The organism is Clostridium aminobutyricum, assembly GCF_017255415.1.
GTDB classification, from domain to species: Bacteria; Bacillota; Clostridia; order Peptostreptococcales; family Anaerovoracaceae; genus Aminipila; species Aminipila aminobutyrica.
The window spans coordinates 230,687-278,945 of sequence record NZ_JAFJZZ010000003.1; the positions used below are offsets into that span (position 1 = coordinate 230,687).

Annotated in this window: 46 protein-coding genes (1 of these 46 only partly in view); 39 read left to right on the forward strand and 7 right to left on the reverse strand. The window is 41.6% G+C overall.

Annotated elements, in window-relative coordinates:
• The 5 genes from JYB65_RS09515 to lon all read left to right on the forward strand — a co-directional run.
• Positions 1-234, forward strand: the 3' portion of a protein-coding gene (locus JYB65_RS09515) for a 2-oxoacid:acceptor oxidoreductase subunit alpha (protein WP_206582429.1). Its footprint begins 1,449 nt before the window's first position; the window shows 234 of its 1,683 coding nt (coding positions 1,450-1,683); its start codon lies off the left edge, out of view; its stop codon occupies positions 232-234.
• Positions 231-1,076 (forward strand): 2-oxoacid:ferredoxin oxidoreductase subunit beta, encoded by an 846-nt coding sequence (locus tag JYB65_RS09520; protein WP_206582430.1) that lies wholly within the window; start codon positions 231-233, stop codon positions 1,074-1,076. The genes JYB65_RS09515 and JYB65_RS09520 overlap by 4 nt, the downstream gene beginning before the upstream one ends.
• Positions 1,077-1,100: 24 nt before the next feature.
• A complete protein-coding gene (locus JYB65_RS09525; RefSeq protein ID WP_206582431.1) occupies positions 1,101-1,697 on the forward strand; it encodes a dienelactone hydrolase family protein in 597 nt (198 codons plus the stop codon).
• Between the two features lie 117 nt (positions 1,698-1,814).
• The gene (locus JYB65_RS09530) at positions 1,815-2,381 is read left to right on the forward strand and encodes a TetR/AcrR family transcriptional regulator (protein ID WP_206582432.1); all 567 of its coding nucleotides are present in this window, start codon (positions 1,815-1,817) and stop codon (positions 2,379-2,381) included.
• Between the two features lie 101 nt (positions 2,382-2,482).
• Positions 2,483-4,909, forward strand: coding sequence for an endopeptidase La (gene lon / locus JYB65_RS09535; protein WP_206582433.1), 2,427 nt, complete (start codon positions 2,483-2,485; stop codon positions 4,907-4,909).
• 66 nt (positions 4,910-4,975) lie between these two features.
• Here lon and JYB65_RS09540 read toward each other — a convergent pair whose 3' ends face one another.
• The 4 genes from JYB65_RS09540 to JYB65_RS09555 all read right to left on the reverse strand — a co-directional run bounded on the left by JYB65_RS09540 (position 4,976) and on the right by JYB65_RS09555 (position 8,284).
• Positions 4,976-5,266 carry a Dabb family protein gene (locus JYB65_RS09540; protein WP_206582434.1) on the reverse strand — a complete coding sequence of 97 codons (291 nt, stop codon included), beginning with the start codon at positions 5,264-5,266 and terminating at the stop codon, positions 4,976-4,978.
• Positions 5,263-6,375, reverse strand: a complete 1,113-nt coding sequence (locus JYB65_RS09545) for a DNA alkylation repair protein (protein ID WP_206582435.1) — start codon at positions 6,373-6,375, stop codon at positions 5,263-5,265. The genes JYB65_RS09540 and JYB65_RS09545 overlap by 4 nt, the downstream gene beginning before the upstream one ends.
• 130 nt (positions 6,376-6,505) lie before the next feature.
• Positions 6,506-7,303: an SDR family oxidoreductase gene (locus JYB65_RS09550; protein WP_206582436.1), complete on the reverse strand. Its 798-nt coding sequence runs from the start codon at positions 7,301-7,303 to the stop codon at positions 6,506-6,508.
• Between the two features lie 66 nt (positions 7,304-7,369).
• Positions 7,370-8,284: a helix-turn-helix transcriptional regulator gene (locus JYB65_RS09555; protein ID WP_206582437.1), complete on the reverse strand. Its 915-nt coding sequence runs from the start codon at positions 8,282-8,284 to the stop codon at positions 7,370-7,372.
• Between the two features lie 239 nt (positions 8,285-8,523).
• Between JYB65_RS09555 and JYB65_RS09560 the strand changes: the two genes are divergently transcribed.
• From JYB65_RS09560 to JYB65_RS09590, 7 genes are all read left to right on the forward strand, one after another.
• Positions 8,524-8,949, forward strand: a complete 426-nt coding sequence (locus tag JYB65_RS09560) for a MarR family winged helix-turn-helix transcriptional regulator (protein WP_206582438.1) — start codon at positions 8,524-8,526, stop codon at positions 8,947-8,949.
• A 122-nt stretch (positions 8,950-9,071) separates the two neighbouring features.
• Positions 9,072-10,124 carry an epoxyqueuosine reductase gene (locus tag JYB65_RS09565; protein ID WP_206582439.1) on the forward strand — a complete coding sequence of 351 codons (1,053 nt, stop codon included), beginning with the start codon at positions 9,072-9,074 and terminating at the stop codon, positions 10,122-10,124.
• Between the two features lie 30 nt (positions 10,125-10,154).
• Complete coding sequence (gene hcp / locus JYB65_RS09570) at positions 10,155-11,804, forward strand: hydroxylamine reductase (protein ID WP_206582440.1); 1,650 nt, start codon at positions 10,155-10,157, stop codon at positions 11,802-11,804.
• Between the two features lie 277 nt (positions 11,805-12,081).
• Positions 12,082-12,441, forward strand: a complete 360-nt coding sequence (locus tag JYB65_RS09575) for a CidA/LrgA family protein (protein WP_206582441.1) — start codon at positions 12,082-12,084, stop codon at positions 12,439-12,441.
• On the forward strand, positions 12,438-13,130 hold the full coding sequence (locus JYB65_RS09580) for an LrgB family protein (protein ID WP_206582442.1): 693 nt from the start codon (positions 12,438-12,440) through the stop codon (positions 13,128-13,130). Before JYB65_RS09575 ends, JYB65_RS09580 begins: the two co-directional genes overlap by 4 nt.
• Before the next feature lie 19 nt (positions 13,131-13,149).
• Positions 13,150-13,731, forward strand: coding sequence for a cytidylate kinase-like family protein (locus tag JYB65_RS09585; RefSeq protein WP_206582443.1), 582 nt, complete (start codon positions 13,150-13,152; stop codon positions 13,729-13,731).
• Positions 13,732-13,734: 3 nt separating this feature from the next.
• Positions 13,735-14,403 carry a FadR/GntR family transcriptional regulator gene (locus tag JYB65_RS09590; RefSeq protein WP_206582444.1) on the forward strand — a complete coding sequence of 223 codons (669 nt, stop codon included), beginning with the start codon at positions 13,735-13,737 and terminating at the stop codon, positions 14,401-14,403.
• Positions 14,404-14,441: 38 nt separating this feature from the next.
• Here JYB65_RS09590 and JYB65_RS09595 read toward each other — a convergent pair whose 3' ends face one another.
• On the reverse strand, positions 14,442-14,945 hold the full coding sequence (locus JYB65_RS09595; protein WP_206582445.1) for an LURP-one-related/scramblase family protein: 504 nt from the start codon (positions 14,943-14,945) through the stop codon (positions 14,442-14,444).
• A gap of 230 nt (positions 14,946-15,175) precedes the next feature.
• Between JYB65_RS09595 and JYB65_RS09600 the strand changes: the two genes are divergently transcribed.
• The 15 genes from JYB65_RS09600 to JYB65_RS09670 all read left to right on the forward strand — a co-directional run bounded on the left by JYB65_RS09600 (position 15,176) and on the right by JYB65_RS09670 (position 33,093).
• The gene (locus JYB65_RS09600; protein ID WP_206582484.1) at positions 15,176-17,824 is read left to right on the forward strand and encodes a translation factor GTPase family protein; all 2,649 of its coding nucleotides are present in this window, start codon (positions 15,176-15,178) and stop codon (positions 17,822-17,824) included.
• Positions 17,825-18,054: 230 nt separating this feature from the next.
• On the forward strand, positions 18,055-18,888 hold the full coding sequence (locus JYB65_RS09605) for an AraC family transcriptional regulator (protein WP_206582446.1): 834 nt from the start codon (positions 18,055-18,057) through the stop codon (positions 18,886-18,888).
• Positions 18,889-18,981: 93 nt separating this feature from the next.
• Positions 18,982-20,199 carry a multidrug efflux MFS transporter gene (locus JYB65_RS09610; protein ID WP_206582447.1) on the forward strand — a complete coding sequence of 406 codons (1,218 nt, stop codon included), beginning with the start codon at positions 18,982-18,984 and terminating at the stop codon, positions 20,197-20,199.
• A 103-nt stretch (positions 20,200-20,302) separates the two neighbouring features.
• Entirely contained in the window at positions 20,303-20,845 is a 543-nt protein-coding gene (locus JYB65_RS09615) for a PsbP-related protein (protein WP_206582448.1), read from the forward strand.
• A 293-nt stretch (positions 20,846-21,138) separates the two neighbouring features.
• Complete coding sequence (locus JYB65_RS09620; protein ID WP_206582449.1) at positions 21,139-21,516, forward strand: helix-turn-helix transcriptional regulator; 378 nt, start codon at positions 21,139-21,141, stop codon at positions 21,514-21,516.
• Between the two features lie 42 nt (positions 21,517-21,558).
• Complete coding sequence (locus JYB65_RS09625; protein WP_206582450.1) at positions 21,559-22,434, forward strand: methionyl aminopeptidase; 876 nt, start codon at positions 21,559-21,561, stop codon at positions 22,432-22,434.
• Between the two features lie 450 nt (positions 22,435-22,884).
• The gene (locus JYB65_RS09630) at positions 22,885-24,498 is read left to right on the forward strand and encodes an ABC transporter substrate-binding protein (protein ID WP_206582451.1); all 1,614 of its coding nucleotides are present in this window, start codon (positions 22,885-22,887) and stop codon (positions 24,496-24,498) included.
• 11 nt (positions 24,499-24,509) lie between these two features.
• On the forward strand, positions 24,510-25,526 hold the full coding sequence (locus JYB65_RS09635) for an ABC transporter permease (protein WP_206582452.1): 1,017 nt from the start codon (positions 24,510-24,512) through the stop codon (positions 25,524-25,526).
• Positions 25,499-26,386, forward strand: a complete 888-nt coding sequence (locus JYB65_RS09640) for an ABC transporter permease (protein ID WP_245156647.1) — start codon at positions 25,499-25,501, stop codon at positions 26,384-26,386. The genes JYB65_RS09635 and JYB65_RS09640 overlap by 28 nt, the downstream gene beginning before the upstream one ends.
• Complete coding sequence (locus JYB65_RS09645) at positions 26,383-27,318, forward strand: ABC transporter ATP-binding protein (protein ID WP_206582453.1); 936 nt, start codon at positions 26,383-26,385, stop codon at positions 27,316-27,318. Before JYB65_RS09640 ends, JYB65_RS09645 begins: the two co-directional genes overlap by 4 nt.
• Positions 27,308-27,922, forward strand: a complete 615-nt coding sequence (locus tag JYB65_RS09650) for an ABC transporter ATP-binding protein (RefSeq protein WP_206582454.1) — start codon at positions 27,308-27,310, stop codon at positions 27,920-27,922. Before JYB65_RS09645 ends, JYB65_RS09650 begins: the two co-directional genes overlap by 11 nt.
• A gap of 100 nt (positions 27,923-28,022) precedes the next feature.
• Positions 28,023-28,457 (forward strand): MarR family winged helix-turn-helix transcriptional regulator, encoded by a 435-nt coding sequence (locus JYB65_RS09655; protein ID WP_206582455.1) that lies wholly within the window; start codon positions 28,023-28,025, stop codon positions 28,455-28,457.
• 107 nt (positions 28,458-28,564) lie between these two features.
• Complete coding sequence (locus JYB65_RS09660) at positions 28,565-30,325, forward strand: ABC transporter ATP-binding protein (RefSeq protein ID WP_206582456.1); 1,761 nt, start codon at positions 28,565-28,567, stop codon at positions 30,323-30,325.
• Positions 30,322-32,175 (forward strand): ABC transporter ATP-binding protein, encoded by a 1,854-nt coding sequence (locus JYB65_RS09665; RefSeq protein WP_206582457.1) that lies wholly within the window; start codon positions 30,322-30,324, stop codon positions 32,173-32,175. The genes JYB65_RS09660 and JYB65_RS09665 overlap by 4 nt, the downstream gene beginning before the upstream one ends.
• Positions 32,176-32,277: 102 nt before the next feature.
• Positions 32,278-33,093, forward strand: coding sequence for a pyrroline-5-carboxylate reductase family protein (locus JYB65_RS09670; RefSeq protein WP_206582458.1), 816 nt, complete (start codon positions 32,278-32,280; stop codon positions 33,091-33,093).
• An 84-nt stretch (positions 33,094-33,177) separates the two neighbouring features.
• Here the strand turns inward: JYB65_RS09670 and JYB65_RS09675 are convergent, their stop codons facing one another.
• Positions 33,178-33,816: a superoxide dismutase gene (locus JYB65_RS09675; RefSeq protein WP_206582459.1), complete on the reverse strand. Its 639-nt coding sequence runs from the start codon at positions 33,814-33,816 to the stop codon at positions 33,178-33,180.
• Positions 33,817-34,037: 221 nt separating this feature from the next.
• Here JYB65_RS09675 and JYB65_RS09680 point away from each other — a divergent pair, with 221 nt between their 5' ends.
• The 7 genes from JYB65_RS09680 to yfcE all read left to right on the forward strand — a co-directional run bounded on the left by JYB65_RS09680 (position 34,038) and on the right by yfcE (position 39,642).
• The gene (locus JYB65_RS09680) at positions 34,038-34,511 is read left to right on the forward strand and encodes a helix-turn-helix domain-containing protein (RefSeq protein WP_206582460.1); all 474 of its coding nucleotides are present in this window, start codon (positions 34,038-34,040) and stop codon (positions 34,509-34,511) included.
• A gap of 21 nt (positions 34,512-34,532) precedes the next feature.
• Entirely contained in the window at positions 34,533-34,907 is a 375-nt protein-coding gene (locus tag JYB65_RS09685; protein ID WP_206582461.1) for a DUF4180 domain-containing protein, read from the forward strand.
• A gap of 241 nt (positions 34,908-35,148) precedes the next feature.
• Positions 35,149-36,312: an iron-containing alcohol dehydrogenase gene (locus JYB65_RS09690; RefSeq protein WP_206582462.1), complete on the forward strand. Its 1,164-nt coding sequence runs from the start codon at positions 35,149-35,151 to the stop codon at positions 36,310-36,312.
• 71 nt (positions 36,313-36,383) lie between these two features.
• Positions 36,384-37,304: an ABC transporter ATP-binding protein gene (locus tag JYB65_RS09695; RefSeq protein WP_206582463.1), complete on the forward strand. Its 921-nt coding sequence runs from the start codon at positions 36,384-36,386 to the stop codon at positions 37,302-37,304.
• A 1-nt stretch (position 37,305) separates the two neighbouring features.
• Positions 37,306-38,142, forward strand: a complete 837-nt coding sequence (locus tag JYB65_RS09700; protein WP_206582464.1) for an ABC transporter permease — start codon at positions 37,306-37,308, stop codon at positions 38,140-38,142.
• A 52-nt stretch (positions 38,143-38,194) separates the two neighbouring features.
• Positions 38,195-39,067, forward strand: a complete 873-nt coding sequence (locus JYB65_RS09705) for a hypothetical protein (RefSeq protein WP_206582465.1) — start codon at positions 38,195-38,197, stop codon at positions 39,065-39,067.
• Positions 39,068-39,096: 29 nt separating this feature from the next.
• The gene (yfcE, locus tag JYB65_RS09710; RefSeq protein WP_206582466.1) at positions 39,097-39,642 is read left to right on the forward strand and encodes a phosphodiesterase; all 546 of its coding nucleotides are present in this window, start codon (positions 39,097-39,099) and stop codon (positions 39,640-39,642) included.
• A 183-nt stretch (positions 39,643-39,825) separates the two neighbouring features.
• Here the strand turns inward: yfcE and JYB65_RS15120 are convergent, their stop codons facing one another.
• Positions 39,826-40,746, reverse strand: coding sequence for a hypothetical protein (locus JYB65_RS15120; RefSeq protein WP_280634493.1), 921 nt, complete (start codon positions 40,744-40,746; stop codon positions 39,826-39,828).
• 640 nt (positions 40,747-41,386) lie between these two features.
• Between JYB65_RS15120 and JYB65_RS09720 the strand changes: the two genes are divergently transcribed.
• From JYB65_RS09720 to JYB65_RS09740, 5 genes are all read left to right on the forward strand, one after another.
• The gene (locus JYB65_RS09720) at positions 41,387-43,324 is read left to right on the forward strand and encodes an endonuclease MutS2 (protein ID WP_206582467.1); all 1,938 of its coding nucleotides are present in this window, start codon (positions 41,387-41,389) and stop codon (positions 43,322-43,324) included.
• A 138-nt stretch (positions 43,325-43,462) separates the two neighbouring features.
• Positions 43,463-43,933, forward strand: coding sequence for a peroxiredoxin (locus JYB65_RS09725; RefSeq protein ID WP_206582468.1), 471 nt, complete (start codon positions 43,463-43,465; stop codon positions 43,931-43,933).
• A 29-nt stretch (positions 43,934-43,962) separates the two neighbouring features.
• Entirely contained in the window at positions 43,963-44,529 is a 567-nt protein-coding gene (locus JYB65_RS09730) for a DUF1697 domain-containing protein (protein ID WP_206582469.1), read from the forward strand.
• Between the two features lie 394 nt (positions 44,530-44,923).
• Entirely contained in the window at positions 44,924-46,084 is a 1,161-nt protein-coding gene (locus JYB65_RS09735) for a tyrosine-type recombinase/integrase (protein ID WP_206582470.1), read from the forward strand.
• A 207-nt stretch (positions 46,085-46,291) separates the two neighbouring features.
• Positions 46,292-47,992 carry a HAMP domain-containing methyl-accepting chemotaxis protein gene (locus JYB65_RS09740; protein WP_206582471.1) on the forward strand — a complete coding sequence of 567 codons (1,701 nt, stop codon included), beginning with the start codon at positions 46,292-46,294 and terminating at the stop codon, positions 47,990-47,992.
• Positions 47,993-48,259: the final 267 nt, after the last annotated feature.

The window sequence follows — 48,259 nt, forward strand, 5'->3', positions numbered from 1 at the left end:
TACGCGGCCTTGATCTTCGGAGATGTCTATCCGTTGCCCGAGAGACTTCTCAAGGAAAAAGCGCAGCAAGCAGATCATATCATTAATATCGAGCAGAATGCTACCGGACAGCTTGCGGAATTGATCAGGGAAAAGACCGGCATCGAATGTTCCGGCAGTATTTTGAAGTATGATGGACGGCAATTATCTGGTGACGAGATTGTAGACCGTATTCGGAAGGGGGAAAGAGAATGAACCATTTTTCAACCTATGAAACGGCTTGGTGCCCAGGCTGCGGGAATTTTAGCATATTGGATTGTTTAAAAACTGCACTGGAGGAACTGGGGAAGGATCCTTATGAAGTTCTTATGGTTGCGGGTATCGGACAAGCTGCAAAGCTGCCTCAATACATCCGTGCCAATTCTTTCTGCGGTCTCCATGGAAGGGCGCTGCCTGCGGCAGTTGGTGCGAAAATAGCGAATGAAAAGCTGACCGTTATCGTCAACACCGGTGATGGAGATTCGTACGGAGAGGGTGGCAATCATTTTATCCATAACATCAGACGAAATGTGGATATCACCCATTTTGTTCATGACAATCAGGTTTATGGACTGACAAAAGGTCAGGCATCTCCGACTTCTTTGGAAGGAATGGTTACAGATGTTCAGGCACAGGGCAATGCAAATGAACCGCTCAATCCGGTATTACTGGCTATTGCTTGTGGTGCGGGATTTGTTGCCAGAGCTTTCAGCGGACACAAAGAGCATCTTGTTTCCGTTATGAAACAGGCGATTGAGTATGAGGGGTATGCGTTAGTGGACATCCTTCAACCCTGTATCAGCTTTAATAAATTAAATACGTTTGGTTTCTATAGTCAGCGTGTATATGAACTGGGCTCGGATTATGATTATACCAGTAAAGCGGATGCCTTGATGAAGGCGATGGAGTTTGGTGATAAGATACCGATCGGCATTATCTACAGAGAAGAAAAAAACACGTTCCATCAAAAAAATCAAGTGTTAAAGGACGGAGTGCCCCTCATTGATAGGGAAAAAAATCCGGATGTGATACAAGCGATCATAAAAGATCTAGTTTAAAATAATGGTAATAAGGGTTCAGTCATGATTCAAAAGATAAATCATAATAAAACGGCAGTGGTTATACTGCACGAAATCTATGGAGTGAATCCGTTTATGGAGGAGGTTTGTTCAGCGTATCATAGGCAGGGATTGGATGTGTTTTGCCCCGATCTGTTATCGCGAAAATACTTCCTCTATTCGGAAGCTGAAGAAGCCTATCGATTCTTTATAGATAAAGTAGGCTTCGATATTTATAGGGAAGTTGAACGAATGGCCGCACAGTTAAAACGGAACTACGAGAAAGTCTTTATCATCGGGTTCAGCGCGGGCGCAACTATTGCTTGGCGCTGCTGTGAAAAGGCGAAGGTTGAAGGAATTATCTGTCACTATGGCTCTCGCATACGTGATTATTTAGGGGTACAACCCGCTTGTCCGGTTCTTTTATTGTTTGCCGAAAAAGATTCGTTTGATGTCGACAGCACCATAGAACAGCTTCGTGAAAAACCAGATGTGCAACTGCATAAATTAAACGCAAGACATGGGTTTATGGATTCTTATTCTCAACATTTTGATAGGGAGCAAGCGGAGCAGTCGAAAGCATATATCCGTGAGTTCTTTCAAAGCATCAGTGAACGCTAGGACGCTTCAAGAACTTTTATTTTTGATGACTCATTCAAGCTGCGAAGCAGGGACAAAAGAACATAGTTGACAATAAATGAATAATCGTTTATTATAAAAGTACATTGAGGTGATTGCATGAGAAAGAAAGATGATGAGAAAAAAAGGCATATTAAAGAAGCGGTAGTAAGATTGATCTTAGAAGAAGGCTTTCATGGTACTTCCATTTCAAAAATAGCTAAGATGGCCATGGTATCACCGGCAACCGTCTACATCTATTATGAAAACAAAGAAATTATGCTGCAGGATATTTATCATGAATATTCAGAAGAAATCTTTGATTACATCTTAGACAGGGTTGGTTGGGAGATGGCGGGAGAGCAGCTGATTGAAATCATTATCAGAAGCTACTATGACTACATTTGGGAGAATAAAGAAATCTTCAGCTTTGTTGAACAATTCTCCAATTGTCCTTCATTAGTAGGCAGGTGCGCAGGCATAAAAGGCATATGCAATGTCAATGAACTGTTGTCAGAATTGAAGCAAAAGCGAGTGCTCAAAAACTATAGCAATGATAACTTACTGGCAATCATGTTTTACCCAATTAAGGCAATCGCACTGGATAGCCGCAAAAGCGAAGCAGAACGTGCTGCGCTGCTGGAGGAAATGATTAAGATCATACAAGATGCGTTGCTCATACAATAAATTTTAGGCGGAATCATTTTGTGCAAATAATTTGCATAGAGGAATTCCGTAAAAAATTACCCTTTATTAAACGAACATTCATTTATGGCAGAAAGGAGCACATGATGGAAAATTATATAAACAATAGGAAGGGAATCGTTATCCCTATCTCCAATACGGTTTTACTGCCGGGCGTGGTTTCTAAACTGAGGATATCCAGTCTGAGTGAGGAACAGCTTACGGCATTGGAAGACGAACATACCGTGAACATTGCATTGCCGATGAAACAGAATTTCGGACAGCAGGCATTAAAAGAAGAGGATTTTTATCGAATCGGTGTTTCATTTCAAGTCAATGAGATTGAAGAGATAGAGAGAGGATTCCAACTTACTATCAAAACCATAGAACGAATTGAAAGTAAAACTCTTTATATAGAAGATGAACTGATATTTACCGACTATGATGTTTGCCCGGATGCTGACGATATCAACGAAAAAAGCTTGGAGGAAATGCTGAGCTATATCAAAAGAGTGACCCATGAAATCAGTGCAAAATTTGTAGGAGGAGAACGATACAGCAAAATCATTGATGACTTTAAAGACTTAAACTCCATGATTGTTTATTTGTCTCAGTTCTTGCTGATCTCAAACGAAGAAAAATATGAACTGCTGAAGATTCAGTCCATGAAGGAGAGAAGTTTGCGCTTTATGGACTATCTGATGAAGCAGAAGGAAATCATTGAATTACAAATTCAATTGGATGAAAAATTCTCCGAAAAGGCAAATAAGTATTACAGAGAGTCTGTACTCAGAGAACATTTGAGAGCCATTCAGGAAGAATTGAACGAAGGCAAAGACGAAGATTCGAAAAAGTCGAAAGATTATTTAAGCAAGATTGAAGAAGCCGGCATGCCATCTGATATCAAGGAAGCTGCTCTCGAAGAGCTGGATAAAATGCAGGCGCAAGGCCCGAATGGCTCGGAGTATAATGTGATACGCAATTATCTGGATCTCTTGGTACAGCTGCCGTGGAAAAAAGAAGAAGCAACGCCGATTAATCTTGGAGAAGCCAGACGGATTCTGGATGAGCAGCATTATGGTCTGGAAAAGGTGAAGGATCGAATCATACAGCATTTGGCGGTCATGCAGCTGAAAAATGACAAAAAAGGGTCCATTCTTTTGCTTGTAGGGCCTCCGGGAACCGGAAAGACCAGCCTTGGCAGGAGCATCGCCGATGCACTGGACAGAAAATATATTCGTTTGAGCTTAGGAGGAATCCGGGATGAAGCGGAGATTCGAGGTCACCGCAGAACGTATGTAGGAGCAATGCCGGGCAGGATCCTTCAAAGCATCCGAAAGGCAGGAAAGAGCAATCCGGTGATGATTCTGGATGAAGTGGATAAACTGATGACCGGCGGATACAGCGGAGATCCTGCCAGTGCGTTACTGGAAGTTCTCGATCCGGAACAGAACAATACGTTTACCGATCACTATTTAGATCTCCCTTATGATTTGTCGGATGTGTTCTTTATTGCAACGGCAAATTCGACAGAAAGTATTCCGGGACCATTACTGGATCGTATGGAAGTGATTCAGATTTCCAGTTACACTATCGATGAAAAATTCCATATTGCGAAGAATTACTTAATACCAAGTGTTTTAGAAGAACACGGGTTAACAAAAGCACAATTGACTGTAGAAGATGAGGTATTGCATCAAATTATCACCGACTACACGTTGGAAGCCGGAGTCAGAGGACTGAAAAAGCAATTAGCGGCTTTAGCAAGGGTAACCTCCGAAAAAATTGTGTCCAGCAAAGTAGAAGTGCCATATAAGGTGAAAATCGAACAGTTGGACGACTTGCTTGGCAGAAAGGTTTCACGTCATGACAGGGCTCAGGATGACAATCCGCCGGGCGTTGTGACAGGACTCGCTTGGACTCCTGTGGGAGGAGAAATCCTCTTTATTGAGGCAACCGACATGCCGGGAAGCGGAGAGGTGATGTTGACTGGTAAACTGGGCGACGTGATGAAAGAATCGGCGCGAATCTCTTTGAGCTTATTGAAGTCGAGATTGCCGTTGAATGCGGTTAATTTTAAAGAGAGGGATTTGCATATCCATGTGCCGTCGGGAGCCGTTCCGAAAGATGGGCCTTCTGCGGGTATTGGGTTATTCACGGCGCTTGCTTCTTTAGTCACAGGATTTAAAGTGGATTCTAAATTGGCGATGACCGGAGAGATTACGTTAAGAGGAGCGGTTTTGCCGATAGGAGGTTTAAAGGAAAAATTGATCGGTGCCCAACGGGCAGGCATAACAAAAGTGTTGATTCCGAAGGACAATGTGATCGACCTGAAGGATGTACCTGAAGAAGTTAAAAATCAATTGACGGTGATACCCGTAGAAACGATAGAAGACGTGCTGAAAGAAACACTGGGGATTTCTCTTCCGAGAATCGAGCATGTTCTTCCGCAAAGTGCCAGAGCAGTGATTGAAGGAACCATTATGACGGCACAACAAGCGGAGAATAATTCATTCAATACAAGGACGTAGCGGATCTGCTGCGAGGTATGCAAGAATAAAGGCGTGAGTAAAAGAAAACTCACGCCTTTATTTGCGTTATTGCATCTCATAACAAAGAGATGCTTGGGTATCCAGAACACCGCCTATATAGGTGGCTACTTCTAAATGGACTGGATGGACGAGGTAACCGTCCAGATCTTCCAAAGAAGCAAATTTTGTAATGAGAAGCAGATCATATGCAGAGCTGCTAGGGCGAAGGTTGGTTTCAACTTGTATATCCAGTAATCCTTCAATTTTTCCTTTCATACCAAGAAGAACAGCTTGTGCTTTCTTTACGTTGTCTTCTTCCCGGTCTTTTAGTTTTAATAGTACATTGTTTACAATCATGATTTGACCTCCTGTAATAATAATGTTGTTTGTGCGGCTTCGTGTCCATTGACAAGCAATACAATCCTATGAATGCCAGGATAATGCCGCCTTGTGGTAAGATTCATAAAGTTATGATGACGTGTTCCCGATAAATGTACATGACCGGTTACGGCCTTATCCGAGAGCAAGAACAATTTGCGGGAAGGCTTACCGTTGGATTTAATAAAATCGATGCCATATTCCAATCGGATATTCGATTTTGTTTCCAACTCAACGTCCAAAGAATAATGCAGATCACAACGGTCTCCAATACAAAGCTGATCTGGATGAACGGTCAGACCGGCATGATGAAATAAAGGATTTTCCGTTGAAGCTTTCGCATAACCAAACAAAGCCAAAGCCTCCGGATTAGCCTTGCGAATAAGCGTACGGCAGCCATGCCGCAGAATCCAGTCCGTGTCGGGATTAGTGCCAATCCATCGTTCTGCGGTTTTTAATACCAACTCCGGATTATCTTTTGCAATATCGTTCAGATTGTTGGCGACACTTTTACGAACATATAAAGATGGATCGGATTTCAACTTTTCCAACACTTCCAGAACAGGAGAAGGATCTATTTTATAAAGAGGAAGATCCATACTCCAAGGAAGTCGAGGACGGCAGCCCTCACTGGATAAACGTCGTACATGTTCATTAGGATGAACTGACCACTGGCGCATATAGCCCATAGTACGTTCGGGATTCTGAAGTATAAATGGCCGGATCGCAAATTCGGAGGAGGAGCGCTGTGTAAAACGCGCTAAAGCTTCCATAGAAAGCTCCCAATACTCTTCACGGAGTCCGTAAACAGCAACAAAATCAGGAAAGAACAAATACGGAAAGCCGCAGCAATCCTCATCAATGGCGTATAGCACTGCCAAAGCATCTTCATAGTCTCGCGGTAAACATTCCCCTAATATCGTTGCAATCCGGTTCATACGGGCTCGTAACGGTAATGTATCCCATGGATGCATCTGTACAGCCGCGAGAAAATGTTCACAGGGAAAATCTCCATAAGCAGCATGTACTTTATATCCAAAGTCCTGTAGAAATGTTGACGTATAGATTTCCTTTAGCGTATCACCCATAATCGATCTCCAATCTTCCATAGCTTAATCAATAGATAATTTAATAATTTTATTATCCTTCATAATGAAATGGAAATCCAGCAGTAAAGACTCTAGAAATCCGATTTTATCATGATTACCTTGCTATAATTTAAATAGTTCGGATGATTCCGCCGTCAATGATATGTTCACTTCCCGTGATATAAGAAGCCCTGTCTGATACGAGAAAAGCGACAAGCTCTGCCACTTCTTCCGGCTTTGCCGGGCGTCCGAGCGGTATACCGCCGAGTGCATCCATTAATTCCTGTCTGGCTGCAGCATAATCACTTTTTGAGTTTTCAGCCATTCGTTCAATAAGACGTTCTGCTGCTTTGGTTTCAGTGAACCCGGGCGCAACCATATTGATGCGAATGCCTTTGGGGCCTAACTGAGTGGCAAGATTTTTACTGTAATTCGTTAGAGCAGCTTTCGCTGCGGAATAAGGCATTGTCATGATCCCCGGAAGTGTACGCTGAATAGAGGTTATATGAATAATAACTCCCTTGTGCTGTTCTAGCATGCATGGCAAGAATCCCCGATCCAGCCGTACCGATGAAAAAAGATTCTGATTAAAAGCGGTCAGCCAATCTTCATCACTTAGTGTCAATGCACCAGCAGTGGAGGAAGAGGAACCGCCTACATTATTGATCAAAATATCTAATCCGCCGAATTTTTCTAAGGTCTCCTTAATAATTTTTTCAGTCCCTTCAGTCGTTCCGACGTCCGCCTGAATCAGTTCGACTGAATCCGGCAGGTCATCCGAAAAGGTTCGTGCCGCAGTCATTACGGTTGCACCCGCTTTCAGCAAACGATCAACAATCGCCTGACCGATCCCCTTCGTACCGCCTGTCACCAGCACACGTTTCCCGTCAAGTTCCTTGCTCAAATCAACTAATAAATGATTTTCCAAAATGTGTTACCTCCATTCAATTGATGTATAGGTCTAGTATAACCATAGAAACCTGACGACAGTACGTCAGGTTTCTATGTGATATTTATTTGCCATGTCTCGAATGCGATTTGCCATCTCCGACCGTATCCACTGAGGTTCTATGACTTCAAGCAGAGAACCAAAAGAAAAAAGGTAATTAAAAATCCACTCGCCAACCGGCAGAGATGTATTGACCGTGTACGAGCCATCTTGATGTTTCGTAATATCTTTTTCACAGAAATCATCATATACCCGATAAGCACCTTCCGCTGCTATTTTAAGCTGAAGAGGAAGGGTAACAGGAGCTTCTGCTAAGACTGCGGCGGAAAACTGTTCCTGTGAAGGAAGGTGGAAACAGGAATCGCCTGTGATTCGAACTTCAGACATACGTGTTATCTTGAACGTTCGGAAGGACATCCGATGAAGACAATAGCCTTTCAGGTACCATGCCTTATCCTTAAAAAGAAGCTTCATCGGTTCAACAAGGCGATTACTTTTTTCACCGTCGCCATTGAAATAAGAAAAAGCGATGATTTTTTGCTCTAAAATAGCATTTTTAAGCAGGCTAAATGCCTCTTTTTGTTTTTGGTCACTTCCCCAGGGTGAAAATTCTACTTCTATCCAGTTCGCTTTACTTTTAAAAAAGAGACTGCTCAATTTTGAGAGCACCTCATCGAGTTCCGGGTATTGAACAGCGGATAAGCTCTGTAAAGCAAGCAGAATCTCATCCTGTTCTTTTTCAGAAAGAAGAGATTTATTAAGAATAAACTTTTCATTCAGCGAGATTCCGCCGCCCTTGCCTTGACTCGCATAAATCGGAATCCCCGCTTGGCTCAGGGCTTCCATATCCCGATAGATCGTCCGAACCGATACTTCGAAACGCTTGGCTAATTCCGGAGCAGTGACGGTACCTCTTTCAAGGAGGATATATATCATTTGAAACAATCTGCTGATCTGCATTTTATCACCTCCATTTCATTATAGAACAGATAACCTGACAACATCATGTCATATTTTGTGATTTTGATATAATTATTATTCAAACCCATAATAAATATTGAGTGAAATTCGTACTGCTTAAGGCAGTCTGCAGCCTCTTTTTAATGGCTGAGACAGGTTGAATAGAGGGATGTTGACATAAGTAGGGTAACGTATTATACTTTTAGTGTAGTTACACTAAAAACGAGGTGATTGACTCTATGAAAAACCATGAAAAGAAGCCGTCTGTTTGCAATTGCTTAAATTTGCGCAGAGCTTCCTTAGCCATCACAAAAATATATGATGAAATGCTGGCTCCAAGCGGATTGACAGTCAGCCAATATTCAATCTTGAAGCACCTAAAACATTTGGGACCTGTCAGCGTCAGCGAGTTGGCCCTACATATCCGGCTAGACAGGACGACTCTGGTTCGCAGCTTAAAACCTCTTGAGGCAGAGTCCTTCATTATGGACATTTCTCAGAAGGGCACCCGAAATCGTCAGCTTCAATTAACCGATAAGGGGATGGTAAAATACCTAGAAGCAGAAGCCCTGTGGAACCAGGCACAGGAATATATGGAGCAGAAGATTGGGCGAGAAAATATTGAAAAATTAACATCTCTCCTGACCATGATTGAGAGCTTATAATCAAATTAACTATAATATTATTTATGTGAATTTAAAAATTATTCTTATGGAGGTAAAGCCACATAAGGATTCATCTTGCTATAATAGTGTATATACACGATTAATACAAAGGAGACTGGAAAATGAGTATAGAAAAATTGATACAGGATAAGGCATATGAATTCGGCTATGAAAAATGCGGAATTGTTCGTATTCAGGATTTGGAGGGTTATGATAAATGTTTCATGGAACGTATCGATAAAGTTCCCGCGTCAAAGCTGTTTTATCGAAACCAAAGACGTCTGACCAATCTGGCTGAACAGTACCCGTGGGCAAAATCGGTCATCGTCGTTGTTTCTCATTATGGACATTACAAAGTACCGGAGCAATTAAAAGGTCATATTGGCAAACACTATATATTTGACGGACGCGTCAATGAGGAATCACAGGAATTTAAGAGCAGTGTTGCCATGGAAAAATTTCTGGAAGAGCTGGGACTTAGAACTGTTTCAAACCGAAAATTTGGTGTCGTGGGCTTGCGGTGGGCGGCCATGAAAGCCGGTCTCGGAATCGTACGCAGAAACAATTTCTTTTATACAGAATCGGGTTCTTGGGTAGAACTGGAAGCGTGGATAACCGACAAGGAGATGGAACTGATAGAATCAACTGCTTTACCCAATTGCCCTAAGGGCTGTTCCAATTGTATCAAAGCCTGTCCTACTTGTTCGCTCTCCTCTCCTTATACGATGAATCCTGTCAGCTGTGTTTCATTTCTGACCACTTTTGGCGGTCGCGATTTGGAAAAAGACCCACTTAGAAAGAGTTTTGGGACTTGGATCTATGGGTGCGATGCTTGTCAGGATGCGTGCCCGATGAATCATGGCACATGGAAAGAGAAAAATGAGTTCCCCGAGGTGTTAGAGATAGCCCACCTTCTTACCCCGGAAAATATTATGAAAATGGACGAAAATTTTTATAAACGCAGCATACAACCAAAATTCTTTTACCTTACTCCGGATGAATTATGGAAATGGAAAGTAAATACACTGAATTTCATGCGCAATAATTATCAGGAAAGTTATAGACCCTATATCCTGGAGGCCTGCAAGAATGAAAATGACAAGATTCGCGAAATCGCACAGAGGGTTTGCAAAGAGATAGAAGCACATAATTTTGGACTAATTTGGCAATTATAATCCCAATAGCTCATTATACGGGAGGTTAAAATGGATAATTTAATGTTTTGTTATCAATGCGAACAAACGGCAGGGGGCAAAGGCTGTACCAAAAGAGGTGTATGCGGGAAAACGCCGGAAGTAGCCGGAATGCAGGATTTATTAATTTACCAGTTAAAAGGTATTGCGATCTATGCCGAAGGATATTTGCAAAAAGGGGAAAATGTACCCAAGGAATATGTTTCGTTTATTGAGGATTCCCTATTTCAGACGCTGACCAACGTTAATTTTGATGAAAAAGCACATATTGAGATGCTGAAAAAGTCTCAGCTATTGAAAGAAAAGATTCGTAAAGAGCAGCCGCATATAGTTACGACAAGAGATGAAGCTCTTTTTCAGTTGCAGTCCGATCGCAATTTTATATTGCAAAACATGAAAAGAGCCGGAATTATGCACGACCAGACACTGGATGCGGATATTCGTTCCCTGCGGGAAACTGTTAAATTCGGTCTGAAAGGGATTGCGGCTTATGGACATCAGGCGCGGTTCATTGGTTACTGGGACGATGAAGTAGACAACTATTACTGTAAAGCATTAGCCGCTACCACCAATGATTCGTTGTCAATCGATGATTTGGTTGCTTTGACCTTGCAGACAGGGCAGATGGCGGTAAAGGTAATGAGCGTTTTGGATAGGGCAAATAATGAAAGATTTGGGGCACCTTCTCCTCATCGAGTAAATCGGAGATTAAAAAAGGGCCCGCTTATTGTTATTTCCGGTCATGATCTGCATGATCTTGAGCGGTTGCTGGAACAAACAGAAAACAAAGGGATTCATGTCTATACGCATGGAGAAATGCTTCCTTCTCACGGGTACGAAAAACTGAAAGCTTATCCACATTTGGCAGGCAATTTTGGCGGAGCATGGCAAGATCAGCAAAAACAGTTTGCGAATTTGCCGGGGGCCATCCTGATGACCACCAATTGTCTGATGACACCGCAGCCTTCCTATCAGGATCGAATTTTTACGACGAGTGTTGTGGGCTTTGAAGGACTTACACACATTCCAAAGGGAGAAGACGGAACCAAAGACTTCACGCCCGTGATTAACAAAGCATTGGAATTAGGTGGTTTTGAGGAAGACGAAATGCCAAAAGAAATTACGGTAGGGTTCGGACACAGGGCCGTATTGGAGCATGCGGATAAGATTGTAGAAGCGGTAAAGAACGGAGCAATCAAGAGGTTTTTCCTGATCGGAGGTTGTGATGGGGCACATCGTGAGCGAAGTTATTACACCGAATTTGCAAAACTGCTTCCCGACGATTGTATGATTTTGACTTTGGCCTGTGGAAAATACCGTATGAATGATTTGGAGTTCGGAGCGATTGACGGCATACCCCGTCTGCTGGATGTGGGTCAGTGTAATGATTCTTACTCTGCGATCGTGATTGCAAAAGCACTGGCCGATGCTTTTGCGTGCGGCATCAATCAGCTGCCGCTCTCTTTTATTTTATCATGGTATGAACAAAAGGCGGTGGCCGTATTGCTGGCACTGCTCTCGCTAAATGTACAGAATATCTATCTGGGTCCCGTGCTTCCGGCTTTCCTCAGTCCAAATGTGTTACAGCTTCTGGTCGATACGTTCCGGCTTAACCATATTTCTACCCCTGACCAAGACTTGAAGACGATATTGACTGTATAATAAAAAGAGAAAATTCACTTGATTGCCGGTTTATATGAAAATTATTGGGGCTGATTAAGCCCCTTTTTTATGCGCTTAAACCTATTGAGCACATCAGAAAACGTTCTTAATGGTGCTGGAAAATGACTAATTATATATTCTAAGTATTGACTTTACATTTTTTTAGGAATAAAATATTCTGTAAATTGGTGTTACCAATTCTAGATGACGAGATTCACGCTATAATAAAAGGAAAGGATAGAATCAAAGATTTTGATAAAATGTAACAGGTGTTCGTATGAAATTTTTAAAACAGTTTGGAGTTATTTTACTTATTACCTTTCTCGGTGAAGGGTTCAAATACTTTATTCCGCTGCCTATCCCCGCCAGTATCTATGGTTTAATACTGATGCTGATAGCACTTATGACCGGGATCATTAAGTTGGAGCAGGTCAAAGAATCCTCTGGTTTTCTGATAGAAATTATGCCGCTGATGTTTATTCCTGCTGCGGTAGGTATTTTAAATTCGTGGATAGCCCTGAAAGATATCTGGTTTCCTGTCATTATTATTACAATGGTCACAACGGTGATTGTAATGGTGATTACGGGAAGAGTTACCCAGTTGGTGATCCGACTGGATAAAAGGAGGAAGGCATGAATCATTTACTGGCAGAGTCGACCTTCTTTGGTGTACTGATTAGTATCATCGGATATGAAGTCGGACGACTCTTAAAGAAGAAATTTAAATGGGCCGTTTTTAACCCTCTGCTCATTTCCATTGTCTTCGTGATGCTTGTATTGATCTTATTTCAAGTGGATTATGACAGCTATAACAATGGAGCAAAATATTTGAGCTATTTGCTGACTCCGGCTACCGTATGCCTTGCCATTCCGCTCTATGAGCAGATGGATCTATTGAAAAGTAATTTAAAAGCCATCCTGATAGGGATTATTTCAGGGGTTATTTCGAGCCTGGGCAGTATTTTTGTGTTTTCTGTGTTATTTCACTTTTCTCATGAGGAATATACGACCTTGCTTCCAAAATCCATCACCACGGCCATCGGAATGGGTGTTTCGGAAGAGCTGGGCGGTATTGTAACGATTACCGTTACGGTCATCATTGTAACCGGAGTGTTCGGCAACATGATCGCGGAATATGTATGCAAATTATTTCGAATCAAAGAACCCATTGCGAAAGGAGTGGCCATCGGCACGTCAGCCCATGCCATCGGTACGGCAAAAGCCATGGAGATGGGAGAAGTTGAAGGGGCAATGAGCAGCTTGGCTATTGCCGTTGCGGGATTGATCACGGTGGTGGGTGCCTCCGTATTTGCAAATTTTCTATAAATAGATTGGAGGGCATAACATGATTATTACCATCGGAAGAGAATATGGAAGCGGCGGCCATGAAATCGGAAAGAGGCTGGCCGAACACTATCAAATACCGTTTTATGATAAAGAAGCCTTGTTCAAAGTGGCAAGAGAGAAGGGTATTTATGATGAAATCCTGTCTTTCTATGAAGAAAAGCCCGTCAACAGCCTCTTATATGCGATAGCAATGGATTCTTACTCTGAAAATATCGGCAAAATGCAATTTGATGCTATGAAAAGTATTACAGAGAATGGACCTTGCGTTATCATTGGGAGATGCGGAAATTATATTTTTAAGGATACTCCTGATACGGTAAGCGTATTTCTCCATGCAGAACTGGAAAAGCGAATAAAGCGTGTAAAGGATGTCTATGGAATTGATCAAAAAGGTCTACTGAACCTCATTGAGAAAACAGATAAACAGCGGGCTTCTTTCCATAAATTCTACACGGATCAGGAATGGGGAGATGCAAGAAACTATCATCTTGCTGTAAATAGCGGAGAAATCGGAATTGATTCCTGTGTGGAACTGATTGCCGAATTTATAGAGAAAAAGAAAAGGAATTTGTGGAAATAGGTTATGGAGAGCAGAGAATATAACAAAGTAATCAACTATATCAAAGAATTAATCGGAAAAGGCGATTTGCATTCCGGTGATAAACTTCCTACGGAACGGGAACTGGCAGAAACCTTGTCGGTAGGGCGGTATTCTATTCGTGAAGCCCTTCGGATCATGGATGCAATGGGCATGATAGAAAGCAGGCAGGGCTCCGGTAATTATCTGATTACCAATATTGAGAAGAATTTGACGGAGACCATGGCCTTAATGCTTTTGGTGAAGCAAGTGGATTATCTACAAATCAGTCAGCTGCGCCGTGCCATCGAGCTTTATGCGTATGGATGCGCCATGCGGTACTTATCCGATTCACAGCTAAAAGACCTGACGGATCTTGTAGAAAAAATGAAACAAAATACGGGGCGTGATAAAGCCTTGTTGGATAAGCAATTTCATGATAGGATCATTGCCGGCAGTAAGAACACTTTGATTATCAGTATTATGGACTCCCTGTCCAAGGTGTGCAGTGAGTTGATAGAAAAAGTAGTCACCGAATCCGCTCCGGAAAGGGAGCTTACGTTGATGACTACTCATGAAAATATAGTAAAAGGGCTTGTTACAAAAGACCTTTCCCTTGGTATACAAGCCATTCATCTTCACTATGATCTGATCGATTCGGAAATTTCGAGATAAAGAATAGATCAATAGGGATGAAGGTTGAGAAGGCGGCTCTAATTGCCCGCGTTTGCCCCAGCGGAAGCACCGGCAGCATCAGCTGCCATCACGCAGTCGATGGCAAGAACCACGGACAAAGCGATCATTTCATCCTGTTCGTTGGCTATTTCAAGTTCGTAGCAATCCCCCCAGGTCATCCATTCTTTATGAATACGAACGATAGGGCGTCCATGCTGGGTGATTTCATAATCATGCGCCATGAAACTGCCGTTGATTTCCCAACCCAGCCCTTCAATGCTGTATTTAGGACTAAGGAACGTAAATTCCTTGACGATTTCTGCAATCTGCTCCCCTTCTATAAAGACGAAAAATTTCGGCAGGAAGCTGAATACCTTCTGCTGAATAAAGGCCGTTTCACGACCGAAGACATCACTGACATGAAGTTTCTTCCCCCAAGAAAAGAACTCCCCTTCTACAAAATATTTGTCGGCTCCAGTCTCATCCTTTACGGTAAACTGGTCTACCCAAGAAAATACTTTTTGGCGTATATAAAGTTTCATGATTTATTCCTTTCTGCTTCGACTGAAGCGAGGATACCCAATCCTAAACCGCCTCATATGTTTAAAATGTAAAATCATTATACAACAGCCTATCTGTCTTGTAAATTACTCCACTCTTTTAAAATTGTCAAACGCTGGACTTACTGGTATCATAATAATAAAAGAAATACATGCGGCTAGACGAGCTGTAGTGTTTAAAAATAGAAAAAATAAAGGATTTGAAATAGATGATGAAAAAATTAGTGATCGGTATATTAGCGCATGTGGATGCAGGGAAGACGACCTTGTCCGAGAGTTTACTCTATCTGAGCGGTAAAATCGGAAAATTGGGAAGAGTTGACAACAAAGATGCCTATTTAGATACCTATGAGCTGGAAAGAGAAAGAGGGATCACCATTTTCTCCAAACAGGCCATATTTGAAATGGGAGATACGCAGGTTACCTTACTGGATACGCCGGGACATGTGGATTTTTCGGCTGAAATGGAACGAACCCTTCAGGTAATGGACTATGCCATTTTAGTCATAAGCAGTGCGGACGGCGTGCAAGGGCATACAAAAACGTTGTGGCGCCTGCTTGACTTCTATCAAATTCCTACCTTTATATTCGTCAATAAAATGGATCAGAATAGGGCAGATAAGGATAAGCTGATAAAAGAAATAAAAAAACAGCTGGATGACCGATGCATTGAATTTGAACAAGTCCGGGCAGACAGTTTTTACGACCAACTGTCCATGTGTGATGAACGCATGATGGAGGCGTATCTGGAAACCGGGCATATTGAAACGGAACAAATTCAAAGGGCAGTTAAGGAACGCGGCGTATTTCCGTGCTTTTTCGGATCGGCTTTAAAATTGGACGGCATTGAGCAATTATTGCAGGGCATTGCGCGCTATACCATAAACCCTTATTATCCAAAGGACTTCGGCGCTAAAATCTTCAAAATAACCAGAGACGAGCAGGGGAACCGTCTGACCCACATGAAAATTACAAGCGGAAAATTGAAGGTGAAAGAGGTTTTAACAAATGGCATATGGGAAGAAAAAGTGAATCAAATCCGGCTCTATTCCGGACAGAAATATGAGACAGTGAATGAAATAGAGGCGGGTTCTATAGGTGCCGTAATAGGACTCAGTCAGACTAGACCGGGAGAAGGCTTAGGGATTGAAGAAGCTTCTGATACCCCGGTATTGGAACCCGTACTCTTTTATCAGATGAACCTGCCGGAAGACTGCGACCCAAGAGTGATGCTGCCTAAACTGCGTCAGATGGAGGAAGAGGAACCGGCACTGCATATTGTCTGGGATGAACAGCTGCAGGAAATCCAAGCTCAGATCATGGGGGAGGTGCAGATTGAAGTTTTGCAGAGTATGATACAAAGCCGCTTTGGCGTCGAGGTCACCTTTGATGCCGGAAGTATCGTCTATAAGGAGACCATTGCCAATACAGTCGAAGGAGTAGGACATTTCGAACCACTCCGGCATTATGCGGAGGTGCATCTGCTATTGGAGCCTGGAGAATCGGGAAGCGGTCTGCAATTTGGGACAGAATGCAGCGAAGATGTGCTGGGGAAAAACTGGCAGCGGTTGATTTTAACTCATCTGCAAGAAAAAGAGCATAAGGGGGTTTTAACAGGATCGGCGATTACGGATATGAAAATCACTTTAGCCGCAGGCAGAGCACACAATAAACATACAGAAGGCGGAGACTTCCGGGAGGCTACTTACCGTGCAGTGCGTCAGGGTTTAAAGGAAGCGGAATCTGTATTGTTGGAGCCTTATTATGCTTTTCAGTTAGAATTGCCTGAAAAAATGGTGGGAAGAGCAATGACAGACATCGAGAACATGTGCGGCGTGAGCGAACTATCGCAGACGGATGGAGAAATAGCGGTTCTTGTAGGGAGCGCACCTGTTACAACCATGCGAAATTACCAGAAAGAGGTCATTTCCTATACAAAGGGTCTGGGACGTCTTTTTTGCAGTTTAAAAGGATATGAACCCTGTCATAATGCAGACGAGGTTATAGAACGGTTCGGATATGATTCAGAAAGGGACACCGAGAATCCGACCGGTTCTGTATTTTGTGCAAATGGCGCAGGATTTTCAGTGAATTGGAATGAAGTCAAAGGATTGATGCACGTTGAAAGTACTCTTCAGATGAAAGAGGATTTATCGGGAGGAACTGCCCAAAGCCGAGCTTCAATTCCAGCGGAAAGGCCTATCAGTTTAGAAGAGATTGACCAAATTATCAATAAAACCTTCTATTCAAATCAAGGCAAAAAGTCTGCGTGGAAAAGAAGCAAAAAACCCGGTGAAGGCCGGTATGAGCCCATTACCGTTACCTATACCGCAGAGCAGAAGCAAAACAAGGAAGAATATCTCCTTGTAGACGGCTACAACGTGATCTATGCATGGGATGAACTGAAAGAGCTTACCGAGGGGAATATGGACAGCGCCAGAATGAAATTGCTGGATATCCTAAGCAATTATCAGGGGATTCGGCAATGTCAAATTATCGTTGTGTTTGATGCATACCGTGTTCAAGGCCGCCGTGAGGAATTGATTGACTATCATAACCTCCATATTGTCTATACCAAAGAAGCGCAAACAGCGGATCAGTATATTGAAAAATTTGCCCATGACAATCAGAAAAAATATGCCATCACCGTTGCAACCTCAGATGGCTTGCAGCAGCTGATCGTAAGGGGCGCAGGAAGTGCTTTGCTATCCGCCAGAGAATTGAAGATAGAGGTGGAAGCGGCCAGTGAAAGGCTCAAGATGAAATACGAGGAGATGCAGGGAATCACCCGTAATTCTCTAGGCGATTCTTTGTCAGAGGAAGCCAAAAATCAGATGGACGAGTTGCTGCCGGATTCTTGATACGACAGGCATCATATACGGCGACACGGCTTGTATGATATAATGAACGCTAAGATTGAAATACGGCGTTGCCGCAAGGAAGCGTTCATTGAATCATACGGCGACATGGCTTGTATGATATAATAACGATAGGGAAAATTTGGATAAGAAAGGAAAAGATGATTATGCTCTGGAAAAATAAGTATGAGTTGGGTGTCCCTTTGGTTGATGAACAGGGGGATTGAGGAATTATGAACAATATCAACGACCTCTTTTTTCACATTCATTATTGTAACGGCAAAAAATTTAAAGACTCCGGACAGTTTACACCGAAAATTGCAAGGACACTGCAGCATCATGAACTTATTTTTGTCTGCAATGGAATCGGAAGCTTTAAAATTAAGAATAAGAAGTATCCTGTAAAAAAGGGAATGCTGCTGTACCTCAGTCCGGGAATCCCTTATTCGATAGAGTTGGATACCACTGTGCCGGCCGGATTTTTGACCGTTCATTTTAGTTATATACATGTAAGCTTTGATGAAGGGAAATGGGCTATTTGTAATGAAGCAAGGATTCTTTCACATAAATCGGCACAGGAGCTAAAGGATGCCTATCTCGTAGAAGAGCAATTTCAGAAATTAGTTGATTGCTGGAATGAAAAGCTGCCCGGCTATGAATTCATGGCTAGGACAATGCTCCAGCAGTTGATCATAACAATCGTACAAAACTTGAATAAGCATCCGCAAAATTTTGCGATGTCCATAAAGGTTGAAAAGATTATTCAGTACATGCACCAACATATAAATGGCAAAATAACCTTACCGGAGCTGTCTGAAAGGCTTCAGATGACACCGGCGTATATGTCGAGGACTTTCAAAGAAACGACGGGGTATACAATCATTGAGTATTTCAACAAGTTAAAAATAGACAAGGCCAAGGAGCTTCTGATCGAAGGAAATAAAAAGATTAAGGAAGTATCTCAGGAACTTGGATTTACCGATGAATTTTATTTTAGCAGAATGTTTAAAAAAGCGGAGGGAATTACCCCTTCACAATTTTATAGCAGAATTGTTCATGGACATTAGAATCGTACATGGAATATAGACCCTCTTATTGATAGACTATACTCACTAATAGTACATGTCAGAGTATAGAAGCTAGAAATAGGGGGCTTTTTCATGCCAATTTGGAAAAGAAATTTATATGTCTGTTGGTTTGGAATGTTTGTAACGGGAATTGGAATGAGCCAAATCGCGCCCGTCCTGCCGCTCTTCATCAAACAACTTGGCGTTAACAGCGTGGGCTTAATTGCCCAATTATCCGGTCTTACTTTTGGTATTACTTACATCGTTTCTGCAATCTTCTCGCCCATCTGGGGTCACGCTGCGGATAAAGTAGGGCGTAAGCCTATGTTATTGCGGGCAAGTCTCGGCATGGCGATTATCATCTTCTGTATGGGATTTTCCACCAATGTAGTCATGCTGATTGTATTGCGGTTATTGCAGGGTGCCATCACAGGATACAGCACGGCTTGCACGACTTTGATTGCAGTTCAAACCGATAAGGAACACGCCGGATATGCCTTGGGGATGCTTTCAACGGCAAATGTCGCTGGATCTTTGATCGGTCCTACGATCGGTGGATTTATTGAGGATACGATTGGGTTGCGGCCTGTATTTTTCATCACAGGGCTACTGATGTTCATAGCCTTTTTAGCCACTCTTTTATTCGTCCGGGAAAACTTTATCCGTGAGGATCAGAAAGGATTGAGCAGCAGAGAGATATGGAATAGTGTACCGGAAAGAAGATTGACCATTATTTTATCGGTGACCTACTTTATCATCACATTTGGTTTATATTCCATCGAGCCTATTGTAACCGTATATGTTGCTCAGTTAAGCAAAGAGACAAGTCACGTTGCGCTGATAGCAGGACTTGTATTTTCGGCTTCTGGTCTGGCGAATATCATTGCCGCACCACGGCTTGGCAAACTCTCAGATAGAATCGGGGCACATAAAATCATCCTGTTCTCTCTCATTGCCGCAGGATTGATCTATATTCCGCAGGCTTTTGTAACAAATCCATGGCAGTTGATGGGGCTTCGCTTTTTGCTGGGGCTAACAATGGGAGGACTTAATCCTTCTGTAAATACCTTGATTAAAAAAATAACGCCCGGTTCAATCACCGGCAGAATTTTCGGCTTTACGATATCAGCCGGATATTTAGGGGTGTTCGGCGGTTCCGTTTTGGGCGGTCAGGCCGCTGCCGCTTTTGGAATACGATCTGTATTTTATATAACAAGCGCTTTATTACTATTCAATGCGGTGTGGGTATATTTTAACGTATATAAAAGACTGGAAAACAGGGATGTTGTATCAGTCAATCATAAAGAATAAAAGGCCACGCATAAGATTCTTCGCAGATCAAATAATAAAAATGGAACAAAAGGCATTTTTTTTCGTCATATAAGCAGCAGGTAATTGATTAGGAGGTTACGACATGAAAAAAATAGTTTTAATATTTCTGATGAGCGTTTTACTGTTTGGCTGCAGCAATGGAAATAATGTACAGACGGATCCGCAGCAGACAGATCAAACCAATGAAGACCCCACAAAGAGTGAGGAACTCATTTATAAAAATACGGAGTACGGTTTTGATTTTACGCTGCCGGATAGTTGGAAAGGCTATACGATTATAACCGATGAATGGGAAGGCTTTTCTCTGCAGGAATCCGAGGAGCAAAAGGTAACTGAAACCGGTCCATTGATCTCCATACGCCACCCTGAATGGAGTTCAGAAAACCCACGTCAGGATATTCCGATTATGGTCTTTACACTTTCTCAATGGGATAATCTTCAAAAGGATGAATTTCACATCGGGGCAGCACCGATCAATCCTAGTGAAATTGCACGAAACACGAAATATGTCTTTGCCCTTCCAGCTAGGTATAATTTTGCTTTCCCTGCCGGATATGAGGAGGTTGAAGATATTATGAACAGTAAACCACTCAATCCAATCGAAGATTTCAGCAGCGCTCAATAGTTTGCATGAAACGGAGAACCATATAGGGGAAATCTCAATATCGAATTAGAACCGGGCCTGTTCAATCGGACAAAGCCCGGTTTTATTTTAAATCTTCTTAGCTTCAGGATGCGTATTTAGCAGGACGTCAATTGTCAAAATAAAAATCATTCGCAAGTTATATCAAATATTTGATATCATAACATGATATAATAAACTTGATTGACTGAATTCAGCGTTGAAGTTTTGCCCCAAGCTTGCTTGGCAAGGCAAAACGGACAGCAGGGAGCATATCCTAGAAGGAGGGGTAACCATTGTCAATAAGTACGATCGAAAATATGGTTAATTGGATTGAAGATAATATAACGGATAATCCGACCCTTGCGGGAATGTCTGATTATGTCGGATATTCTCCATTCTATTGTTCGGCTAAATTTCGTGAAAACATTGGAATTACATTTAAAAAGTACCTATCAAAGCGCAGATTGACTCTTGCAGCAGCAGAAGTTAAAAATACGCATAGTAGGTTTTTAGATATAGCAGTAAAGTATGGTTTCTCATCTCAAGAAGCCTTTACAAGAGCTTTTACGGATGCTTATGGGTGTACCCCTTATCAATTTCGAAAGCAATTAATTATAGTTCAATTGTACATGAAACCTGATGTAATCCCAGTACCGAGAGCCCAAGTGTAACGCTCTATAAAGAATAATCTTTGACAACGGAAGGATGGTAAAGTGCTTAATAGGATAGGAAGAAATGATTTATGCTGGTGCGGCAGCCAAATAAAATATAAAAAGTGTCATGCATCATTTGATGACAAAATCGAGTTTTACGGAGAGCAAGGTCATATAGTACCGTCTAGAAATATTATTAAGACGCCGGATCAGATCGCAGGAATTCGGGAAAGCGCAAAAATAAATATTGCCGTTTTAGATCATATTGCGGATCATATATGTGCAGGATTAACGACAGAAGAGATAGACCAGCTTGTTTATCAAAAGACGACAGAATTAGGCGGTATTCCCGCTCAACTTGGATATCATGGATTCCCTAAAAGTGTATGCACTTCTGTTAATGAACAGGTGTGCCATGGAATCCCATCGGAAACGGTGGTTTTACGCGACGGGGATATTATCAATGTGGATGCATCAACGATTTATAAGGGATATTTCTCGGATTCTTCCAGAATGTTCTGCATAGGGGACGTGGGCAAAGAGAAGGAAAAATTGGTTCGTGTTACTCGTGAGTGCATCGAATACGGATTACAGCAGGTTCAACCTTGGGGCTTTCTTGGGGATATGGGGCAGGCCGTTCATGAACATGCATTAAAAAACGGCTATTCCGTTGTACAAGAAATTGGCGGGCATGGAATTGGTCTGGATTTTCATGAAGACCCGTGGGTGAGCTTTGTTTCAAAGGCCAAAACGGAGATGCTGATGGTACCGGGGATGATATTTACGATAGAACCGATGGTGAATATGGGTACCGATGAGATCATACCGGATAAGAAAAACGGATGGACTATTTATACGTCAGACGGTAAGCCGTCTGCACAATGGGAGATTATGGTACTTGTAACGGGTGACGGACATGAGATATTAGCCTATTGACAAGTGGAGAGATTAGGATGAGGATATCGGTTATTATAAAAAGAATGAGAAGCAGCTCGGATCAGAAAAATAATGTGAAAACAAAATACTGGTATTGAAACCACTTTAAGAACATATGCATTACTACTAGGACATATTTTTGTTGGCACAGTTTGTTTAAGAAATTAAAAAAATAAATCATTAGATTTTACAAAATTTCAATAAATTAAATGGATTTGTTGAAATTGCTGAATATATAGATTAAAATATAGTTGTTAGGTATGCCATGAAGGCAATCGGAAGACAGAAGTCTTGCATCGTTTAAAATTTTAATCTTATAAATAATGGTTGTGATGAAATATTACCAGGAAGGTATGAAAAGTGTCAGAAAAGCATTTTTTTCATATAAGCCTGGTTTTTTTGCGTACATTTACGTAAATATAAAAACTTAATAAACAGAAGGAGAGAAACATGAAAAGTAGAAAGAGTATGGCATGGGTGCTGATCCTTGCGCTGACAGTTACTTGCTTTGCAGGATGCGGCAAACAAGGGGGCTCAAAAGAATTAACCAATAGGGGGGAACGAGCTTCGAATAACGAACTGGTTGTTGCCATCGGCGAGGAACCTGAAACGGGTTTTGATTCTACGACAGGAAGTCACGGTTCCATAACGAAGATATTTTTCTCCACGCTATTTAAAAGAGATAAACAACTTGGATGGACAAATGATTTGGCGACAGGGTATCAAGTATCGCCAGACAAATTAACTTGGACGATAACCTTGAGAGAGGATGCCTTCTTTACAGATGATACGCAGGTAAAAGCGGAGGATGTCGTATATACGTATCAAACAGCAAAGGATTCAGGTTCAGATATTGATTTAACCATGATAGACCACATCAAGGCAATCAACGATACAACTGTAGAGTTCACGCTGACAAGGCCCTATTCAACCTTTATTGAGCGATTGGCTTATTTAGGGATTGTTCCGAAACACGCCTATGATGAAAACTTTAAGGATAACCCGATCGGATCAGGACCATATGCGTTTGTCGAATGGAGTAAGGGACAGCAGGTCATTGCTGCGGCAAACGAAAATTATTATGGTGAAGTACCAAACATCAAAAAATTGACGCTGGTATTTTTAAATAGTGACACTGCTTTTGAAGCCGTAAAGAATGGTACCGTCGATGTCGCCGCAATTAATGGAACATTAGCAGGTCAGCAGGTGGAAGGTGCAAAGGTAGTTGATATCGCAAGTATTGAATGCTATGGTGTTTGCTTCCCGGTGATTCCAAATGAGGGGAAAATAGCAGAAGACGGAACTGAAATGGGAAACAATGTGACGAGTGATATTTCAATCAGAAGAGCCTTAAATGCAGCAGTAGACAGGGAAAAAATTGTTTCTGGCGTATTGAATGGTTATGGAAGTGTGTCCACCACCGGCCTTGAAAAAATGCCGTGGCTCAACACCGATGCCGTTCTTGATCCGTCTGAATATGGAGATATTGGAGCCGCTAAAAAAATATTGACTGACGGAGGCTGGGCAGATTCGGATAACGACGGAATCGTTGAAAAAAACGGACAAAAAGCGAAATTTAAATTACTGTATACGGATGGCATATACCGACAGGAGATGGCATTGGAATTTGTAAATGTAGCCAATCAAATAGGCATTCAAGTAGATTTGGAAAAGACAACGTGGGATACCATCTTACCGGATATACATAAAGAAGCGGTGCTGTACGGTTTTGGCTCCGGTGATCCATCCGAATTATTTAATCTGTACTATGGAGGTTGCGCAGGAGGACCTGTCGCATGGGACAATTCGGGATGTTATGATAATCCAAAAGTAAACGAGTGCATCGATAAAGCGCTCAGTGCGACAGACGAGGCGGAAGCCATTCCGTATTGGAAGGAACTGCAACAATATACTTCGGCAAAGGCAGATGCGCCGTATTGCTGGCTTGCAAATGCAAATCACGTATACTTGGCTGCCGATGGATTTAGTTTCGGCGAACCGGTCGTTCAGCCGCACGGCGGGAGAATCTTTGACAATGTTTCAGAATGGTCCTGGGAAAAGTAATGGAGTAGAAAATGAAAAAAAGCAGCATCGTAAAATTTCTTTTTCAACGGCTTGTAAAGTTAATGTCCCTATTAATGGCAGTATGTCTGATCACCTTTGTTCTCATGGAATGTTCTCCTATTGACCCGGTTACGGCGTACGTTGGCGCAGATACAAAGGTAGGAGCAGAACAACGGGCCCTGATCGGCGAACATTGGGGACTAAATAAACCTCCGGTCGAACGGTTTACGTTATGGTTCACCTCTATCCTTCAAGGCGATTGGGGGACCTCCATGATTTATAGACGGCCGGTTTTGGAAGTGATAGGGCAAAAATTTTCGGCTTCGTTAGCCCTTATGGGATTAGCATGGGCCTTATCAGGAATCATCGGATTTATTTTGGGGATTATTGCAGGGATAAGGGAAGGAAAAGTTGCCGATAAACTTATTTGTGCCTATTGCCATCTGTTAATTTCAACGCCATCTTTTTGGTTAGGAATGGTTTTTATTATGGTCTTTGCGGTGCACTTGGGGTGGTTCCCGGTAGCCATGAGTGCCCCTGCTGGTGTATTAGCTGAGCATGTAAGCCTTTTGGATAGAATATCACACATCGTTTTACCTGCATGGACTCTCAGTTTGCTTGGAATCGCCGGTATATGCTTGCATACAAGAGGAAAAGTAACCGATGTCATGAGGTCTGACTTTATTGTTTTTGCTAAAGCCCGTGGTGAAAACACAAAAAGCATCGTCCTGAATCATGTGGTTAAAAATGTATCGCTGCCGGCAATCACGCTTCAGTTCCTTTCCTTTAGTGAATTGTTTGGGGGAGCGATCTTTGTGGAGCAGGTGTTTTCCTACCCGGGGTTAGGTCAAGCGGTTGTACAATCCGGACTAAGAGGAGATGTGCCGTTGCTGATGGGCATTGTAATCATCAGTCTTATTTTTGTATATATAGGAAATATGACGGCAGATCTGCTGTACAGAGTAATTGATCCAAGAGTTAGGGAGGCGCATAAAGGACAATGGAAAACGACGATACAATCCGAATGAAGGGTGGAGGAATAAGGCTGGGAGCGGGAACCATAGGCATTAGAGAAAAAAGTATTTTATCCATTATTGTTTTTATAGTATTTTTTACTTTTTTATTGATTGCAGGAAGCTTGATAAAAGAAAATGAATTGTTCGTAGACCTTACCAATATATTTGCGCCTCCAAGCAGTGAACATCTTTTAGGAACTGATTGGGTAGGGCGTGATATGCTGCTCCGTACGATCAAGGGACTTAGTCTCAGCATAAAAATAGGATTACTCTGTTCTGCTACAAGCAGCCTCATCGCAATGATTTTGGGGATAGCAGCACCTCTTTTGGGCGGGAAAGCAGATCTCTTCGTTTCATGGCTGATTGATTTGGTTTTATCCGTGCCGCATACCCTTATCATTATATTGATTTCAATCGCATGCGGCGGAGGCTTGAAAGGCATTGTAATAGGAGTTACTGCTACCCATTGGACTTCACTGACGAGAGTAATCCGGGCAGAGGTAATGCAGATTAAGGAAATGGATTATATAAAAATATCAAAGAAATTTGGTAAAAGCAACTTTTTCATAGCAAAAGAGCATGTGATGCCGCAGATTATTCCCCAGCTTGTTGTAGGGACTATATTAATTTTTCCCCATGCCATTCTGCATGAAGCTTCCATTACCTTTCTTGGATTCGGACTTCCGGCTCACGAACCGGCTATTGGTATTATTCTCTCGGAATCCATGAAATATCTAACCAGCGGAAAATGGTGGCTGGCATTTTTCCCCGGAATCAGTCTGGTGGCAGTTTCGATGATGGTTCATTCCATTGGCAGGAATTTGGAAAAATTGGTCGATCCAAAAACCGCATATACTAGGAGTAAGATATGATAAAGGAACCGATTCTAAAAGTAAGTAATTTAGGCATTTCTTTTTCTCAATATACAAAGGGCTTGAAAAGAAGAGACTTAACGGTCATCAGCAACATGGATCTGGAATTATATGCAGGTGAAATAGTGGCGATTGTGGGGTCCAGCGGATCGGGAAAGAGTTTATTAGCCAGCGCCATATTCGGCCTATTGCCGGAAAATGCAAGAGCAGAAGGCGAAATCTATTATCAAGGCATGTGCCTGAAACAAAGGGACAAAGAAAAACTCAGAGGAAAAGAAATGGTACTGGTTCCTCAATCGGTGAACTATTTAGATCCGCTTCAGAAGGTGGGAAAGCAAATCGCTATTTCTGTTAAGAATAAGGCAAACCGGGCTAAAGTGATTGAAAATCTATTGAATAAGTATAACCTGGCGAGTGAGGTTGCGGAATATTATCCGTTTCAATTATCCGGTGGGATGGCAAGAAAGGTATTGCTGGCAACGGCCTTTGCCGCTGATCCGAAAATCATTATTGCAGATGAACCCACCCCCGGATTGGATAAGGATTCGTTAAAAGAAGTGTTAAAAGACTTCAGAGAGCTTGCAAATAGTGGATGTGCAATTTTAATGATTACACATGATATGGAGGCAGCCCTTACCATTGCGGATAAGATTGCTATTTTTTATGCCGGGACAACACTCGAAATTTCCAATGTTCAGGACTTTGATAATCAAGGAGAACTGCTGAGGCATCCTTATACCAAAGCATTAAATAGAGCACGGCCGATGATCGAATTTACACCGATAGAGGGCACTCAGCCTTTTGCAGATGAGCTCCCTAAAGGCTGTTTGTTCTCAGACAGATGCAGCCTAAAAACGGAGAAATGTGAAAAAGAACGGCCCGCATTCAGAGAGATTCGAGAGGGGAAGGTGAGGTGTATTTATGCGACTTAGCGCGAAAGACATTAGCTTCAAATATAGCGATGAAAAGTATATTTTAAAAAATATAAATATTCAAGTTGAAAGCGGTGAAGTTGTTGGTATTACAGCACCGAGTGGATTTGGGAAAACCACGCTGGCAAAAATTTTGGCCGGCTATCAAAAACCGGAGTGTGGACAAATTATATTGGAGGGAATGGATTTTATCCAAAGGGGGTATCATCCCGTACAGTTGATTTTTCAACACCCTGAAAAGTCGATAAATCCTAAATGGAAGATGAGAAAAGTGTTAAGTGAATCAGAACTTCCATCCGAAAAGTTAATGCTGTCAATGGGCATTCAAATAGCCTGGTTGGACAGATGGCCAAGCGAGTTATCCGGAGGTGAGTTGCAGCGGTTTTGCGTGTTACGAGCATTATCAGAAAAAACGAAGTTTATTATTGCGGATGAGATGACCACCATGTTAGACACAATTACCCAGACACAGATTTGGAAAATCGTGCTTGACTATGCCAAACTGCATCGTATCGGTGTAGTAGTGATCAGTCACGATCAGGCCTTGATGGAAAGGATTTGCGATAGGATAGTCGATTTAACGGTTGCAAGTTGTTGCCGCTAAATGGAAATCAATAAAAATCATAAAATATTCTTGACATTAATAATTAATACTATTATAATACTAACACAGTTAGGTTATTTTGTTTCAAGGAGGGATCAAGATGGATTATGAAAAGTTAGCCATAGAATTTATGGAAAAGATGCACCTGCTGAAGAAAGCAAGACCGCACAGACAAATTAACGAATCCATGCATGGCGAATCTTTCATGCTTCATTACCTTTCTTTTCAGGGCAACTCAGCACTGCCAAGTGAGATCAGTAATATCATGGGAATCAGTTCTGCACGAATTGCCGCCGCTTTGAACAGCTTGGAACGAAAAGGCTTGATTACCCGTCGAATCGACCCCAGCGATCGAAGAAGGATTTTAGTCGACCTTACTTCGGAGGGCAAGGCCCTGGCGGAAGAACGGCATCGCACCATGTTAGAAGAGACAACAACATTGCTTTCTATGCTAGGGGAGCAGGATGCCCGGGAGTACGTACGTATTACCGGCAAGTTGGCGGAAGCCATTGCGAAGTGCAAAGAAAGAAAATAAAGAAGACGCGGCGGTCACAGAAAGTGACCGCTTTTAAGGGATTAATTGCTAACACTATTAGTTTCGAACTGTATTATGTAAATATTGTAAAAACGGAGGGGTATTTTATGATAAAAATTTTGAAGCGCCTAAATTGGCAAGAATGGGCACAGATTGGCATTAGCCTTATATTTATTGTGACACAAGTTTGGCTTGATTTGAAATTACCGGATTATATGTCCGAAATCACGCGGCTTACTCAAACACCAGGAAGCAACATAGCGGATATCTGGGAATCCGGAGGCTATATGCTGCTTTGTGCACTTGGAAGTTTAGCCTCAGCGATTATCGTCGGCTTCTTTGCCGCACGCATCGCCGCATCTTTTTCTCAAAGGCTTCGCAGCCTTCTGTTCTCCAAGGTGGACTCTTTTTCGATGGAGGAAATTGGCCGTTTTTCTACTGCCAGCCTGATCACGCGTTCCACTAATGATGTAACGCAGATTCAGATGTTGGTGACCATGGGACTTCAGATGGTTGTAAAAGCTCCGATCATGGCTGTTTGGGCGATTATAAAAATTTCCGGAAAGGGTATGGAATGGACAACGGCCACCGGAATCACGGTGCTTATTCTGATCCTGGTCGTTTCTATCCTCATGGCTCTTGTGATACCGAAGTTTCGCAAAATGCAGGTGCTGACCGATAACATAAACCGTGTGACGATGGAAAATCTGACAGGTCTGCGTGTTGTACGGGCGTATAACGCAGAGCAGTATCAGGAAGACAAGTTTGAAGTTGCTAATGAGGAATTGACGGCTACCCAGTTATTCACCAGCAGGGGGATGGCCATTATGATGCCGATCTTGTACCTGACGATGAGCGGACTGTCCCTTGCGATTTACTGGATCGGTGCCTATTTGATCAATGGGGCGCAAGCGGTGGATAAGCTGATGCTATTCTCAAACATGGTGGTATTTTCGGCCTACGCTATGCAGATCATTATGGCGTTCATGATGGTTGTTATGATATTTGTACTGATGCCGAGAGCTGCTGTTTCTGCAAAACGTATCAACGAGGTGCTGGAAACTGAACCGACGATTGTTGACGGAAGCGCAAAAGAAGGCAAAACGGGCGAGGTAGGAGAAATCGTATTTAACCATGTTAGTTTCAAGTATCCCGGTGCAGCTGATTATGTGCTGGACGATGTGAGCTTCTCGGTTAAAAAAGGTGAGACCGTAGCCTTCATCGGTTCGACAGGAAGCGGTAAAAGTACGCTGATCAATTTGGTGCCCCGCTTTTTCGATGCTACCGGAGGTGAAGTATTGATAGATGGGCTGAATGTGAAAGAATACTCACAGGAAGCACTTTACAATAAAATAGGTTATGTTCCCCAAAAGGCGGTATTGTTTAAAGGCTCTGTCAGCTCCAACGTAGGTTACGGTGACAATGGACGCAGTGAAGCGACAGAGGATGATATCAAGAAGGCAGTGAAGATTGCGCAGGGGCTAGATTTTGTGGAGAAGCTGGAAGGCCAATACGAAGCAGACATTGCACAAGGGGGAAGCAATATATCTGGTGGGCAGAAGCAGCGTCTTGCAATAGCACGGGCTGTCTGTCGCAAGCCGGAAATTTTAATCTTTGATGACAGCTTTTCCGCACTGGATTATAAGACCGACCGAATGCTTCGTTCAGAGCTGAAAAAAGAAACCTCTGAGGTGACGAGCTTGATTGTCGCACAGCGAATCGGGACTATTATGGATGCCGACCAGATTATCGTCCTTGATGAAGGCAGAGTGGTCGGAAAAGGAACACACAAAGAGCTGCTTGGATTTTGCGAAGTATACAAGGAAATTGCTATGTCGCAGTTAAGTGAGGAGGAACTAGCAATATGAGTGAAAATAAACGAATAAAATCCGCCGGAAACCCGATGGCAAGGGGCGGAGGCATGGCGGGCCCTGTCGAGAAGCCTCAAAACTTCAAAGAGACAATGGGGCATTTGATACAATACTGCCGAAGCTATTTGCCTGCTATGGCCATTGCACTGATTACCGCCATCGCAGGGACGCTATTTCAAATTATAGGCCCGGATAAGCTGAAAGATTTGACCAATGAAATCGGCAAAGGGCTGCCGACGATAGTGAACGGAGTTCCTGTCATGAACAGCATTGATATGAATGCTGTTGCCGGAATCGCTTGGTTGCTGGTCTTCTTCTACGTCGGCTCCTTGCTGCTAAATTATTTACAGAGTTTAATAATGGCGACGGCAACACAAAAAATTTCAAAAAAAATGCGTTCTGATATTTCACAGAAAATCAATCGCCTTCCACTCCGGTATTTTGACCAAACAAGTCACGGAGATGTTTTGAGCCGAGTGACAAACGACGTAGACACCATCGGGCAGACGATGAATCAGAGCCTTGGTACGCTGGTAACTTCCATCACGATGTTTGTCGGTTCCTTAATCATGATGTTCTATAATAATTGGATTATGGCACTTACTGCCGTGGGATCAAGCGTCATTGGTTTTGGATTGATGATAGTCATTATGGCAAAATCACAGAAATATTTTACCGTACAGCAACAAGAACTTGGTCATATCAATGGTCATATTGAAGAGATCTATACAGGCCACAATGTAGTTAAGGTGTATAACGGAAGCCGGGAGGCTAAAAAGATCTTTGAAGAAATTAACAGCAAACTGTATACCAGCGCGTGGAAATCACAGTTTTTATCAGGGCTGATGATGCCGCTTATGGGATTTGTAGGAAATTTCGGTTATGTCGCTGTATGTGTAGTCGGTGCGGTGCTTGCTATGAAGGGAACCATATCTTTTGGTGTAATCGTTGCGTTTATGGTGTATATCCGTTTGTTCACACAGCCGTTGTCACAGCTCGCACAGGCATTCAATAACTTGCAGAGAACCGCTGCAGCAGGAGAGCGTGTGTTTGCACTGATTCATGAGAAGGAATTGATCGAGGAAGGTCAAAAGAGTAAAGAACTTCAGAACATCAAGGGGGATGTGGAGTTCAAACAGGTAAAATTCGGCTATGTACCGGAAAAAACCATTATCAATAACTTTTCAGCGAAGGTCAAGGCCGGACAAAAGGTTGCCATTGTCGGTCCAACCGGTGCAGGCAAAACTACCATCGTGAATCTGCTCATGCGATTTTATGAATTGGATAGCGGTGAAATTTTGCTGGATGGAACGCCGATCAGTCAAGTTCCGAGGAAAAGCGTGCATGAACAGTTTGGCATGGTTTTACAGGACACCTGGTTGTTTGAAGGTACAATCAAAGACAACATTAGATACAATAAACAGGACGTCACCGATGAGCAGATCATTGAAGCATGTAAAACAGTCGGGTTGCATCATTTTATCAAAACGATGCCTGGCGGATATGATACGGTGCTGAATGACAAAGCCAGTTTATCAGAGGGACAAAAACAGCTGATCACCATAGCTCGTGCGATGATCCAGAATGCGCCGCTGCTGATTCTGGACGAGGCAACAAGTTCTGTGGATACCCGAACCGAGCGTATTGTTCAGAAAGCAATGGATAAGCTAACAGAAGGACGAACATCTTTTGTTATCGCACACAGGCTTTCCACTATTAAAAATGCGGATCTGATTTTGGTTATGAAAGAAGGCGACATTATAGAAAGTGGCAGTCATGATGAGCTTCTTGAAAAAGGTGGATTTTATGCTGAACTCTATAACAGTCAGTTTGAGGATGCGGCATAATCATTGACTTCTTCCTTTCCATACAGTAGTGTAATAGTAAGATTATGTAAATGGGAATAGCGGTTATGAACTATTGGTTTCTACGAAAGGAAGGGGTTAAGCATGAATACATGTGATCGGGGGAGATGGAATACGCTTAAAATCGGAATTGTAGGCGGCGGGCATCTTGGGCAGGCCATTGCTCTATCATTGGTGCAGCATGGGCTGCCGAAGCAGAATCTTTTGATTTCGTATAGAGGAAATCCGCTGACGTATCAGCAGTTAAAAAAATATGGCCTTGCCGCGTGCTTGGTCAAGAATTCCGACATATTTAAAGAAGCGGATATTATTTTCCTCACGGTGAAACCCCAAGACATGTTCACCTTGAACGAAGATTCTTTATTGAGCGAGGTTCTTCTTGTATCCTGTGCAGCGGGATTGTCTATTCAACAATTGGAAAGAGTATTTCAGGCTCCTGTTTGCCGGATGATGATAAGCGGGCCTGATACCGTTCTGACCGGACAGGGAGTGGCGGCCATATACCCGGAGCAGAAAGCACTGGAATGCTTATTAGAAAACATAGAGATACGAATCGTTAAAACGTTTTCAGAAAATGAGATAGACATTTTTACAGTGGGGGTTTGTTTGCCTGCAGCACTGTTAAAAGAAACCAATCGAAAAGAAACCGATTTGCACATTCATAAAGTTGGTGAAGAACACCCATTAATGGTTGAACTTTATGAATGGGCTCAACAGATTTTGCCTGCTGTCCGTACCGACAAGGAACGAGAGGAATATATAGAAAAGATGGTAACGAAAGGCGGCATTACCGATGCGATTATGAGCAGTCTGCAAGCAGGAGAATCGCTAGAGGAGGCCTTACGTAAAGGCATTGCCAGGGTCAGGGAGCTTTCAATACAGTTTGACCGTCAGGGATGACTCTGTAGCCTGCATTCATACAATCAAAAAAATAATAGAGGAGGTCTCATATAAATCATTTTGAGGCCCCCTCTTATTATTTTCTTAAACCAGTATCATACCGGCACATTCTTCATAAAGTTCAGCAGCATGCTCCCAATTGACCACGTTGTACCAATCATTGATATAGTCTGCCCGCTTGTTATAATGCTTCAAATAATAAGCATGCTCCCAAACGTCAATCGCTAAAATCGGACATAGATTTTGCGCGATAGGTGTATCCTGATTTGCCGATGTGATGATTTTGAGATTCCCATCTTCGTCTACGACCAGCCATGCATAGCCTGAGCCGAAGACAGACAGCGCTTTCTTTGTAAACTCATCATAAAACTGCTCGGTGGAACCAAAGTCCTTCATGATTGCAGGATATAGCATGCCGGCTTGCGATCGTGTCTCGGAATCGGTCATGCCATTAAAATAAAAGATATGATTGTAAACACCGCCACCATTATTTCTTATGGATTGTTGAATAGCTTCCGGAAGCCTGTCAGCATTATAGATCAATTCTTCCAATGACCAACTTTGCAGCTCCGGATAGTCTTGAAGCGTATTGTTGAGATTATCAACATATGTTTGTAAATGCCTGTCATGATGCAGATGCATGGTTTTTGTGTCAATAAACGGTTCCAGTGCATCATAGGCATAAGGAAGCGGCGGATTTACGAATGGATAGTGTTCATTCATAAGATAACCTCCTGTTTTACTATTGATAGTATATTCAGCAAATAAAAATAAGTGCCGATGAGCTGTCTATGCTGTCTGAATTTATCGATTCATATTTATTGTGTTCGGCACAAAACGCAATAAAGTATAATAAAATACAATAAAGTTAAAAATAAATTGATAATGGTAATAAATTTTGTTATAATTCATTTATAAGTAGGATTAGAAAAGGATGAATTGATATGCCCAATAAATTTTATACCATTGATCAGGTTGCTGAAATCCTTGATATGCACCACAAAACAATCAGAAAGTTTATAACGGATGGAAAACTCGGTGCAAGCAAAATCGGAAAGCAATGGAGAATTTCTGAATATGAGCTGAATTCCTTTATGGAAAACAACAGGGATAAGTCAATTGGCAATCCAGAGGTAGGGTTTTCTATTCAGGAGGGGCCTGCAACGTTTATAAAAAAAAGAATAAATGTATCCACCGTTATAGACATCAGTGAAATAGATAAAGATCAATATATGCGTATATCCAATGCACTGATTGCTATCATGAACTGCAAAGATCCTGAAATGCAGAATTCAACTATCCATATGAAATATAATGAGAAAGAAAATAGGTTAAAGGTTCTCCTGTGGGGACAAGTAAAGTTTACAGAGGAAATGCTGGACTCAATTACTTTACTAGTGGAAGCAACGAATCAATAATTTATGTAGAGGAAATGATAAATGAATGTTAAAACAATAGAAAAAGACCATGCCTGTATTGCAGTTGTCCAAAGTGACAAGGTAATGATTGCGGATGTTCAGTCTTCTTTAGATTTCATAGCTACCGTTCAATATGATACCGGATGCAATCTTATAGCACTGAATAAAGAAGCTATTACAGAAGACTTTTTTAGGCTAGACACTCGTCTTGCGGGAGACATCCTTCAGAAATTTGTCAACTATCAGGTAAAGTTCGCCATTATCGGCGACTACTCCCATTATGCAAGTAAGTCGCTGAAGGATTTTATCTATGAGAGCAATCACGGCAAGGATATATTCTTTGTTAGTACGGTAGATGAAGCCATTGAGAGGTTAACTCGGTACCCTTTATCGTAGGAAAATTTGTTGGCATTAGTCGAACGTTATGCTAAATTGTTGGTAAGTTAGATATTAATAAAGCAGAAGAACTTGAACCCGTCTTTCTGCTTTTTTTGTTGCAGCAGTTTATTATGGAAATGTTTAAAGTTTGTATAACCTTTGTTCTTCATGTACAATAATAGCAAAGCAGTTTTTGAGGAAAGAGTTCATCTATAGACTCAGTTGAATAGAAACAAGATACGCAGTCGGAGGGAAATCAATGGGACAGAAATTTTTTATCCCTGATCAGATCATCTTTGGCAAAGATGCATTAGAGGATAGTAAAGACATTATCAACACATTCGGGCATAAAGCACTTATCGTTACAGGAAGTTCGAGAACAAGCGGTGAATACGCTAAACAAGTGACAGAGGTGTTAGAAGCGCTAGGGGTAGCCTATACCGTATTTAACGGAATTAGCGGAGAACCAACGGATCGTATGATTACAGACGGAGTAACTGTATACAGGCAAGAACAATGTGACTTCCTGATTGGCATAGGGGGTGGAAGTCCGCTGGATGCGATGAAAGCAATCGCCATTTTGGCGGCAAAGGGGGGAGAAATTGCGGATTATCTCGGCAAAGAGGTAAACGAATCGGTACCACCGATGGTAGCAATCCCAACTACAGCCGGTACAGGAAGTGAGGCAACACAATTTACCATTGTCACGGATACGAAAACCCAAGTGAAAATGTTATTAAAGGGGTCTTCTTTTATGCCGACGCTGGCTGTTGTCGACCCCAGATATACGATTTCAATGCCGCAAGAAACAACGGTCGCTACGGGAATGGACGCTCTTACACATGCGGTGGAAGCCTATACTTCAAGAAAAGCACAGCCATTAAGTGATAATTTTGCCATATCCGCAGTAAAAAGAATCTTTGCATACCTATCAACGGCTTTTCATGACGGGCGTAACACAGAGGCCCGAGAACAAATGGCGTTGGCGGCGCTAGAAGCCGGCATTGCATTTAACAATTCTTCCGTTACGCTGGTTCATGGAATGAGCAGACCGATTGGAGCCTTATTTCATGTGCCTCATGGCTTGTCAAACACCATGCTGATAAAAGAATGCTTGAACTTTGCATTGGAAGGTGCTTATGAACGCTTTGGGGAATTGGGACGTCAAATAGGCGCGGCAGATAAAAAAGACAGCGATAAGGAGGCTTCGGAAAAATTCCTTCAGGCAATCAGTGATTTATGCAGGGAATGTCAGGTGCCCACGTTGGAGGAATATGGGATTGATCGTGAGGAATTCTTCGGCGCTATTGAGAAGATGGCAGAGGACGCCATCAAGAGCGGAAGCCCCTCCAATACGAAAAAACCGGTGGTGAAAGATGAACTGGTTCAAATTTATAAATCATTGTGGAATAAGGGAGCTTGATTTCATGAAAATGTGGTATTATAAAATACTACGAATATAGAATACAACTAGCAAGGGGAGAAGAAGGAATAATGAATTCTATCATAGAAGTTAAAAATTTTACGAAAAGATATGGAGATTTCGTAGCTGTAAATGATATTTCATTTACAGTGGAGGAAGGGACTATTTTTGCTTTTCTGGGACCGAACGGTGCGGGAAAAAGTACAACGATCAATACGCTATGCACGATATTTGAAAAAACGTCGGGCACGCTTCTCATAGACGGAAAAGACGTCACGACACAAAAAAGTGAAGTCCGTTCCAGTATTGGCGTGGTTTTTCAAGATTCCACGTTGGATGCGAAAATGACGGTAGAGGAAAACCTTAAAATGCATTGCGTGTTTTACCATATTCCAAAACAGGAAGTAGAAGAGCGAATTCAATTTGTGTTGACGTTGGTTGATCTATTGGGTGAACGAAAAAAATTGGTCAGTGCGTTATCAGGAGGCATGAAAAGGCGTGTAGAGATTGCTCGGGGCCTCATTCATTATCCGAAGGTATTGTTTTTGGATGAGCCGACAACCGGCCTTGATCCGCAAACGAGAACCCATATTTGGGCGTATATTCAAAAGCTCCAAAAGGAGAGGAATATTACTATTTTTCTGACGACACATTATATGGAAGAAGCTGAAATTTGTAATAAGATTGCGATCATAGACGGCGGAGAGATTGTGGCTCATGATACACCATATGCGCTCAAAAAAGAGTACACAAAGGATAAAGCCTATATCAATACGAAGAATGAAGCGGAGCTGGAACGTTTACTCGCTCAATATGACTTGGAGTATGTCAAAAAAGACCATTACTATAAAGTGGATGCTGAAAATATTGAGTCCTTGATGCAAGTAATAAGCCTCCATAAAGAAGAGATCACCAGTATTGAAATAAAAAAAGGTACCTTTAACGATGTATTTTTAGAGATTACAGGAAGAAAAATCAGGGAGGAAGCGTAATATGAATACAGTATTTACCTTATGGAAAAGAGGATTGAAAGCCTTTGTCCGAAACAGGACAGGCGTGATCTTCTCGTTGATTTTCCCTTTTTTCTTTGTGTATGTCTTTGGGGCAATTTTCAAAAACCAATTTATTGAAAATCCCATTGCCTACATGCTTTCGGGCGTTATCATCAGTACCGTATTTGAAAGCTCATTGACGTTGGCCTCATCCACTGTGGATGACATGGTCAGCGGCTTTATGAAAGAAATTCTGGTTTCCCCTGCCAAACGGATTGCCGTGGCAGCAGGACAGCTGTTATCGGCTGCTACTGTTGCAACCGTACAAGGCTTGATGATTTTGGCCCTTGGACTATTTGTGGGAATCAAATTTACAACTTGGACAACACCGATCTTTGTCCTTTGCGCCATGATTTGTGTCGGGCTTGTTTTCTCTGGAGTAGGGCTATTTCTGGCAACCATGGTACGCAGCGGACAAACTTTTCAGATTATTAAAACCGCAGTCACTTTACCACTGACGTTTTTATCCGGCGCTTATATTCCGCTCGATATGCTGCCGCATACTTTAAAAGTCATTGCCTATTTTAATCCGATGACTTATGCCACCGCCTTTTTCCGTATGATTGTGCTGGAAAAAACGGACTTGTCCAATGCACAGCTGGTACGAGAAGGTCTGGCCATCGACATCAACGGCTTCGTGGTGACTCCGTTTCTGTCCTTTGTAATTATTGCGGCGATCGGTATCGTATTTTTGATTTTATCCGCTCATTCATTCGTTAAAACTGATTTCTCCCGTATGAGCAGAAGCGCAACGGATGCCAATGCGATATGGGGATAAAAGTATAAATTGTTCGTACAATTCATTTTGAAGTGAGAAAGGGGGCAGCCCGATGAAGAAATCACTATTTATTTTTTTCTTACTATTGATATTGCTTCAAGGAGTATCTGTAGTGGAATGTTTCGGAGCAGAAAAAACAGTACAGGTTTCTCTGCCGAAGTTTAATGTCCAGATAAATGGAACTGTTGTTAATAGTAAGACGGCGGAATATCCGTTACTGGTGTATAAGAATATAACTTATATGCCGATGACCTATGACTATTGCCATTTGCTCGGATTGGAAAGTAGCTGGACGAAAGAGGATGGATTGACGGTTTCTCTGAGCAATAGCAATACCGTTCCGACGGTGAACGAATACGCTTCAAGCCATAACAATTCGTCCAAGATGACTGCAACGATAGTAAATACGCCTATTACGATCAATGGTGCAAAGATCGATAACGTAAAAGAACCGTATCCTTTCCTTCGATACAAGGATGTGACATATTTCCCTCTTACCTTTAAATTTACAAAGGAAACGTTCAATATTTACCCTATCTTTGTGCCCGATATGGGACTGGGGGTGTATTCTGAAAACAAATTCTTTTATAAGTATTATCCGAAAGGCAGCAAGCTCCAGTATACCGATTTGCGGGTAAGTTCTATTTTATATGAGATGGTAGCCATCAACATTTCAGACGGAACGGGAATCTATCCTGCCAACAATGTGAAGGAGTATGACTTTTGGCGGCTAAGTGCGCCGCTCTCACCGAATTACAAGGATACCAAGTATTATGGATATCTACCCGATGAGAACGGAGGACTCCGGGCAAATGTGGATTCAAAGGTTACTCCATTTGGCTTTATAACCACTCAAATGAACAGCATAGACGACCCTAGTCCGGTTCAGGCAGACTTGAATTTTGCTGAATATTACAGCGAATGAGAGATGAATTATTTTCAACGGAGGAAGACATGAAATTATTTTTTATATCCGATATACACGGTTCCTTGCATTTTCTGAAAAAAGCATTGGAACATTTTGAACACGAAAAAGCAGACTTTCTTGTTATTTTAGGGGATGAGTTGTATCATGGCGCAAGAAATCCATTGCCCGAGGGCTATAATCCCAAAGAGGTGGCACTTCTTTTAAACACGTATGCGGAAAAGATTATTGCGGTAAGAGGAAACTGTGAATCGGAAGTAGATCAAATGGTGCTGGATTATCCCGTTATGGCGGATTACTCCATTATACTCCGTCAAGGAAGACGTCTGTTTTTAACACACGGACATATTTTCGGACCTGACAACCTGCCAAACCTCAGCGAAGGGGATGTGTTCCTATACGGGCATACACATATTCCTATTGCAGAAAAACGGGATAATATATATGTGATTAACCCGGGATCCATCACAATGCCGAAAGAAAACAACCCGCATACCTTTGGCATTCTGGAAGGTGATACCTTTATCATCCGAGATTTGGACAATACGATTGTGAAATCCATTCAGTTATTGTAATGGTGTAAGCGGATATTTAAAGTTTATGACATATAAAAGCCCTCTACTTTACAGTAGGGGGCAATTTTTATTGACTAATCTAATTTCTTAATAGTTAATTGTGCGCCGACAGAAGGAGGTAAATCGAGTGTACCCGTCAGACCGGTGGGGACGTCTATAATAGGAAACTGCGAAATAGGCCCTTTAATTACTTAATTGAACGACAGTTAAAGAACGATTCACATAACCTAAAATAGGAAAATCCGTACTAATATTCGCTCCGACTTCATCTCCTGCTGTTAAGGCTGCTTGAACGATAAACGTTGAACTACTCCTATTAGATATCTTAAAAAAAGTAGTAATATCGCTAAAAATCGGTGTACCATTAACTGTAATAATAGCATTTAGATATGGTTCATCTGGATCTGGATCAGTAGTGGCTTCAGCGTTAATAGATATCGATATTTGATAAATTCCACTTTCTCCTACCACTAATTCATTGCCTGATAGACTAACTGTGATAGTATCTGATAAAGGTCCAACTACATTAAATGGTATGGGTGTAAATGTTGCCCCAGGTGTCTCTACACTACTTCCTCTTAACGATCCAAAAGCTAAAACGGCTTCTCCAGTGGAACCCGTAGCACCAGTAGGTCCGGTAGGGCCTGTTGCGCCATCAGCTCCTGGTGGACCCGTTGGGCCTGTCGGACCTACTGACGGCACATCGTCTTCCACCACAACGAGAGTGGCCGTTACTGGAACTATAGATGAATAATAAACAACATTTGTGCTTGAATTGACTAGCGATACTGTGACTGGTGCGGCTGCGACCTCTATGATTCCTATACCAACCACTTCATCAGATTTAATAGGCGAGTTCCCCTCAAGAAAATCTCCTTGAGATGAAGATAAAGCAAAACCTGAACCGTTTGTGGATAGGGTGGTTTGTATGGCAACCCACCAATTTATAACATATCTTCCGGTTTCATTAAAGGTTATTACACCTGTTAATGAATCGTATGAGACATTTCCGGAAGAGAAAACAAGACTGTCAAAGATTACATTGTCGGAAACAGCTACAAAACCTGCAGAAGTCCGTTCTATTTGCAAGGCAATATCACTCATAGTAATTCTCCAATTTAGAAACATCAAAAAATACGGATTCCTCTTTCTTCTTAAAAGAATTTTTCCGCTGCTCATAAGCCTGTTTCGTTTTTGTGGCAATTATTGCCCTTATATTATATGCACAATCGGTTGATGTGTCGGTTCTGTAGACATTGTTTACAATTATAATGCAAAATGATATAATGAATGCAATTATTGATACAAGGTAGCATTCATTGAATCATCCTGCGGCGTGGCTTGTATGATATAATAATACCAAGATTTATTATGAAGGGATGGTGTCTTTTTGTTAAGTGTGTCTGTAGTTGCAGATTTCAACTAATGAATTAAATAGTTGAGAAAGGTTATCTTGTGAAGCGGGGATTTGCCTGCTTTATTAAGTGCACCTATTTTGCCTTGCAGATATACTTCCTAATAACAGCCATTTTGATTATACAGCATGGATTTACTTAAATTCATGTTTAGTGCTATTGATTTTGAAGTGTAACGAGGAGCTTGTTACACTTTTTATTTTTAACGAATCAAATTCTAATGGATTGAACCTTGCCCACAGGAGTATTCTGCTTATTTTTCAGAGCTTTGTTATGCTGAAATAAAGATAGTCTTTCTCTTGTGGGCATTTTTATTACGGAGGTTTGTTATGAATAAACATTATCATACATTGGAATTTAATCTGATCCTTGACCAATTAGCAAATTTAGCCTTTTCTCAAAAGGCAAAAGAAAAAGCTCTTCAACTAAAGCCCTTTCTAAGTGAGCGTGAATGCAATAAGAAAATGCAGGAGACTGCGAGTGCATTAAAAGTGATAGAGAGTTTGGGAACGCCGCCCCTTGCTTCTATGCCGGAGCTAAATACAATTTTAGAGCTGTCTCAGAAAGGCTTTATGTTGAACCCCGAACAGCTGCTAAGTATCTGCGCCTTTATCACTTCTTGCAAACGTATGAAAAATTATTTGAAGCGAGCAGAGTATGTGGATGAAGGTCTTTATGTTTATCACCGATCGTTTTTTTCCCTTGAAGAGCTTGATGAAGAAATTAGCTGTGCCATCCGAAACGGAATGGTTGACAGTGAAGCTTCCGCAGATTTACGTGGAATTCGCAGAAAGATTGAAACCATCCATTCGGCTGTGAAAGAAAAACTCGAAAGTGTACTTCGCAACAATAAAAATTGGTTTGAAGAAGGATATGTTTCTGTTCGAAACGGAAGATTTGTTTTACCGGTTAAAAACAAGTATAGAAATCAATTGGAAGGCAGTGTGATCGATAAATCCAATACGGGCGGCACGTATTTTATAGAACCCGCAGCAATTAGGAAATTGCAAGATGAGTTGGAATTCCTACAGATCGAAGAGGAGAATGAGGTTCGGAAAATTTTATATACGTTAACCGCCTTAGTAGATAGCTATATGAATGAATTGAAGATCAATATAGAGTGTATGGAAACCTTAGATTTCATGTTTGCAAAGGCAAAATTGGCTATAGAGATGAAGGCGATCTCGGTACCTGTTACGACGGAACGAAAATTAATCATGAAACAGGGACGTCATCCATTGTTAGAAGGGGATAAATGCATCCCGTTAGATTTAGAAATAGGAGGAGAGGTAAGCGGTATTGTGATAACAGGTCCGAATACAGGGGGAAAGACGGTAGCACTGAAAACAGTTGGATTGCTCTCCCTGATGGCACAAAGCGGGCTTCATGTGCCGGTTGCAAAAGGAAGCTTATTCTGTATGCACAGCAATGTTTTATGTGACATTGGGGACGGACAGAGCATAGCAGAAAGTTTATCTACGTTCTCTGCCCATATTACGAATATTATTGATATTTTGAAGAAGGTATCGCATGAAAGCCTCGTTTTGCTGGATGAATTGGGTTCGGGAACCGACCCGGCGGAAGGAATGGGAATTGCCATTTCTATCTTAGCGGAATTAAAGCAGCGAAACTGTTTATTCATTGCTACCACACATTATCCGGAAATAAAAGAGTTCGCCCAGAACACCGAGGGCTTGATTAATGCGAGGATGGAATTTGACAGGGAGAGCCTAAAACCTTTATATAAATTGCAAATCGGTGAAGCAGGCGAGAGCTGTGCCTTATATATTGCCAAAAGACTTGGATTTCCGGAGCATATGTTGGCAAGGGCAGAAAAAGAAGCCTACGGAAGGGAGACTATGGTAAATACAGCCGTGAATAACAGTTCAGATAAGATTCTAAAAGAAGAGGACAGTAAATCACAAATAGGTTTAACCAATAAAATCAAGAAGGATCTGATTCATCCTGCAGAACCGTCTCCAAGTGAAAAGTTCCAAATCGGTGACAGTGTAAAAATTTATCCTGAAAAAGAACTGGGAATCATTTATAAAAAGGCCAACGATATAGGGGAATTTGGAGTGCAAATAAAAGGGAAGAAACAGCTGATTAATCATAAACGAATTAAATTGCTGGTTCCTGCAAGTGAGCTCTATCCTGAAGGTTATGATTTTTCAATTGTTTTCGATACAAAGGAAAACCGTAAGGCACGACATGATATGGAACGGAAATATGCTCCGGGTACCGTCATCATTCATGATGAAATCTGAGAAGGAAAATATCCACAGCAGTCTTGTATTATTAATGAAAAATGTAAAAGCAACGAGAAGAATTGGCACTTGGGGAATAAAAGTATATAATAAGGGATAATTATCCTATAGGGACTATTTGTGAAAGGAGAGCTTACAATGTTAGAAAAAGGAATGATGGCACCAGACTTTATATTAATGGACAAGGAAGGCAAGGCGATTTCTTTAGCAGATTTCAGCGGGAAAAAAGTTGTATTGTATTTTTATTCGAAGGATAATACGTCCGGCTGTACGAAACAGGCCATTAACTATGCGGAAAAATTTAATGAATTTCAAGAAAAAGATGTAGTCGTGGTAGGAATCAGTAAGGACAGCGTTGGATCTCACCAAAAATTCGCGCAGAAATACGAGCTGCCGTTCATTTTACTTTCAGACCCTGAGTTGAAGGCCATCACTGCTTATGATGTGTGGAAAGAGAAGAAATTGTATGGGAAGGTAAGTATGGGCGTTGTTCGAACGACGTATATCATTGATGAAAACGGCATCATTGAAGCGGTGATGCCAAAAGTGAAGCCAGACAGCAATGCGGCAGATGTTTTAGATTATTTACAGAAGCAGGAAGGTATTTAATATGAAATATAATAGTGAGGGATAGAAGGATGACTATTTTTATAGCCTTGATACGCGGCATTAATGTAGGCGGAAAGCATAAAATTAAGATGGCTGATTTAAAGAGCTTGTTTGAGGAGATGGGACTGGTTCGTGTGGAAACCTATATCCAAAGCGGTAATATCCTATTTGAATCAGATGAAAATGAAGCTATGCTGCGAACCAGCATTGAGCATGAAATTGAAAAGAACTTCAAGATATCAACGGCTGTGATTTTAAGAACCGCCAGTGAATTAGAGCGGCTTATTCAAGATTGCCCTTTCTCCAAACAGGAGATAGACGATGCAGTATCATTGAATATGGAGGGTGAAAGTCTGTATGTTAACTTACTGAGCCACTTTCCTGATCAGGAAAAAATAGAATATCTGAATTGTTTTAAAAGTGAGAAGGATGATTTCAGAGTGATAAATCGAGACATTTATCTCCTGCTGAATCATAGCATTCGAACTTCCAAACTGGCAAACAATCTACAAAAACTGGATATTCCAAGTACTATGAGAAATTGGAAAACGTTAAGTAAACTGCTGGTATTGACAAAAACCAGAACGAATTTATAACGCTATAACAAACGCATATAGTTCGAATCCGCAGCAACGATAAGTCAAAGATAAAAGACTTGCAGTCTGATTTTATACTGGAATATCAATAAACCGAGTGCTTGAAAAAAATCAAGATATAAAAACGGTTGTATTTCCTTACATGAAGATACAACCGTTTTTTCAATTTTTTGCCAAAAAAAGGCCGCAGTTTAATTAGAACTATGACCCCATAATAATATATATATCGACATTTTTTGATTATATATTAAGCTAATATTACTTGTCAAATTGAAAAAGACGGCCTTTAGCGTGAATTTCGACGCATTTATATGGTAAATAAAGGAAAATTACCATATAAAACTGCTTAATCGCCGTCAGTTTTAACGTCATTTTTTGAAAGGAGTATCATGAAATGCCACGTAGAGGTGAAAATGTTTATAAGCGTAAAGATGGTCGATGGGAGGGGCGCATATTAAAGTCCGAAGGAAAATACCAATATGTTTACGCTAAAACTTATAAAGAAGTAAAAGAAAAGATGAAAAATTATAAAGAACATCTAAAAATTCGTGAAAGAAAGCTGCCTGCTCAGACTACAAGTGCAGCTGAATTATTTGAGGTTTGGTTAAATAGCGACATTTCGAAGCAAGTCAAACCATCCACTTATGAAAACTATTACAGTTGCATAAAAAAATATGTAATCCCCTTCTTTAGAGATTCGGGAACAGACCGCATTACGGAGCTTTCAGTAGCAAAGTTTGTAAAGTCTATTAAAGACAATGGGTCACTCGCTGAATCGTATAAGAGAAAAATCCTTACTATTTTTAAAACAGCATTGAAAGAGGTGTTAAAGGGTTCAGAAAGGTATGCTGCCGTAATGGAAGTGGTTAAAATGCCAAAAACAAAAAACTCAAACGTACAGGTTTTTTCCATTAACGAGCAAAGACTTATTGAAAATACTGCCCTCCGTGCAGAGGATCGACGGGCACTTGGAATCCTGCTATGCTTTTACACAGGGATTCGTCTAGGCGAGCTTTGTGCTTTAAAATGGTGTGATATCGACTTCGAAGCAGGAACCATGTCCGTCATGAGAACAGTTTCCCGCACTAAAAACTTTCAGCAAGAAAAAAACAAAACGGTGCTATTGGTCGGTACCCCCAAAAGCCATAAATCGGCCAGAAAAATTCCTCTGCCTGATTTTTTGCTGAAATTATCTGAACAGTTTAAGCTCCGTGTGGAGGAAGAAAATTGTTATATCCTTTCCGGATCGAGTATGCCGATTGATCCAAGAACGTATCAAAAACTGTATAAGAAAATATTGGTTACGGCAGGAGTGAAGGACCACAAATTTCATGCCATCCGGCATACCTTTGCCACAAGGGCGCTGGAATTGGGGGTTGATATTAAGACGCTTAGTGAAATACTGGGACATTCCAACGTTTCCATAACCCTCAATATTTATGCGCACTCTCTCATGGAACAGAAAAAAATAGCAATGGATAAACTCAATTCGATGCATATTACGCATATGAAAGCCGCTTCATTCGTCGTCGCAGATTCCGTCGCATCTGTCTGAAATACCGGTAAATCAATGTTTTAAGGCAGTGAAACATAGTTCTAATTAAACTACGGCAGACTTGAAATAAGAGATTACCCTTAGTTTCCCTCATTCCAAGCCACTTATCCATTGTTTTTCGTACAATCAACCGACGAAAAGTTTTTTTAAGAGCAGAGGCCCGTGAAACAAGGCGAACGTAACGTCGAAAGGAAAGGATATGTGAACATGAAAAAGTGGTTTGAAAATCTGAGGATTTCAAAAAAATTGGCAATCGGATTTCTTCTTGTGTCTTTCTTAGGAATTATAATCGGTCTTACCGGAGTTATCAATCTAGTAAAGATGATTAATGATCAGCAGGAGACGTATGAGCAGTGTACATTAGGAATAGAATATTCTTACGAAGCGGAGAACAGCTTTTTAAATATCAGAACAGCAATAAGAAATTTATACATTTATTACGATACCGATAAGGCAACGTATTGTGAAGAGATTTCAGCCCAACTGGATAAGGTTGAAACGCAATTCAGTAACTACAGTAAAACAATAGCAGACAGTCAGGATCAAGAAAATTTTGAATCAATGGAAGCGGCCTATGAACCTTATGAGGAAGTAGTACATGAAATATTGGAAGCAGCACAGGCAGGGAAACCGGCTACGGAGATACTTGGCTTGATTGAAGATGCTGGACAAGTTACTAACCGTGCTACTCAAGCGTTTAATGACATTGTGAAATACAACGATGTAACGGCAGGGCAAAGGCTTGAGGCTGATAAAACATTTACGTGGATTTCAATATATATCATGATCGGTATCATACTCTTATCCTTTGCTATCTCTGTAACTCTTGGGTGGTACATATCCGGCTTAATTAGTAAACCAATGCAAAAATTCGCTGCGTTTGCTGAAATGCTGGCGGTTGGAGATATCGACGTGGATAAGATTACGGATGAGAAGGATAGGCTCTGGGTATCGAGAAAGGATGAGATAGGAACACTTGCCAATTCCTTTGACAGGGTGATTGTGAGTACCATTGATCAGGCACAAAAGATGCGGGCAATTGCGGCCGGTGATTTGACTACCAACATAACAGTCAGGTCAGAGTATGATGTTCTGTCGAAAGCACTGACCGTTTTGGTAGATAATCTCCACGAACTCGCAAGTTCCATTGTTTCGTCCGCCAATCAAGTAGATTCCGGGGCAAGGCTGGTCGCAGATTCCAGTACATCACTGTCACAGGGAGCAGCTGAGCAGGCCAGTTCAGTAGAAGAATTGACCGCTTCACTGGAGGAAATCACTTCCCAGACAGTTCAAAATGCGCGAAATGCACAAACCGCTGACGAGCTTACGAAGAATATTAAAGGAGATGCGGAAGCAGGCAGCGTACAAATGACAGAAATGCTAAGAGCCATGGATGAGATCAATGATTCGTCTGACAATATCAGTAAAATTATCAAGGTCATTGAGGACATTGCTTTCCAGACAAACATACTGGCTCTTAATGCAGCGGTAGAGGCAGCTAGAGCTGGGGAACACGGTAAGGGTTTTGCAGTTGTGGCTGAGGAAGTTAGAACGCTGGCAGCAAAATCCGCTCAGGCCGCAAATGAGACAACTGAATTAATAGAAGGCTCTATTCATAAAGTTGAAATCGGCACAAAAATTGCCAATGTGACGGCGGGTGCCCTTGATAAAATCGTTTCTGAAATTGCAAAAGCAACCGATATTGTCGGAGATATTGCTTTCGCATCCAATGAGCAAGCGGGCTCACTAGAGCAAATCAATCAGGGGATCATGCAGGTTTCGCGAGTGGTTCAGAGCACGGCAGCTTCTTCTGAGGAATGTGCAGCTGCGAGTGAGGAACTGTCCGGTCAGGCAGAAAAGATGAAGATGAGCGTCGGGATATTTAAGTTGAAAGGTGGCACCAACTGATAGGAGATCGTTGCTTAAGAAGCAATATCTTATATATTTCTCAACAGGCAGCATATGCGGCCATTACCAACACATGAGTGTAGGATAGTGGTATATCCGGTATCCTACACGAGCTCATTATGACATTATTTTTTGATAAGTGCTTAGATTTTTTGTCAATTAAGCCGCAGTTTACTTTAAACTGCGGCACCATTTTTTGAGTTATTTCGACTTATTTTGATTATATCTCATATGGAAAAATCTAGCAACACAAAAAATGGCTTATGG

Bases quoted from the DNA above. Each gene is read 5' to 3' on its own strand.
- JYB65_RS09520 (WP_206582430.1), top strand. From the start codon at position 231: ATGAACCATTTTTCAACCTATGAAACGGCTTGGTGCCCAGGCTGCGGG.
- JYB65_RS09525 (WP_206582431.1), top strand. From the start codon at position 1,101: ATGATTCAAAAGATAAATCATAATAAAACGGCAGTGGTTATACTGCAC.
- JYB65_RS09530 (WP_206582432.1), top strand. From the start codon at position 1,815: ATGAGAAAGAAAGATGATGAGAAAAAAAGGCATATTAAAGAAGCGGTA.
- lon (WP_206582433.1), top strand. From the start codon at position 2,483: ATGATGGAAAATTATATAAACAATAGGAAGGGAATCGTTATCCCTATC.
- JYB65_RS09540 (WP_206582434.1), bottom strand. From the start codon at position 5,266: ATGATTGTAAACAATGTACTATTAAAACTAAAAGACCGGGAAGAAGAC.
- JYB65_RS09545 (WP_206582435.1), bottom strand. From the start codon at position 6,375: ATGGGTGATACGCTAAAGGAAATCTATACGTCAACATTTCTACAGGAC.
- JYB65_RS09555 (WP_206582437.1), bottom strand. From the start codon at position 8,284: ATGCAGATCAGCAGATTGTTTCAAATGATATATATCCTCCTTGAAAGA.
- JYB65_RS09560 (WP_206582438.1), top strand. From the start codon at position 8,524: ATGAAAAACCATGAAAAGAAGCCGTCTGTTTGCAATTGCTTAAATTTG.
- JYB65_RS09565 (WP_206582439.1), top strand. From the start codon at position 9,072: ATGAGTATAGAAAAATTGATACAGGATAAGGCATATGAATTCGGCTAT.
- hcp (WP_206582440.1), top strand. From the start codon at position 10,155: ATGGATAATTTAATGTTTTGTTATCAATGCGAACAAACGGCAGGGGGC.
- JYB65_RS09575 (WP_206582441.1), top strand. From the start codon at position 12,082: ATGAAATTTTTAAAACAGTTTGGAGTTATTTTACTTATTACCTTTCTC.
- JYB65_RS09580 (WP_206582442.1), top strand. From the start codon at position 12,438: ATGAATCATTTACTGGCAGAGTCGACCTTCTTTGGTGTACTGATTAGT.
- JYB65_RS09585 (WP_206582443.1), top strand. From the start codon at position 13,150: ATGATTATTACCATCGGAAGAGAATATGGAAGCGGCGGCCATGAAATC.
- JYB65_RS09590 (WP_206582444.1), top strand. From the start codon at position 13,735: ATGGAGAGCAGAGAATATAACAAAGTAATCAACTATATCAAAGAATTA.
- JYB65_RS09595 (WP_206582445.1), bottom strand. From the start codon at position 14,945: ATGAAACTTTATATACGCCAAAAAGTATTTTCTTGGGTAGACCAGTTT.
- JYB65_RS09600 (WP_206582484.1), top strand. From the start codon at position 15,176: ATGAAAAAATTAGTGATCGGTATATTAGCGCATGTGGATGCAGGGAAG.
- JYB65_RS09605 (WP_206582446.1), top strand. From the start codon at position 18,055: ATGAACAATATCAACGACCTCTTTTTTCACATTCATTATTGTAACGGC.
- JYB65_RS09610 (WP_206582447.1), top strand. From the start codon at position 18,982: ATGCCAATTTGGAAAAGAAATTTATATGTCTGTTGGTTTGGAATGTTT.
- JYB65_RS09615 (WP_206582448.1), top strand. From the start codon at position 20,303: ATGAAAAAAATAGTTTTAATATTTCTGATGAGCGTTTTACTGTTTGGC.
- JYB65_RS09630 (WP_206582451.1), top strand. From the start codon at position 22,885: ATGAAAAGTAGAAAGAGTATGGCATGGGTGCTGATCCTTGCGCTGACA.
- JYB65_RS09635 (WP_206582452.1), top strand. From the start codon at position 24,510: ATGAAAAAAAGCAGCATCGTAAAATTTCTTTTTCAACGGCTTGTAAAG.
- JYB65_RS09640 (WP_245156647.1), top strand. From the start codon at position 25,499: ATGGAAAACGACGATACAATCCGAATGAAGGGTGGAGGAATAAGGCTG.
- JYB65_RS09645 (WP_206582453.1), top strand. From the start codon at position 26,383: ATGATAAAGGAACCGATTCTAAAAGTAAGTAATTTAGGCATTTCTTTT.
- JYB65_RS09650 (WP_206582454.1), top strand. From the start codon at position 27,308: ATGCGACTTAGCGCGAAAGACATTAGCTTCAAATATAGCGATGAAAAG.
- JYB65_RS09655 (WP_206582455.1), top strand. From the start codon at position 28,023: ATGGATTATGAAAAGTTAGCCATAGAATTTATGGAAAAGATGCACCTG.
- JYB65_RS09660 (WP_206582456.1), top strand. From the start codon at position 28,565: ATGATAAAAATTTTGAAGCGCCTAAATTGGCAAGAATGGGCACAGATT.
- JYB65_RS09665 (WP_206582457.1), top strand. From the start codon at position 30,322: ATGAGTGAAAATAAACGAATAAAATCCGCCGGAAACCCGATGGCAAGG.
- JYB65_RS09670 (WP_206582458.1), top strand. From the start codon at position 32,278: ATGAATACATGTGATCGGGGGAGATGGAATACGCTTAAAATCGGAATT.
- JYB65_RS09675 (WP_206582459.1), bottom strand. From the start codon at position 33,816: ATGAATGAACACTATCCATTCGTAAATCCGCCGCTTCCTTATGCCTAT.
- JYB65_RS09680 (WP_206582460.1), top strand. From the start codon at position 34,038: ATGCCCAATAAATTTTATACCATTGATCAGGTTGCTGAAATCCTTGAT.
- JYB65_RS09685 (WP_206582461.1), top strand. From the start codon at position 34,533: ATGAATGTTAAAACAATAGAAAAAGACCATGCCTGTATTGCAGTTGTC.
- JYB65_RS09690 (WP_206582462.1), top strand. From the start codon at position 35,149: ATGGGACAGAAATTTTTTATCCCTGATCAGATCATCTTTGGCAAAGAT.
- JYB65_RS09695 (WP_206582463.1), top strand. From the start codon at position 36,384: ATGAATTCTATCATAGAAGTTAAAAATTTTACGAAAAGATATGGAGAT.
- JYB65_RS09700 (WP_206582464.1), top strand. From the start codon at position 37,306: ATGAATACAGTATTTACCTTATGGAAAAGAGGATTGAAAGCCTTTGTC.
- JYB65_RS09705 (WP_206582465.1), top strand. From the start codon at position 38,195: ATGAAGAAATCACTATTTATTTTTTTCTTACTATTGATATTGCTTCAA.
- yfcE (WP_206582466.1), top strand. From the start codon at position 39,097: ATGAAATTATTTTTTATATCCGATATACACGGTTCCTTGCATTTTCTG.
- JYB65_RS15120 (WP_280634493.1), bottom strand. From the start codon at position 40,746: ATGAGTGATATTGCCTTGCAAATAGAACGGACTTCTGCAGGTTTTGTA.
- JYB65_RS09720 (WP_206582467.1), top strand. From the start codon at position 41,387: ATGAATAAACATTATCATACATTGGAATTTAATCTGATCCTTGACCAA.
- JYB65_RS09725 (WP_206582468.1), top strand. From the start codon at position 43,463: ATGTTAGAAAAAGGAATGATGGCACCAGACTTTATATTAATGGACAAG.
- JYB65_RS09730 (WP_206582469.1), top strand. From the start codon at position 43,963: ATGACTATTTTTATAGCCTTGATACGCGGCATTAATGTAGGCGGAAAG.
- JYB65_RS09735 (WP_206582470.1), top strand. From the start codon at position 44,924: ATGCCACGTAGAGGTGAAAATGTTTATAAGCGTAAAGATGGTCGATGG.
- JYB65_RS09740 (WP_206582471.1), top strand. From the start codon at position 46,292: ATGAAAAAGTGGTTTGAAAATCTGAGGATTTCAAAAAAATTGGCAATC.